The organism is Eikenella sp., from assembly GCF_057315495.1.
In genome coordinates this window covers 1-50,319 of the sequence record NZ_DBHKXY010000037.1, presented here as the reverse complement: position 1 = coordinate 50,319, position 50,319 = coordinate 1, and the positions used below count along the sequence as shown (strand labels likewise).

The window sequence follows — 50,319 nt, the reverse complement described above, 5'->3', positions numbered from 1 at the left end:
CTCGCCTTGCCGTACTATTTGTACTGTCTGCGGCTCACCGCCTTGTCCTGATTTTTGTTAATCCACTATAGAATGGCGGTGTAGGAAATCGTCGCGTTGTTTACACTTTTCTACGGCGGACGGCTTTTGTTTTTTCTTGAATGATTCTTAAGCAGCTATCCGCCATTATCAAGAACAGAGCGGCTTCCCCGTGTCTATCGACATTCTGGACAATGCCGGATAGCTGCTCAAACGGGTCTTCAAGCAAAAGCCAAAAGTGTAAACAACGCTGTTGATTTCTACATGTGAGGCTATCTGAAAATATGCCAATCCCGGCTAGCTGCTGCCGCCCCATCTGTAAGGCCGCAGCCAAAATGCGCTACAATGCGCCCACTATCTTGCACAACAGGAATACTCAATGATCTACGGCATAGGCACCGACATCCTGCGTATCGAGCGCATCGAGCAGCTATACGAGAAATACGGCCAGGCATTGGCCGAACGCCTGCTCAGCCGCATCGAACTTTTGGAGTGGCGCTCCGTCGGCAACAAGGTAAACTTTTTGGCCAAGCGGTTTGCCGCCAAAGAAGCCTTTGCCAAAGCCGTGCACACCGGCTTGCGCTCGCCGGTAACGCTGCACCACATTTCCATCGCCCATGACAACCTCGGCCACCCCGAATTCGTGGTGGAGCCGCCCTTGCAGGAGTGGCTGCGCCAACAAGGCATCGGGCGCGTGCATTTGAGCCTGAGCGACGACAACGGCGCGGTGGTGGCCTTTGCCGTGGCCGAAAAAGGGTAGGGCAAGGCAGTTTATAAAAATAATAAAAACAATCACATCAAGTTTTAGCTTCGCAGAAACCCGGCTGTGGCTTCGCGAGACATCGTTTCAGGTAGCCTGCTGCACGGGCTGCCCGCTAAAACCATTTAATCCAAAGCAAATAGAGAAAGGAAACACCATGTTCTATAGCCGAAACGTCGTCAGCAACACCTTGCTATACGAACGCCCCGCCGACAGCATGGACGCCTTCAGCCAAAGCCTGGCCGAAATGCGCACCGCCCAGCGCCGCTTTGCCGCTGCCGGCGTGCAGGCACGTGTGGCCATGCTTGCTGCCTTTGCCGACCGGCTCGAAGCTGAAAAAACCAAGCTTGCCCGCATGATTTGCGAAGAAGTCGGCCGCTGCCTGCGCGAATGCGAAGCCGAGATGGACAAATCCGTTTCCCTCATCCGCTATTATGTGAAACTCGCCCCCCAGCTTCTGCAACACCAAACCATCGCCACCCAGGCCAGCCTCAGCCAAGTGCGCTTCGAGCCTTTAGGCGTGGTGCTGGCCGTGATGCCGTGGAACTACCCCGTGTGGCAGATTATTCGATTTGCCGTACCCGCCTTGTGCTCCGGCAATGCCTGTTTGGTAAAACCCGCGCCCAGCGTGGCCCGTGTAACCGCCGCCTTGTTTGATATTGTTGGCAGCGAATTGCCCTGGCGAGCCACTTGGTTGGCACACGAAGATGTGGAATACGCCATTGCCAAAACCGATGCCTTGGCCTTCACCGGCTCTGCCGACGTCGGCCGCCGCCTGGCCGGCTACGCCGGAAGCCATCTGAAAAAATCCGTAATGGAGCTTGGCGGCAGCAACGCCTTTATCGTGCTTGATGATGCCGATATCGCCCAAGCCGCCGCCGATGCCTGCTATGCCCGCTTCCGCGATGCCGGCCAATCCTGCAACGCCGGCAAACGCATCATCCTTACCAAAGGCATCGCCGCAGAGTTTACCCGCCTCTTCCTCGAACACTGCCGCCGCCTCACCCCCGGCTGTCCGCTCGATCCCGATACTACCCTCGCCCCGCTGCACCGCAAAGACCTGCAGCTGCAAGTGCACGAACAAGTGCAAGATGCGCTCGAACACGGTGCCAAGCTGCTGCTCGGCGGCGAGCTGCCCAACGAAGCCGACACCACCTTCTACCCCGCTACCGTGCTCGACAACATCACTCCCGCTTGCCGCATGTACCGCGAAGAAGTGTTCGGCCCCGCCGTGGGCATTTTCCACGCCCGCGATGCCGCCGATGCCGTGCGTCTGGCCAACGACAACCCGTTCGGGCTCGGCGCCAGCATCTACTCCGCCAATCTCGACAAAGCCTGGGAGCTTGGTCAGCAAATCGAAGCCGGCAGCGTATTCATCAACCGCCACACCAGCAGCGACCTGCGTCTGCCCTTCGGTGGCGTGAAAGACTCCGGCTTCGGGCGAGAGCTCTCCGAATTCGGATTGTATGAATTTGTGAACGTGAAGGCATATTGGCAGAAATAACGCGGCAGAAGGCTACCTGAAAATGTAAATCCGTTTTTCAGGTAGCCTTGTGTCTGCGCAGTAGGTCGGGCATTTATGCCCGACACCAGCCTAGAACATAAAATTCGGCATCCACACCCAAACCACATTTTTTCAGGTAGCCTCCTGCTTTGAGGCTACCTGAAAACCCACTAAGGACACACCATGTCAGTCGGACACTATGAAAATTTTCCCGTCGGCTCGCTGGTTTTACCGCGCCGCCTGCGCCGCCCGGTGCACGCCATCTATGCGTTTGCCCGCACTGCCGACGACATCGCCGACGAAGGCGATTTGCTCAATGAAGAGCGCCTGCGCCAGCTCGATAACCTGCGGGCAGAGCTCGACCGCCTGGCCGCCGGGCAAACCCCGCACAGCGAATTGATGCAGCGGCTCGAGCGCGAAGCCATCCGGCCGTTTAATCTTCCGCTCGAGCCTTTCTACCACTTACTTTCCGCCTTCAGCCAAGACGTGGTGAAAACCCGCTATCAGCACTTCGGCGAGCTGGTGGATTATGCCCGCCGCAGTGCCAATCCGATCGGCAGATTGCTGCTGCACCTCTATGGCCATACCGACCCGCTCAGCCTCGCCCAAAGCGACGGCATCTGCACCGCTCTGCAACTCATCAACTTCTGGCAAGACGTGGCCGTGGATTGGCAAAAAGGCCGCGTTTACTTGCCGCAAGAAGACTTAGGAAAATTCGGCGTGAGCGAAGCGCAAATTGCCGAAGGCCGCGCCGATGCCGCCTTCCAACGCCTGATGGCGCACCAATGCCAACGCGCCCACAAAATGCTCAAGGCCGGCTCCCCGCTAGGCCAAACCTTGCATGGCCGCATCGGCTTCGAGCTGCGCCTGATTATCCTCGGCGGGCAGAGCATTTTGCGCAAGCTGGAGGAAAACCGCTATAACGTCTTCACCCGCCGCCCCGTGCTCGGCGCGAAAGATTGGTGGCTGATGCTGAAACGGGCGTGGTTGAAAAAGTGAACGGCTGTATTCCGCCCAGCCAAAAGGCTACCTGAAAATTTTAGCTTCGCAGAAAATCACGAGCTCGTTCTCAGGTAGCCTTTTTGTTGCGCGGCAATATTGTTAACTTCAAGGATATTCAATTAGCGCATAGGCCGAATGGTTGTGGATGCTTTCGAAGTTTTCGCTTTCCACGCTGAAGCGGTCGATGCGCGGGTCATTTTTCAGTGCCACGGCGATGTCGCGCACCATGTCTTCCACGAATTTTGGGTTTTCGTAGGCGTGTTCGGTAACGTATTTTTCGTCGGGGCGTTTGAGCAGGCCGTAGAGCTGGCAGGAAGCTTTGTTTTCCACCAAATCGATGATTTCTTCAATGGAAACTTCCTGTTTGTGGCAGGTGAGGGTAACGGTAACGTGCGAGCGCTGGTTGTGCGCGCCGTATTGCGAAATTTCCTTGGAGCAGGGGCAGAGGCTGGTAACCGGAGCCAATACTTTGATTTGGTGGCTGTATTCTCCGCTGGCCGACACTTCGCCCTGCCAGGTGACGGCGTAGTCGAGAAATGAGGTGATGCCGCTCACGGGAGCGGCCTTTTTGCGGAAGAAGGGGAAGCTGATATTGATGCGGCCGGCTTGGGCATCGAGCCGCTCGAGCATATCGAGCGTAAGCTGGTGCAGGCTGGTGAAATCGAGCACCAGGTGCTGCCGCTCTTCCATCAGCGCCACAAAGCGCGACATATGCGTGCCTTTTTGCGAGGCGGGCAGGGCAACGGTCATGCCGATGCGGGCGATGGTGTGTTGCACGCCTTCTGCGCTCTGGATTTGCAGCGGGAAGTGCAGGTCTTTGATGCCCACTTGGTTGATGGGCATATTGCGTTGGTCGGGGCTGCTTTGCACGTCGGCAATGGCATTCATCCGTGGTTTCCTTATCTGGTGTGTGTGGCGGTGGATTAAGGGGGCGAAGTATAGCCCTGCCGCCGCCGCGGGGCAATTGTTGGCGCGAGTTTATAGTGTAGATTTATGGCTGCGATTTTGCCGCCCGCCCCGGCGGCGGGTGTTGCTTGCGCTTTTGGTTTATCATATTGCTTTCTCTGCATACTGCCGAGAACATCCTCTTTGCAGCCAGAAACCCCAAACACCCACACATAAGGAGGTGCCCATGTCCCGACCGCAACTAATTAAGCTACACCGTTCCCGCCAACACCGCATACTGGCCGGCGTGATGGGCGGCATTGCCGAATACCTCGGCTGGTCGCTCACGATGACGCGCATCCTGTTCGTCATCATTTCCTGCGCCAGCGTGGCCGTGCCGGGTATTTTAATTTACATTATCTTGTGGTTTATCATGCCGAATGCCACGCTCGATTCCTACCGCTAGTCCGTTTCAGGTAGCCTGCACAATCATTTTGCCCTTTCACGCACGGAAATCCCGATGAAACACACCGCTCTGATTATAACCGCTAGCCTGCTGCTCGCCGCCTGCCAAAGCACCGGCACGGTGGCGAAACACCAAAACGCGGCATTCCATCCCTTAACGCACGGCGAAAACAGCCACGAAGAATTCGCGCGGCACTGCGCCGCCGAACACGGCACATTGGGCGTGGTGCAGGCCGCCGACAACCGAAATGCCTACACGCTGGTTTGCCGCAGTGCCGACGGAACGCTGGACTACGGCTACGGCATCGGACGCAGATAATTCAGGTAGCCTGAACCTCCGCCAGCCGACAACTCACACAAGGACACCCCATGAACATCCTCTTCATCGCCGACCCGTTGGCCACCTTCAAAACCTACAAAGACACCACATACGCCATGATGCGCGAAGCCGCCAAGCGCGGGCACAAACTGCACCACACCCTCGCCGGCGAACTCTCCGTGCAAAAAGGCCAAGTGGTGGCCCAAGCCGCGCCTTTCCAATTTATCGGCGCGAAAGACGACCACGACCACGAATGGTTCAAGCCGCAGGATAAAGTGCAGGCTGCCCTGACCGAGTTCGATGCCGTGATTATGCGCACCGACCCACCGTTCGATATGCAATATCTCTACAGCACCCAACTGCTCACCCTCGCCGAACAGCAGGGCGCCAAAGTGTTCAACAGCGGGCAGGCCATGCGCGATTTCAACGAAAAACTCGCCATTTTGAATTTTTCCCGATTCACCGCGCCCACCCTTGTTTCCACCCGCGCCGCCGACGTGCGCGCCTTTCTAGCCGAACACGGCGACATCATCGTGAAACCGCTCGACGGCATGGGCGGCATGGGCATTTTCCGCCTCACCGGGCGCGATCCGAACATCGGCAGCATCCTCGAAACCCTGATGCGGCTGGATACGCGCACCATCATGGCACAGCGCTACATCCCCGAAATCGTGCATGGCGACAAACGCATCCTCGTGATTGACGGCGAAGTCGTGCCCTTTGCCCTTGCCCGCATTCCGCAGCAGGGCGAAACGCGCGGCAATCTGGCCGCAGGCGGGCGCGGCGTAGCGCAGGAATTGAGCGCGCACGACCGCGAAATCGCCGAAACCCTTGCCCCCGAGCTGAAACGGCGCGGCATTTTGCTGGCCGGTTTGGACGTGATTGGCAGCCATCTCACCGAAGTGAACGTAACCAGCCCCACCGGTTTCCAAGAAATCACCAAGCAAAAAGGCTTCGACGTAGCCGCCCGATTCATCGACGCGGTGGAGCGGAACGCGGCGTAGTTTTCAGGTAGCCTTAGCTGGTTTGGCCAAAGGCTACCTGAAACACCAAAATCCTATCCCCAACACACCCACACAAGGAATCCCCACTATGAAACCCGGCAAACGCGGCCTCGCGCGCCTGATCGCCGCCGCCCAATATTCCCGCGACGGCCTCGCCGCCGCCTACCGTAACGAAGCCGCCTTCCGCCAGCTGGTGTGGCTGCATGCCGTGCTGCTGCCCTTGGCGTTCTGCTTCGATTTCGATACGCCTGTGCGCATGCTGCTGGTGGGTGCATCGTTGCTCTCGCTGATTGTGGAGCTGTTCAACACCGCCATCGAAGCCGTAGTGGACAGGATTTCTGAAGAGTTGCACCCGCTCTCCAAAATCGCCAAAGATGCCGGCTCCGCCGCGCAGCTGGTGGCGCTGCTGCTTGTTAGCGTTTTTTGGCTGATGGCCTTCAACACCCTGTAGCCCAATCCCATTTAATAGAAAGGAAAGCATATGAAACTGAAGCAAATCGTTATTCTCTCCAGCCTGCTCTTGGCCGCTGCAGCCCAGGCAGAAGTGCGCGCAAGCCGGGCTTGGGCGCGGTTTACCGTGCCCGGCATGAATTCCGGCGGCGTGTTTATGCAGCTGGAAAACGGTATCCCTGCCGACGCACTGATCGGCGGCAGCAGCCCCGTGGCCGAAAGCGTGGAAATCCACGAACACGTGATGGCCGGCGGCAATATGCGCATGCAGGCCATGCCGCAAGGCCTGCCGCTGCCCGCCAACGAGCACACCGAGCTCAAACCCGGCGGCTACCACGTGATGCTGATCGGCCTCAAACAGCCCCTTACCGCCGGCAGCCGCTTCCCGCTCACGCTGAAATTCCGCCACGCCCCCGAGCAAACTGTGCAAGTGGAAGTGAAAAGCCCGAGTGATGAAGCGGGCGGCGATCATCACCACCATCATCACCATCACACGCATTAGCCGATAAGGTTTCAGGTAGCCTCTTGGTTGGGATGGAGGCTACCTGAAACCACAACTATTTAATTCAAATCATGAAAGACAACTTCCAGCTCCTCGACGACACCCGGCATATGTTGCAATGGCTTGCTGATGAGCCCTATACAGAAATCCGCAACAATGTCGAAAGCATTCTGCGCGAACAAATGGCCGACAGCCGCCTGCTCGATTTTGCCGTTACCTCCCCGCCCGATTGGCTCACCGTCGGCACCCGCTCCGAAAGCAATCCCGAAGCCGTAACCATAAACCGTACTGCCGTGGCCTTTGAGTTTTGCTTGCACGTGTCCGGCGGCGGCCGCACCCACGAGCTCCGAGGCGTGTATAGCTGGGCGGCCTGGCATCTGGATGGCAGCAGCGGCGAAGCAAACCAGCAAGTCTGGTTCGATATAGGCGGCACGCTGGCTGAGTTCGGCAAAGACGGCGCACTGCTCGAGCGGCTGAACCAAGGGGCAGCGGCATGAGCCGGGTGGATAATCGGATTTGGGTGTTCCAGGGCAGCGGCAGCCGGAATGTGTCGGCCTGCTTTTCCGGTAAAGAAAACGCAGAGCGCTGGATTCGGCAATACGCCCTCAGCGGCCTGCTCACCGCCTATCCGATTGACCAGCCGGTGTATGATTGGGCAGTGCAAAGCCAAATCATCCGCCCTACCAAAGACGAGCAACAAACTGCCCAATTCATCCAAAATTTCAGCAGCGCCCATTTGGAGCACTACCACTACGAAGCGGGCAAAGCAGCCTAAAGGCTACCTGAAAACCGAATCTTCAATGCAGTGGAAACGAGCCACGCGAGTTGCGGAGAAGCTCGGATAGATGCCAACCCATGAATAAAAAACCGCTACTTGCCCTATTCGGTACCATTCTTCTGCTGCTCGGCAGCGGCTATGTTTTTCTGCGGCACAGCAGCAATCCGCCCGGCAGCCTGCCCAACATCGGCAACAGCGTCGGCCTCAGCCCCAGGCAGCAAAGCCTGTTGCAACAGCCCGCCCTACCGCCCGGCAGCGAAATTGCCAAACTCGTTGTGCGCAAAGCCGAGCGCGAAATGGATGCCTACGATGCGCAAGGCAACCTGCTGAAAATCTATCCCATCGCACTCGGCTTTAGCCCGGTTGGCCACAAACAATTTGAAGGCGACGGCAAAACCCCCGAAGGCCGCTACACCATCAACGACCGCAATCCCTACAGCAGCCACCACAAAAACCTCGGCGTTTCCTACCCCAACGCCGCCGACCGCGACCATGCCGCCGCACAAGGTAAAAGCCCCGGCGGCGACATCAAAATCCACGCCCTGCACAACGGCTTAGGCATTATCGGCGCTCAACACATGCGCCGCGATTGGACCCACGGCTGCATTGCTGTAACCGATGGCGAAATCGACGAACTTTACGCCCACGTCAAACCGCAGGCTGAAATTGAGATTTTGCCTTAGCGGGCAGGGCAGTTTGGCATGGCAAAAGGCTACCTGAAAACGATTTACCGTTTTCAGGTAGCCTTTTATGTGGTTCAGTTGTTTCTATTCCCGCTTCTGTGCCACTGCCCATTCATACAGCGCCTTCTTATTCGCCCCGCTGATTTCCGCAGCCAGCGCGGCGGCTTTTTTCGGTGGCAGTTCGGCGGCGAGCAGGCTCATGATGTGCCGCGCCTGGTCGTTTAGTTCGTTGGCAGCTGCGGCTTCGGGCGGGTGCAGCACCAGCACCATCTCGCCGCGCGTCTGGTTGGCATCGGCACGCACGGCAGCCAGCACTTCGGCCACGCTGCCGCTGATGAAGGTTTCAAACGTTTTGCTGATTTCGCGTGCCAGCACCAAATGCCGGTTGGGCAGGATTTCGGCCATTTGGGCGAGTGCCGCCTCGATGCGGTGCGGCGTTTCAAACATTGCCACGGCATAGGGCACTTCGCGCCAACGCTCAAACCATTGCGCCCGTTCGCCCGCTTTGGGCGGCAGAAAGCCGGCAAAATAAAAATCCGACTGCGTTACCCCGGCCACGCTCAAAGCCGCCATCACCGCGCTGGCTCCGGCCACCGGCACCACCTTGAAGCCCGCCTCCCGAACGCCCGAGGCCAGCCGCGCGCCGGGGTCGCACACTGCCGGCGTGCCCGCATCCGATATCTGCGCCACCACCTGCCCGGCGGCGAGCGCGGCGGTGATGGTGTCAGTCATTTGCCGCTCATTGTGTTCGCGCACGCTCACGAGCTTGGCGCGGATGCCGTAGGCCGAGAGCAGCTGCTGGCTCACGCGCGTGTCTTCCGCGCACACCAAGTCTGCCCGCTGTAACACCGCCAGCGCGCGCAACGTGATGTCGGCCAGATTGCCGATGGGCGTTGCCACTACATACAGCGTTTGCGGCTCAATCTGCGCGGCCGCCTTATCCAATATTTTTTGCCACATGGTCTTCGGGTATGATTGCGTTTGAAACGCCGCAAACTATAGCAAATTAAATTCGCTTCCGATACGTCGTAGCGGAAGCCGGGCTGATTTGCGGTATCGCACGAAAGGAAAACCATGCGCCTCAACCATGCTGCCGGCCAAGCTGCCGAAGATACCGCCGCAGGCTACCTGAAACAACAAGGCTGCCGCATCTTGGCGCGCAACTGGCATTGCCGCTATGGCGAAATCGACATCATCGCCGAGCAGGGCGGGGTGTATTTGTTTGTGGAAGTGCGGCAGCGGCGCAGTCAAAGCTTCGGCGGCGCGGCAGCGAGCATCACCCCGGCCAAACTGGCCAAACTCAGCCGCAGCGCCGAAACCTGGCTCCAGCAAAATGCGCCGAATAAACCCTGCCGTATCGATGCCATCTTGATTGAAGGCGACCAGCCGCCGCAATGGTTGCAGAATATCGGCGGGTATTGAGGCGGCATGATGGGCGCAAGGTTACCTGACAAAGGGTTGGTTATTTAGTTTCGCAGTAACCTGCGCTGCTGGTTTGAGCGGTGTTGCAACCAATGTTTTCAGTTAGCCTCTATCCGCCTGCCCATTGCCGGCAATTGTTCAATCCAGCATATGCCGCTACAATAGCTGACGTTCTCATTTACTATTTTCAGGTAGCCTGTTGTGAACCCAGCCGCCCAACGCGTATTACAGCATTTCCAAGAAAGCATTGCCGCCAAACAGCAGTGTGCCGAACAATTGGCCGAGCCGACGGCGCGGGCAGCGGCTTTGCTGTTGGATTCGCTGATGGCCGACGGCAAGATTTTGGTGTGCGGCAACGGCGGTTCGGCAGCCGATGCGCAGCATTTTGCCGCCGAGCTCACCGGCCGTTTTGAAAAAGAACGTATGCCGCTGGGCGCCATCGCGCTCACCACCGATACTTCCGCGCTTACCGCTATCGGCAATGATTATGCCTTTGATCAGATTTTTGCCCGCCAAGTGTCGGCGCTCGGCCGCCCGGGCGATGTGTTGGTGGCGATTTCCACTTCCGGCAATTCCGGCAATGTGCTTGCCGCCATCGAAGCCGCCCGCGAGCAGGGCATGAGCGTAGTGGCACTCACCGGGCGCGACGGCGGCAAAATCGCCGGTGTGCTGGCTGAAGGCGATGTGCTGCTCAACGTGCCGCATCAGCGCACGGCGCGGATTCAGGAAATCCATATTCTGCTGATTCACGCCCTGTGCGATCATATCGATACCGCTTTGTTTGAAGAATAAACGCTTCACCTATTTCCGCTCAAAAGGACAATAAATCATGAAAAAAAGTTTCCGCCTCCTGCTGTTGTGCCTGCTGCCGTTGTCGCTTTCCGGCTGTGTTACTGCGCTGGTGGGCGCTGGCGCATTCGGTGTGATGTCGGCCACCGACCGCCGCAGCACCGGCGCGCAGGCTGACGACCAAGTGATGGAAGTGCGCATCCAAAACACGGCGCTCACTCATCTGCGCAACAACAACACCATGCAGGGCTTTGAGCCGAAGCTTTCTGTGGTGAGCTTCAACCGCCAGGTGCTGTTGATGGGCTTGGTGGCCAGCGAGGCTGATAAGGCATTTGTGGAGCGCGTGGCGCGCTCCCAGCCCAATGCCGAGAAGATTTACAACTATATTCAGGTAGCCACCAGCGCGCGCGGCTTCGGCGAGGTAAGCAACGATTCGTGGGTTACTTCCAAAGTGCGCACCACTTTGCTCGGCACCAAGGGCGTGTCGGCTAATCATGTGAAAGTGGTAACGTATAACGGCGTTACTTATGTAATGGGCATTCTCACGCCTGAAGAACAGGCGCTGGTGAGCAACACCGTGAGCACCACCGCCGGTGTGCAGCAAGTGGTTACGCTGTATGAAACCTTCGTGCCCAGCAATGTGCGCTAATACGCTTATCTTTGAATTGTAAGGAAAGTTCATGACCGGCAAAGAAATGCCTTCTTCTTCTAAAAAGCAGCCGCGCAGCACGTTTAGCCGCATTGTGTGGATCGCTTTTATTGTGGCCTTTATCGTGGTGTTCGCACTGGTGGCCATGGCTTGGCTCACGATGCAAAAATCCGATTCAGTGCGGGGCCCCAGTGATGCTTCCGCACCGCAGCAGGGTGTGGAAATTTGGCAGCCCAACGGTGCATCAGCTGCGGCCGGCCAAACCTACAGCCTGCCGCCGGCTGCCGATATGAATGCCGCTTCCCAAGCATCCGAGCCGGCACAAGATCGCCCCGCTGCGTCGCGTCGCGCCACTCCGGCCACCCCTGCTGGGGAAGAAGTGCCGATTCAGCCGATTGCCCCGCAGCAGGAAACCGAAATCCGACCGATTGAGGTGCCGGTGAAACCAGCGCCGCAACCTCAGCCGCGCCAGTCCGGTGGAGATGGCGGCGGCAATCCGGTGGACAACCTGTTTTAAAACGGAGGCTACCTGAAAGCAAAACTGCAACGCAGTTAAAGCGCCGAGCAGCAAAGCAAAGTTTCAGGTAACCTGTTTATGGCCATGATGTGCGGCAGTGCTTCATGGCCGGTATGAGAGGAGAGAGATAATGAAAGTTTACCGCTTGCTCACCGGCACAGACGATTCCGTGTTCTGCCGCCGCGTAACCGAAGCCCTGCAACAAGGTTGGGAACTGCACGGCAGCCCGACCATGACGCACACCGATAACGGCGTGCGTGTGGGACAGGCGATTGTGAAAGAAGTGGCGCAATACGACCCGAATAAGCCCCTGAGCGAATATTGAGATGCTGCAAACAGTAAAGGCTACCTGAAAACTTTTCAGGTAGCCTTTATCGTGTCTGGGCGGATAATCAGTTACTCTGCACTTGAACCCGGCTCGGAAACTTCGCGGCTACTTGGTTGATGATGCTATGAGTACGGGCACCGCGTTCAACCACCTGTTTCAGCCGTGCCTCGTCCAGCCCCTGCTTTTCTACTTCCTGCAGCACGCTGTGGTATTCGCTAAAGGCGCTGGTGCATTCGGCCAGCAGGGCATCATCTGGAATAGAGTGGCAGCCGCCTCGGTCGGAATTGGCCATAAAACCGGCACTATGCCGAACTGGCATCATCACGGCTTCGGGCACACTACCGAAATCGGTACGCTCATTGAGATGGGTGAGGAAGCGGTTTTCGTTGTTGATAAACACATTGTAGTGCTCGACAAACTCTTTCAGTTTCACGGTTTTGACGGCATCATAGCCGCGCCAGCCCAAAAGGGCGAGGGCCAGGGTGCCGCCGATGAGGATTTTTTTAGCTTTAGGGGACATGGTTTCTCCTTTGGTTGAGGGAAATGAAGAAATAAAGTCTTTGGCTTATGCTAGACTTTACATAAGGAACGAATTTTACATTAGTCACAGTGGAAGTTCCGCAGCTACTACGGCATAGGATGACTTTGCTGCAAGCTTGCTATTGCCTGTGGTTTGTTATCTTGTATGCAACCAATGATGCCGATATGTTTGATATCGGCATTGTATGATTTTGTTTTATATTATTTTAGTGTGTTTTTTGGATAGTCCAAACTACAGTTATGCTGTTTGAAACGACAAAATAAACTGGTTCAAATCTTCTGCCTGTGCCTGATAGCCGTTCGGCACGGAGAGGCGGTAATGGGTTTGCAGGTTGGCAGCGGCGAGGCAACCGTGTTGTTCGTGCACCCACAGCGGCCATAGGGCGCGCATGAAGGGGGGCACTTTTTTTTCTTGTAGCAGGCGGCTGATTTTTTTGCGGCCGTGCGGCAGGGGCAGGGTATCGCTAGGTTGCGGGGTACGCCAGATGCCGCAGTTGGGTTGAGTCAGGTTTTCAGGTAGCCCGTGGGTGGCGGGTTGCCATGCGGGTTGGGCAAGCAGTTTACCGGTGGTCCATTTGGCGGGAACGGGAAATAGGCAGCCGGCGTAGAGGATGGCGCGGCCGTGCGGCAGCGGCCATTGGGCTTGCCGCACGGCGGGGTTGGCGAGGGTGGCGGCGAATTGGCGTACGCTGTCGGCGCGGGGGCTGCCGAGGTGGTGGTGGCGGGCGAAGGTGTGCAGCTGGTGGGTTTGCCGCAAGGGGGAAAGTTGCCGCCACGAGGCTACCTGAAAACGGCCGTCGGCATCATATAGGCTGTGGTGTTCGGCTTGGCTGTAGTCTTCCAATAGCGCCAAGTCGTGTTGCAGGCGGCCGACAGTGGCGAGCAGTTGGCGGGTGAGGTGAGGCACGTGTTTTTGCCACGGGGGCAGGCCTTCGCGGCGTAGCCAGTTGCGCAGTAGGGCGGTGTCGGCGTTGCTGCTGTCTTCCACCCATGTCAGCTGGTGTTCTTGGGCGTAGGCGAGCAGCTCGGCGCGGGGAATGGCTAAGAGGGGGCGCCACAGACTGACGCTTTCGTTTAGTGCCCGCAGGGCTGGCATGGCGGAAAGCGCGCGCAGCCCGCCGCCGCGCAGGGTGGCCAGCAGTAGGGTTTCGGTCTGGTCGTCGGCATGGTGGGCGAGTGCGACGGCATCGGCGGTGCTTTGGGCGAAGCAGCGGTAGCGTTCGGCACGGGCGGCGGCTTCCAGCCCTAAGCGGCCAAATTCTACCTGCACACGTTCTATACGCAGCGGTACTTGCCATTGGGCGCACAGCTCGCGGCAAAATTCTGCCCATTGGTCGGCGGGGGTATCGAGGCCGTGGTGGACGTGCACCGCACTCAACTCCAGCGGCAATTCGTTGCGCAGGCTGCATAACAGGTGCAGCAAAACCACGGAATCGAGCCCGCCGCTGAAACCGACTTCCACGGCAAAACGGCCGGCGTTTGGCGCCGGCCATTGTTGGGCAAGGTGTTGCTGCAGGGGGTTATTTGTCGGTGAATTTTCCATAAGCCATGATGCGGTCGAAGCGTTTGGCCAGCAGCTGCTCCACTGGCTGGTGTTCCAAATCGGCCAGCTGCTGGCGGATGGTTTTGCGCACGTTGTTCATCACGGTTTCGTAATCGCGGTGTGCACCGCCCAAGGGCTCGGCGATGATTTGGTCGATCAGCTCGAGGCTCTTCAGTCGCTTGGCGGTGATGCCTAGGGCTTGCGCGGCATCGGCGGCTTTTTCGGCGGTTTTCCACAGAATGGAAGCGCAGCCTTCAGGCGAAATCACGGAATAGGTGGCGTATTGCAGCATGTTCACGGCATCGCCCACGGCAATGGCCAACGCACCGCCGGAGCCGCCTTCGCCAATTACGGTGCAGATAACCGGCACGCGTAAGCGGGTGAGTTCATACAGATTACGGCCGATGGCTTCGGATTGGCCGCGCTCTTCGGCGCCGATGCCGGGATAGGCACCGGGGGTGTCGATAAAGGTGAGCACGGGCAGGCCGAATTTTTCGGCAGTGCGCATCAGGCGCAGGGCTTTGCGGTAGCCTTCAGGGCGGGGCATGCCGAAATTACGGCGGATTTTGGCCTTGGTGTCGCGGCCTTTTTGGTGGCCGATAACCACTACACTCTGGCCTTCAAATTTGGCCAATCCGCCCACGATGGCATAGTCGTCGGCATAGTGGCGGTCGCCGTGCAGCTCTTCAAAATCGGTGCACAGCGCCTCGATGTAGTCGAGGGTGTAGGGACGCTGCGGATGGCGCGAAACCTGCATAATTTGCGCGGGGGTGAGCTTGGCAAAGATGCTTTTGGTGAGCTCGTTACTTTTCTTTTGCAGGCGTTCGATTTCTTCGGAAATATCCAATACCGAGTCGTTTTGCACGAAGCGCAGCTCTTCTATTTTCTGCACCAGTTCGGCAATGGGCTGTTCGAAATCGAGAAAAATCTGTTTCATGTGTCTGTTTCCTTGTTGTGGCTGCACCGATTGACGGAGGCAGCCCAAGCTAAGCACGCTTAGGGAGGCTAAAACACTTTATTTCCTACGGCATGGGTTCTGCTGTGCAGAAAAAATGTGCTTTATCTATAGCTGTAGCGTGGAGACGGTTTCTTAACATTACTTTGCGGTCTGAACCGCTGCAATGATACGCTAAGATGCGCAGTTTGTGCAGCTGTTGCTGCTGATTTTTCGTGGGTCAGGTTGGTTTCAGGTAGCCTTTAAAGTAGCTAACTGTTTTGTTGTATTGGGGCTTTTGCTAATTTTTGTTATGTTTATAAATGGAGGCAGCTAGTTTTAGTGGTGCAGCAACTCGGCTTTCTTTGGAAACCTAGTTTTTCTTTCTAAGCTGTGCTTTCAGGTAGCCTGTTGGTGGATGTTGCGAATAGGGCAGCTGCTAAATAATGCTACAGGCTACCTGAAAACCATTAGCTTGATTTTCAGGTAGCCTGACTGGGCGGAACTATTTGCTGTCGTTATTGCCTCGGCGGGAGAATTGAATGCCGAGCTGTTTGAGCTTGCGGTACAGATGGGTACGCTCAAGGCCGACTTTCTGCGCCACTTTGCTCATGTTGTGCCCTTCCTGGGCAATGTGGTATTCGAAATAGCGGCGTTCCAAGTCTTCGCGTAATTCGCGCAGGGGTAGGTCGAAGTTGAAGCCGCCCACCAGTTCGGAGGGTTGGTTGAGCGTAAACTGGCTGAGCACGGTCTGCACGTTTTCCAAACCGATTTCTTTGCTATCTGTGGTGAGTACGATGCTTTTTACCACGCTACGCAGCTGCTCGAAGTTGCCCGGCCAGTCGTATTGGCGTAGGGCGTTCAGGGCAGCAGTGTTGAATTTGACGGCGGTTTTACGGCTCTCGGAAAACTCCTGAATCAGCTGCTCTACCAAGAAAACAATGTCTTCCGGCTGGTTGCGCAAGGGCGGGATGCTGACCATGATGGCCGAGAGGTTGTTGAGCAGGCGGCTGTCGTAGTCGGGGCTGGTGATCAGCTCTTGTATCGGCTGGCTGCAGGCGCAGACGATACGCACGTTGTAGCGGTCGGCCTTGCCTAAGAGGAAGAGGATGCCTTGCTGGATACTTTTGCCGTATTGGGCGATGTCGCCCAGATAGAGCACGCCGTTGCTGGCTTTTTGCAGCAACTCGATGGGGCTGCCGCTGATTTGTTCAATTTTGCCGGGCTCCACCCAGGGGGAGTTGCTGGTTTGGAAGTAGTGCGCCACCAGTTCAAACGGTGAACCGGGCTCGCCGGAGAGCAGCACAGGGGCTTGGGTGCGGGCAGCGCGTTCGAGCTGCTGGTTGAGCTGCTTCACGGCTTCGCTGGTGCCGAGCTTATCCAGCGACATGGTGGAGGAAGCCTGCATGGCGCTGTGCTTGAAGGCGCGTTCTACGGCAGCCAAAAGCTTTTGCAGGGCGATGGGTTTTTCTAAGAAATCCAGCGCACCGATTTTGGTGGCTTCCACGGCAGTGTCGATGCTGGCGTGGCCGCTCATCATCACCACAGGCATATTGAGCTGGCCGGATTTGGCCCACTCTTTGAGCAGGGTAATGCCGTCGCAATCAGGCATCCAAATATCCAGCAACACCATGGTGGGGCGGGTTTGGTTTCGAAGTTGGCGGGCTTCTTCGGCATTTTCGGCCAGGGTAACTGAATAGCCTTCGTCTTGCAGGATTTCCGACAGCAAATCGCGGATGCCCACTTCATCATCTACAATCAAAATATCACTGCTGCGCATCGTTTTCCATCAGTAGGGGTAAAGTAATTTTCACACAAGCCCCGCCTTCCGGGCGGTTGGCCAGCGATATGCGGCCTTTGTGCTCTTCAATAATTTTTTTCACCACCGGCAAGCCCAAACCGGTGCCGCTGGGTTTGTCGGTAACATAGGGGTCGAAGGCATGGAGAAGCATGTCTTCGCTGAAACTTTTGCCGTTATTGCAAATGGTTAGCAGCACTTTCTCATTTTGCACTGCTGTTTGGAGCAACACTTTTGGCTGTTCGTCTGCAGCGGCGGCTTCGGCACCGTTTTTCAAAATATTGTGCAACACCTGGCGCATGGCGCCGGCATCGGCTTCGACCACGGCTTCTATATTACTGAAATCCGCTTCAAATGTACAATTTGAGCCCTCATACAACACCAACAGCTCGGCAGCCAAAACGTTTAAATCGATACGTTCCAGTTTGAGTTTCGGTGCTTTGGCGTAGTTGCGGAAGGCTTCAACCATGTCTTTCATGGCGGCCACCTGGTTGACGATGGTGTCGGTGGCGCGCTCAAGCATAGCGGCGTCTTTGTCGTCCAGCTTGCCGTCGAGCTTCCAGGCCAGGCGTTCGGCGGAAAGCTGGATGGGGGTGAGCGGATTGCGGATTTCGTGCGCCAGGCGTTGAGCCACTTCGCCCCATGCGGCTTCTTTCTGTGCCTGCACCAGCGCGGTTACGTCATCGAATACCAATACGGTGCCGGCTCCGTTGTCTTCGGGCAGACGGGTGGCCTTGCCTAGCAGGATGCGGGATTCATCGGGTGCAGCATAGGTGAGCTGCACGGGTTTGTCGCTATCAATGGTGGAAAGGATGGCAAGCAGCACTTGGGCGGCCAGCGCCTCGGCCACGCCGAGTTTATGCCATTCGTGCACGATGGTTTCTCGGCAGGCGGCCAAGTCGAGCATGAGAATATGCCCGGCACTGCTATTACAGGCTTTCAGGTAGCCTTGGTCGTCGAGCGTAACTACGCCGCTGGTGAGGCTGGAGAGCACGCATTCGAGGTAGTGACGGGCAGCCTCCTGGCGGATATGGGAGGCGTTGAGCTCGGCGGTCATGTGGTTGAACAGGGTGGTGAGGCGGCCGAGCTCGTCGTTACGGTACACGGCCAGCTGCTGCGAATAATTGCCCTGTGCCACGGAGCGTGCACCGGCGGCCAAGGAGAGAATCGGCGCGGTGAAGCGTTGGGCGAAAAACAGGGCAATCACCAGTGCGAGCAGAATAGCCAGCAGGGTGGCCATCAAGAGGGTGAACAGGAAGAAGGTTTGCAAGCCTTGCTTAGCATAGCTGATTTCGGCGTAGCGGGCGCGGGCGGCTTCAATCAGGGTAACGTCGTCGGCCACTTGTTTCTGCACCGGCTGGCGGAAGAACAAAATATAGTGTTGGCCGTGCAACTCGGGCAGGACGAGCCAGCCTTGGGCGTAGAGCGTGTGGCCGACGTTGGCCACGCTGCGGGCACTACCGGTGGTTTTCACCTGTTCGAGAATATCGCGTGTGAGCTCGGGTGGCGGCAATTTGTCGGCATCAGGCTGGCGGTATTCGGCGGCAGGGCTTAAGGTTTTGCTGTCGTAGAGCGCGAGTTGGTCGAAGTCGCTGTTAGCAGAAAGCTGCCCCAGAGCCTGCTTTGCATCTTGCTGCAACGACATTTCGCCGATTAAGGCTACCTGAACGGCGGCAGCCTTGCGCACCGAGGTATCCAGCGCCAAATCCAGCGCAGATTTGCTTAGATTCAGGCTGCGTTCCAGCGCTTGTTCGGTTTCGTTGCCAAACCAGGAGTCGATACTGTGTGAAATAAATTGGGCCGACACGCCGAATAAGAACAGGCCGGGCAGGATGGCCACCAGCATGAACATTTTGGCCAGGCGCAGGGCGGTTTGCGAGCCGAACACCCGTCTGCGCCGGTCGAGCCAGAGTTTCCAGAGTTGGGAGATGAGGATGGTGAGCAGAATGCCTAAGAGGGCGGCGCTGAAGGTGAGAATCCACCAAAAATACTGCGCCAGCTTGCTGGCGTGGCCGGTAGCGAGCGCCAGCACATACAGAGCGAGCATGCCCAGAACAGCGATGAAGGTGAGCAGACGGCGCATGGTTGCCCTTTATTGCTGGCTGATGAGTAGTTTGCGCCAGCCGGAATCGAGCTGCCAGCTCTTTGAGGTTTCGCCGTTGATTTGGAAGGGGCGCGGCAGATCGCTGATGCTCAGGCTCAAGCGGATGTCGGCAGCCACGTCGGCGGGGGCGGTGTCGGAGAGTGTGCCTTTATCGAGCACTTGCCAGTTGGCTACCGCGCCAACAGCCTTCAGTGCGGTGGGCAGGGTGCCGTATTCGGTGGAAAAAGAGCCGACGCTGACACGATAGCGGTCGGTGAGCGGATGGTAGGCGAGCTTGTAGTTGATGGTTTGTGCGGAGCCGACCAGCTGGCCGAGCCGCCAGCGGTAGGCGGCCAGGGTGGGCGATTGCAAGCGGTAGCTAAGTTGGAAATTAAGCGGCACGCCTTGTTTGAGGGCTACCTGAAGCTGGCCGGGCAGCTCGGTTTGGAAGCGGCTGTTTACCGACAGGCGGCCGTCGGTGGTGAGCGTGGCGCTGGAGCGGGTAACGTTGATGCCTTCCGCCTGTGCACCCACGGTTACGAAAGCCAGCAGGCAGCAGGCGAGCAGGCTAAGCAGTTTTGTGGATAAGCGCGTAATAGAAGCCATCTTGGTGCTGGTTGGGTAACAGGGTTTCGCTGCGTGTGCAGGCAGCGTCGGGGTGGCGTTGCAAAAAGGCTTGCAGCTGGCTGCCGTTTTCTTCGGCAAACAGCGAGCAGGTGGACAGGAGCATCCTGCCGCCGGGCTTGAGCGTGCGCCACAGGGCATCGAGCAGATCAGTTTGCTGGGCGGCTGTGTTCTTGGCATCCTGCGGACGGCGCAGCCATTTGATGTCGGGATGGCGGCGGGCAACGCCCGAGGCGGTGCAGGGCACGTCGGCCAGCACTGCGTCGAACAGAAGACCATCATAACACGAAGTCCATTGCCGTGCGTCGGCGGCGTGCAGCTCGGCGCTTAGATTGAGGCGGCTTAGGTTGTCGCGCACTTGTTGTAGGCGGGCGGGGTCGATATCGATAGCGGTAAGTGTGCAGTCTGCCCATTCGAGCAGGTGGCCGCTCTTGCCGCCGGGTGCGGCGCAGGCATCGAGTACGCGTTCGCCGTTTTGCACATTGAGCCAGGCGGCGGCTTGTTGTGCGCCCCAATCCTGTACAGACACGACGCCTTCGGCAAACAGCAGCAGGGCGGAAACAGGTACGGGCGTGGCCAGCATTACTGCGTGGCTGCCGAGGATTTCGGCCTGCATGCTGTGTTCGGCTAGGATTTTCAGGTAGCCTTCCGCATCGGTGTGCCGGCGGTTGATGCGCAGGGTCATCGGTGGATGGCTGTTGAAGGCTTCGGTGATTTGCAGCCAGTGTTCGGGGTAGTCTTGTTGCAGCCGTTCGAGCCACCAGTCGGGCAGGTTGTAGCGGCCTTCCAGGCTTTGCTGCGCCTGCTGCATCAGGCTGTCGCGCTCGCGCAGGAAGCGGCGGAGCAGGGCGTTGGTGAGGGCTTTGTATTGGCCTTTGCCGATTTTGCCGGCGGCGCGTACGGCTTCGTTTACCACGGCATGGGCGGCGTTGCGGCTGTAGGCGAGCTGGTAGAGGGCGGCCAATATCAGGCTGCGGATGTCGGCGCGGGGCAGGGGCTTGTTCAGCATCAGGCCGAGCAGGGAGTGCAGGCTACCTGAAAAGCGCTGGCAGCCGTAGGCAATATCTTGCAGCGCACCGCGTTCTTGGGCGGAGAGCTGTGGGTGGTCGCGCCAGATTTCGGCCAGCACGTCGGACAGATTGCGCCCGGCTTCAACGGCCGCCACGCTGTGGGCGGCGAGGGTTTGTATGTTGGCTAGGCTCATGCGTGTTCTGCTCCGAAGCGGCTGCCGACGGCAATAGGATGGCCGGCTAGGAAAGCGGCAGCTTCCATGCGGGCGCTGCCGGCAGGCTGCATGGTTTGAATCAGCAACGAGCCGCTGCCGCAGGCTACCTGAATACCGTTTTTATCGGCTTGTAACACGCTGCCAGTCACGCCGCCAGCGAAACTAGCTTGTGCAGCCCAGATTTTCAGTGGTTTGCCGTGGTAGTCGCACCAGGCACCGGGCACGGGGTTGAAGGCACGGATACAGCGTTCGATGGCTTCGGCGGGCTGCGTCCAATCGATTTGGGCATCGGCTTTGCTTAATTTGTGGGCGTAAGTGATGCCGTATTCGGGTTGAGGCTGGGCGTTACGTTGAGTATAGTGTTGCAAATCGGCAACAATGGCGCGTGCGCCGATTTCGGCCAGTTTGTCGTGCAGGGTTTGGGCGTTGTCGTTGGGGAGAATCGGGCAGGGATGGCGGCTGATAACGGCACCGGTGTCGAGTCCGGCATCCATTTGCATGATGCAGATGCCGGTTTCGCTATCGCCTGCTTCAATAGCACGCTGGATGGGGGCGGCACCGCGCCAGCGCGGCAACAGCGAAGCATGGATGTTGAGGCAACCGTAGCGCGGGATGTCGAGCACGGCTTGCGGCAACAATAAGCCGTAAGCGGCCACTACCATGATGTCGGCTTCCACAGCACGCAGCATTGCTTGTGCCGATTCGCTTTTCAAGCTTTCGGGTTGGGCTACCTGAAAACCGAGTTCGAGCGCAGTTTCTTTCACTGGAGAAGCTTGCAGCTTCATGCCGCGCCCTTTGGGGCGGTCGGGCTGGGTGAGCACCAGCGGGATATCGAAGCCGGCTTCGGCAATGGCGCGCAGGGCCGTGGCGGCGAAATCGGGGGTGCCGGCAAAAATTACTTTGCGAATCATGGTTTCAGGTAGCCTCTTGCTTGGATTAGAGCGTGTGTTTGTCGAGTTTCTTCATCTTGGTTTTGATGCGTTCCTGCTTCAGGCGCGACAGATATTGCACGAAAACTTTGCCGTCGAGGTGGTCGATTTCGTGCTGAATGCAGATGGCTTGCAGGCCGTCGGCTCGGATGGTGTAGGGCTTGCCTTCTGCATCCAGCGCTTCGGCTACGATGCTTTCGGCTCGGGTTACTTTGTCGTATATGCCTGGCACGGATAGGCAGCCTTCTTCATACACAGTTTCGCCGTCGCGTTCGATAATCACTGGATTAATCAGTACTTGCAGTTGGTCGCGGCTTTCGGATAAGTCCATCACCACCACACGCTCGTGTACGTCCACTTGCGTGGCGGCCAGGCCGATGCCTTTTGCTTCATACATGGTTTCGGCCATGTCGGCCACCAGTTGTTTGATGCGCTCGTCCACCTGTTCTACCGGTTTGGCCACTAGGTTCAGGCGGGGGTCGGGATAGCGCAAAATATTCAGTAAAGCCATTTGATTTCTCTCTTAAGTGTGCATAGATAGACACGTTCTTGTTGCAGTTGTAACGGTTTTTTCGCCTGAATACTGGCGCAAGATACCTAAAATGTTCTATGATTCCGTTAATTTCATCAACAACAACGTAAATAAAGCGTTATCAGGTTCGTTAATCCTAAAGGGAAACTCTCTCATGAGAAAACATATTATAACCTTGCTTTGCGCCATTGGCTTGACTGTTTCTGCATTGCCCGCCGAGGCTGGTCCTCTGCGTGTGCGCCCCAACGCCCCTGCACGCTACACCGTGCGTACCGGCGACACCTTGTGGGGTATTTCCGGTAGATACCTTTATCGCCCATGGAAATGGCCGCAGTTGTGGGGCGCCAACCGCCGCACCATCCGCAATCCTCATCTGATTTATCCGGGCCAAGTGTTGGTGTTGCACTATGTAAACGGCCAGCCGCGCCTGCGTATAGACAACGCCGGCGGTATCCCCACCGTTAAATTGCAGCCGCGCGTGCGTGAAACTTCTTCCGGTTATGGCATCTCTACCCTCAATCTGAACTACTACCGTATGTTCATGAAACATCCGCAGGTGATTGCCCGCCGCACCACCCAAGATGCGCCGCGCATCATCGCCGGCCCGGAAGGCAAAACCATGTACTCCTTGGGTGACCGTATTTATGCCTACGGTATTACTGAATCGGGCGAATACTTGGTTTACCGCCCGGTTAAAGACATTATCGATCCGGAAACCGGTAAATTTATCGGCCAGCTGGTTGTGTTCAGCGGCAAATTGGCCACTCTGCCGGTAACCAGTACTGCTTTGGCCGAACGTTCTGAAAGCGATCGTCAAGCACTGCCGGACAACCAATACTACACCCGCCATCATCCTCTGGTGAAAGTGCCGACCGAAACCGCACAAGCTTTGCAGATTCGTGAGCAAGTGGCTGAAATCCGCCAAGGCGACTATCTGCTGCGCTATAACGGCGAAGAGGACGCCTTCAATATGATGCCGCATGAGCCGGAAAACCAAGTGCGTGCCCGCATCGTGGATGTACTGGATGGTATCAGCGAAGCCGGCCGCTTTAGCACCATTATCCTGAACAAAGGCTCGGCTGATGGTTTGGATAAAGGTACCGTGGTAAGCCTGTACCGTCAGAGCCGCCAAGTGCGCACCGATATCAATCCTAGCCCGACTGTGAAGTATGTAAGTATTCCGGCTGAAGAAATAGGTTTGGCTATGGTGTATAACGTGGGCGAACATGTTTCTTCCGCTATCGTGCTGGAGTCTAGAGTAAACGTATCAGTGGGTGATTTGGCCACCGAACCCGGCCATGATTTGGATGATATGGGGCATCAGTACCGCCACGAGCCCAACAATCCGCAAGGCCCGTATGAATACGACCATCACCAATACGACTTACGCAGCAATATCGATCCGACCCGCTAAGCGTGAAGAAGTGTGATGGAATCAAAGGCTACCTGAAAATTCAGGTAGCCTTTTGTTATAGGATATGGTGTTGGAATAGGCAGAAATACTGTCGGGATGCCTTCAAAGGTAGCGGGTATAGTGGGTTTGAATTTATTGTATCGATGTTGTATTTATCTTTTTCAAGTTTCAGGCAGCCTTGAGTAATCATTGTACCGGGCACAGGTATCCAAGTGATGGCTAGCTGAAATGTTGCGCCCATAGTTTCCGCATGATAGGGGTGATGGGAAATTCATCATCCAAGTCTTCATCCAGCAGAGACCAATAGCGCGCGAGCGGGTGGAAATCCTGCCATTGCTGTTCTAGCAAGGCACAAATAGTGTGTTCGATTGCCGAATCGGGTGTGGCTTCTTCAGCCAGGTAATCATTGAATGAGGCAAGGATGAGCCCCATCAAGTCGAGCTGCTCTTGGTGTGAGAAGCTGCCGGTTTGGTAGGCATGGATGAACTCGGGCAGGCGATCCGGGTTGGCGTTTTCCAATTCCCAGTCTTGCATGTTGGGGTGGCAGGCTAGGCCGAGAAGGCTGCTGAGTTTTTCGTAGAAGTGCATAGCTGAGAAGAGTTTTTCTATTGGCTGACTGGATGATAAAGGCTACCTGAAAATTGCTGGCTGGCATTTTCAGGTAGCCTTTTACTGTTTGGGTTGGCAGAAACCACTTACCAAACTGGTTTACTAGTTCAGCCGTTGCAGGCGGGCGATACGGTCGTCGAGGGTAGGATGAGTGCTGAACAGGGAGCGCAGGGTGCTGTCGTTGATGCCTATGGCGGCCATTTGGGGTGGCAGGCTGCTTTGGCTGCCTTTGAGCCGTTGCAGGGCGCAGATCATTTTGGGTGCGCCCACCAGTTTGGCGGCGCCGGCATCGGCACGATATTCGCGCTGGCGGCTGAACCACATCACGATGATGCCGGCCAGCCAGCCGAAGACCACTTGCAGCACCATGCTGACTATGGTTTGGATGGCGTTGCTGCCGCCATCTTGCTGCCGATTTTGGCGCAGGGAGGAGGCAATCACGGAAGCGATAATTTGGGAGAAAAACAGCACGAAAGTATTCACCACGCCTTGAATCAGGGTGAGTGTAACCATATCGCCGTTGCCGACGTGGGCCATTTCGTGTGCGAGCACGGCTTCCACTTCGTCGCGGCTCATGAGTTGCAAGAGGCCGGTGCTGACGGCAACCAGCGAGCTGTTGCGGCTGGCGCCGGTGGCAAAGGCATTGGGCTCGGGCGATTCATAAACGGCCACTTCGGGGGTTTGCAGGTTCCATTGTTTGGCCTGTGCTTCCACCACGCGCACGAGCCAATCTTCGGTTTCGTTGCGCGGCTGGCGGATAACGTAGGCACCCACGGCCTGCTTGGCGCTGCTTTTCGACATGAGAAGGGCAATCAGCGAGCCGGAAAAGCCGGTGATGGCGGAGAGCAGCAGCAGGCCGGAGATGTCTTGCGGATTGAGTCCGAGCAGCCCGAACAGCAGGCGGGCGGCCAGGAGCACGGCCATATTGGTGAGGAGGAAGAGGATTATGCGCTTCACGGTATCAGTCTGGGTGGTTTGGTTTCAGGTAGACTTTGGGCTTCTGCTTTATGTTTACTACTGGCCGCTGCGGCATGATGTTGTTGTGCCGCTTTGGCAGGAATGTTGTTGGGTGTGCTGTTGGATACGGTAGTTTCTTGGCGAAACTGGTTTATTGCTTTTATGCGGTAAAACAGAGGTTTCAGGTAGCCTTTTATTGTTGCGGTAATCAGGCAATATATTGCCATAAAATCGCTGCTTTGAGGCTACCTGAAAATCAGTTCTTGGTTTCTTAATCGTTAAATCAACCGACCATCAATCCAGCTGGGCGACAGTTTTACCGATGCCGCGCAGTTGGGCAAGTTTTTGTTCCACAGTTTGCTGCTGGCGGCGGAATTCAGCCAGCTCGGCAGTGGTGAGCCGTTTGGCGGGCAGGGCGACCCCGGCGGGGTTGACCGGCACACCGTTGAGGCGTACTTCGTAGTGCAGGTGCGGGCCGGTGCTGCGGCCGGTGGTGCCGATGAAGCCGATGATGTCGCCGGCGCGCACGCGCTGACCGGGGGCGGCATTGGCGGAAAACGCGCTCATGTGGCCGTAGAGCGTTTGCATACTGTCGTTGTGGCGCAGGATTACGGTGTTGCCGTAGCCGCCTTTGGGGCCGCGGAATTCCACGATGCCGTCGGACGGGGCGTGAATCGGCGTGCCGGTAGGAGCAGCATAGTCGATGCCGGTGTGCATGCGCAAATAGCCCAATATCGGGTGGACGCGCACGCCGAAGGGCGAGCTGATGCGGCTGCCCGGCACGGGCTGGGTCTCAAACCCTTTTTTCAGCGGCTGGCCGTGTTCGTCGTAGTAGCGGCCGTTGCCGTCTTCGCCGAAATAGTAGGCGCGGTAGAGCTTGCCTTGGTGGCTGATTTCTACGGCGAGGATGTCGCCCATGGAAATTTGTTGGCCGTGAAAGTAGTTTACCTGATAAAGAATGCGCACGGTATCGCCGGCTTCGAGTTTGTAGAGATCGAGCCGGTTGCTGAGCAGTTCGCGCAGGGAGTCACGGACTTCGGCAGGGATTTCGGCACGCGACATGGCGCCGGCGGTGGTGCCGCTGGAGCGGATAATAACGGATTTGAGCGTGGACAGGGTGGTGGTTTTTACGTCGTCGGTTTTGGCCTGCCAGCGGTTGCCGGCATAGGCTAAATCAACCAGTTGGGTTTCGCCGTTGTCGTCGTCGTTGAAAAACTGCACCTGCACGGGGCGGCGCTGGGCATCGAGCCTGAGGCTGACGGTTTGATCGGGGTGCAGGTGGGGCTGTTTGCCTTCTGGGGCGGCGGCTTGGGTGATGTCCTGAATTTGTTGGGCGGAAATGTTGAAGCGTTCCAACACGTTGCGCAGGGAGTCGCCGGGCTGGATGACTTCGTCGCTCCAGTAGCCGGTGGCCGGGGTTTTGCCTTTGGCGCGCACGGTGGCGAGTTTTTCCACGATGCGTTTGCTCTGCATCGCGCCTTCCGGCTTGGCCGAGGCGGCGGCGATGATGGCAATCAGGATGAATACGCCCAGCAACGCAGCGGCCGCAACAAGGGCGATGCGGGCGCGGCGGGGCAGGCGGGAGAATAGGGTGGATGGGGACACGGTTGGGCGGGATGCCGTTGCGGCAAACGGGTCTATCGGAAGCACGTTATTTTAATGGATAGGCAGGGCGGGGCGGTTGCCGCTTTGCGGTTTTTTACTTGTTATTGAACTAGGGTGCGGCTGGAAACCGACACAGGAGCGGCAAACGGTTGGGTTTGGTTGGGGATTTTGGCTTCAGGTAGCCTGTTCTTTGCGTAAAGGTTACCTGAAAAATATTGTGAATGCTGGGTAGCGGCTGAACGCAGTATGTGGCGTTGGCTTATGCCCTTGCTGAATGATTTTCAGGTAGCCTGTACCGTTTGCAACAGGCTACCTGAAAATCGTATTAACGTTTGGTGCATTAACCATCCTGCTGCTGATTGAGCTGGATAAATTCGGCCATGGTCATATCGGCGGCGGTGATGGCGGGGGTCATGATTTGCTGCACGGTGCGGCCGATGGAGTCGTTGGTGTCGCTATGGCTGCCATACACGAACAGCTGGAATAAGTCGGCCACGCGGATGGCTTCGGGGCTGGTTTTCAGCATCCAGCCGTTGCGCAGGCTTTGTGCAATGTAACCGCGTCGGGCGAGTTGTTCCAACAGGTCGCCCAGCTCGTCGTAGCCCATTTGGATATGGCGGCGGAACTGTTGGGTTTTCAGGCTTTTGCCTTGGCTTTGTGCTTGGGCGAGCAGGGTGAGGATACCCAAGGCGTCGTGAAACCGCGTGCCGTGGCAGCCTTGGCGGCGGAAGGCATCGCCTTCCCAGTAGGAAAGCGAGGCGGCCAGGAGTGCACCGCTGAGGATGACAATCCAGTTTAAGTTGAGCCACAGCAGAAACATTGGCACGGCGGCAAAGGTGCCGTACACCAACTGATAGCTGTTGAAGTTGGCCACATATACGCCGAATCCACGCCGCAACAGCTCGATAGACACGGCCGCCAGCGCGGCGCTGAGCAGGGCGTGGCGGAGGGGCACGTAGCGGGCTGGCACAAGCTTGTAGAGCAGGCAGAGCATGCTCCAGGTGGCGGTGAGGGCAACCGTGAATTGCAGCAGCGAGGCGAGCAGCGGATAGTGCAGATAAAACAGGGTGCGCCGCCACACCACGCCCCACAGCGACATACCCACGCCTACCAGCAGCGGCCCCAGGCTGAGTAGCGCCCAATATACCAGCACTCGGGTAACGATGCTGCGTGGGCGTTTTACTCGCCAGATTTGGTTGAAGGTGCGCTCGATGGTGTGCACCAGCATCAGCGAGGTGATGATCATCATGGCGATACCGATGGCGGTGAGGCGGCTGGCGTGGTCGCGGAATTGGAAAATATAGTCGCTCACTGCCGCCACGCCGGCCGGCATCATGATTTCCGACACCAAGCGGTGAAACTGGGCAGAAAAATCGGCAAACACGGGAAAAGCGGATACCACCACCACGACCACGGTAAACAGCGGCACCAAGGCCAGCAGCGTGGTAAATGTGAGGCTTGACGACACCTGCGGAATGTTCACTTCATAAAAACGCGCATAGAGAAAACGGGCAAACGCCAGCGTCCGCGAGTGGCGCAGGGGTTCGGGCAGGGAGAATTTTGGCAGTAGGCGCATGGTGTGTTGGGGCTACCTGAAAATCTGTTTTGGTTTTTTCAGGTAGCCTGTATATTTGGTTTAAATGACGGCGGCTGAATGTTTTAAAATAATAGCGTTGCGAGCCAGCCGAATCAGTCGGCTTGCCGCATTGTAAAATAATGTTATTGAAAAGACAAAACCGCCCTGCCAGTGCAGGGCGGGAGCGAGGCAAACCATGAACATCACCGTATTGGCCGTGGGCAACAAAATGCCCGGTTGGGTGGACGAAGCCGTGAAGGAATACGCCAAACGTTTCGGCCGCGACATCAAATACACCTTGAAGGAAATCAAGCCGGAAAAACGTGGCGCGGGCGTGAATGCGGCGCAGGGCATGGCGGCGGAAGAAAAACGCATCTTGGAAGCCATGCCGGCCGATGCGTTTTTGGTGGTGTTAGACGAGCGCGGCGTTGCGCCCACTTCGCAGGAGCTGGCAGGCCACCTGAAAAAATGGCAGCAGAACGGGCAGCATGTTTGCATGGTAATCGGCGGGGCAGACGGGCTCACCGAGCGCATCAAACAACAAGCCGGCCTGATGCTGCGCCTCTCCAGCCTTACCCTGCCGCACGGCATGGTGCGCGTGTTGCTCACCGAACAGCTGTATCGGGCGGTGTCGATTCTGCACAATCATCCGTACCACCGTGAGTAATAGTTTGGTGAAAACCGCGCATAAAAAATCGCCCCGACAAAAGCGGGGCGCAAAAGGAACACAAACCACTACCAAAATTGGGCATCCTGCCATCAGGCAGAATGTTGAAATTTGGCGGTTCGGCACAAGGCAGAGCAACCTTGCTTCGCCGAACGTGAATGCATCATACCGAAAAGCAGTCTAATTAGCAAATGATAATTATTTTTATTATATTAAAATGATGTAATATCTTGTTAATTTGATGCGTTACAACTTATAAAAAATAATATAAATCAACGAAGTAAAGCCTGAATCTGCCTATCAGCAGCTACTCTAACATTTCCCGTAAGCTCACTCTAAATCAGCGCATTGTTGGCACGACTGCCAATCCTGATTCAAAGTTAATCTGCTATGGGGTAAGATGCCGACCGTTTGCCAACATTATAAAGCCCTGCCTTGATGAAACATTTGCGCCAAATCATTCTTGATACAGAAACTACCGGTTTCTACTACGACCGTGACGACCGCCTCATCGAATTTGCCGGCCTGGAAATGATCGACCGCCGCCTCACCGGCAACTATCTGCATTTATACGTCCATCCCGAACGCGACATTCCCGAAGAAGCCGCCAAAGTGCACGGCATTACGCTAGACCAGCTCGAAGGCAAGCCCAAGTTTGCCGAAATTGGGCAGCAGATCGCCGATTTTATTGCCGGCGCCGAGCTGGTTATCCACAACGCCCCGTTCGACGTGGGCTTTCTCAACGCCGAATTCCGCCGTGCCGGGTTGCCGAGCGTGGAGGAGCTGACTGCTAATGTGGTGGATACGCTGGTGATGGCGCGCGCCATGTATCCCGGCCAGAAAAATTCGCTGGATGCCTTGTGTACCCGCCTCGAAGTGGATCGCAGCAAACGCGTATTCCACGGCGCATTAATCGACTGCGAATTGCTAAGTGAAGTCTATCTGGGTATGACCCGCTCGCAATTCAGCCTGGCCGACCAGTTTGCCGAAGAAGAAAGCGCCGAGGCCGATGCGCCTGCTGTGGTGATTGCACCCACCGAACGCCCGGCGCAGCTGAAAGTATTGGTTGCCAACGCCGAGGAAAATGCCGCTCACGAAGCCTATCTGGACGAATTGGACAAAAAAGCCGAAGGCGGCAGCATTTGGCGGAAAACGCCATGAGCCGCTATATCGCCCTCGTGCCTGCTGCCGGCGTGGGCAGCCGCTTCGGCGCCGCCCTGCCCAAACAATACGTGCAGATAGCCGGCCGCACCGTGCTGGAACACACCCTGCGCCGCCTGCTGGTCGAGCCGCAGATCGTTCAGGTAGCCGTGGTGTTGGCGCGGGATGATGCGTGGTTTGAGCGGGAAGTGAGGCTACCTGAAAATTTGGCCGCCAAACTGCGAACGCTGTATTGCGGCGGCGAGAGCCGTGCTGAAAGCGTGTTTAACGGGCTGAGTTCGCTGTTGAAACACGGCGTGATGCGGCCGGACGATAAAGTGCTGGTGCACGATGCCGCCCGCTGCTGCCTGCCGGTCGAAGCCTTGCAGCGGCTGCTGCAAGAAGCCGGGCAGCATTCGGTTGGCGGCATTTTGGCTTTGCCCGTGGCCGATACGCTCAAGCGCGGCAACGGCGAAAATCACATTGCCGAAACAGTGAGCCGAAGCGGTTTGTGGCAGGCACAAACCCCGCAGTTATTCCCCGCCGCCTTGCTGCAACGGGCGCTGGCTGATGCCAATCCGGCAGAAATTACCGACGAGGCCTCCGCCGTTGAGCGGCTGGGTTTGCAGCCCCTGTTGGTGCAGGGCGACAGCCGCAATTTAAAATTGACTTGGCCGGCAGACGAGAGGATTGCACGGCTGCTGTTGCAGGAAGAGGCTACCTGAAAAAATTCAGGTAGCCTGTTAAGTAGTAACGAATTTATCAAGCCAAACTTGCTGCTTAATAAGTACGCTAGAAGAAGATGATTATGACTAAAAGAATAATCTTTGCATGCGGCATATCTACTTTATTTTTATTTGTTTATTTTCTTTTTGGCTATAAGGAAATAGATGAAACAAAGTTACAAGGCCTTCATGACGGGCATATCCAGCTTAATGAAATAACAAATTTCAAATGGGATTATGCTGATTTATATGTACATAATGTAGATTTTCAGAAAATAGTTTTCTATAAAAATAATCATGTTGTTTTTACAGAAACGGTTCAGTTAAATAAATATGGCGATTTAGTATCTCAGTATTTGTTTACTGGTGAACGTGATGGCACATTGTACTATAAATGTAGCTTTGAGAGCGGAAAACTGCAATTTGTTGGAAAAGAGAAATTGGAATTATCCGGTGGTTTTCTTTATTTTTATAAGCCGATTGATTGTGTCCCTAACCAGGTTAATCCATTAAAGTAGGCTGGTATGAGAACCTGTTTTATAAAAGGCTACCTGAAAGTGCCATCTGGTTTTCAGGTAGCCTGAAAGAGCGGGCAAACTGCTGTTTGGAAGCGGTTTGCCCGTTGGTTTTGGCCGGATGGTTTAGGCGGCTTCCCCCGAAGTGACCGAATACGCTTTGCCCTCGTGCCCGTCTTCGTCGATGATTTGGCGCACGGCGGCGGCGAGGGCGGTGCGGGTCATGTATTGGCGGGGGATGGCGGGGAGCTGTTCGTGCAGTTGATAAGCGGTGTTGTCGCCGTTGGCGAGGCCGCAGGGGCGCAGGATGGTCCAGGCGAGGGGGCTTTGGCGCAGGGCGTTTTCGGCTTCGGTTTTGGCGGCCACGGCTTCGCCCAGGGCTTGTTTGAACATGTCGCTCATCAGGGGGTATTGTTCGCCGCAGCCCATGCTGGTGACGAGGATGAAGCGGGCTTGGGGGGCGTGCTGTTCGAGGGCGCGGATGATGTGGAGGTTGCCGGTGGCGTCGCTGCGGATGCCTTGTTCGTTTTTGCCGCCGACAAAGCTGACGACGGTGTCGGGCCGGTATTGCTGCACGGCTTGGGCGACGGCTTCTGCATCAAGTGTGTCGGCAACGGTGGTGCGGATGTGGTGGTTGGCGAAAAATTCGTCTGCTTGTTGCTCCGGCAGCCTTAATGCGGCGACGGCGGTTTCGCGTTCGAGGGGGCTTAATTGGTGGATGAGTTGGCGGCCGCTGGGGCCGTTGGCGCCGAATATCATCAGCATGGGGTGCTCCTGTTGGGGGTTGAATGGGTGCAGGCTGCTTTTGGGTTTTCAGGCAGCCTGCACTTTGATGATTCTGGGCGCGGGCTGCTTTCAGGTAGCCTTAAATGCGTGGCGCGGGTTTAGGCGAACAGGGCGCGCATGGCTTGGATTTGGTTTTGTTTGAGTTCGCCGGCTTCGTCGCGGCCGACGAAGATTTTGAACATGGCGCCGCCGTTGCGGTTCACAAAGTTGAGCGATACGGTGTCTTTGCCCATAAAGGGGCGTTCGATCAGGTAGATGGCGGCGCAGTTTTCGTAATAGATGTGGCCGTGGATGCCGCCTTCTTCGGCGTGTTCGAAGTTGTAGAAGCCGCGGCCGACTTTGCCGTTGGGGATTTTGCCGGTCACTTCGGCAATCACGTCGGGGGTGTGGGCGATGAAGGTGACGGCTTCGTTCCAGCCGGCCAGCGCCTGCATGATTTCGACAAAGCGGCTGCCTTCGGTTTTTTTGATGAGCTGGGCGGGCAGGCAGTTGATCACGTCTTCAAAGCTGCATTGGTGCTGCCCGGCAAGCATTTCGAGGATTTGGCCGGGGTTTTCGGCCAGTGAGTTGCGCAATACGGTTTGTTGTTCGCTGGAGAGTTTTTGCATCGTGTTTTCCTTTTCATCAGGTGGGAGGGACATCATGAGTTTACGGGTGAGGGTGGGCGACCAATAACGGCCGCTGGTGTTGAGGATGGCTTGGCCGTCCTCGTGAATGGTTAGCAGATCGGCTTGCTGCCATTGGTGCAGCAGGGTTTGCGCTTCGGCGTTGTCGGCAAATAGGGTGGTGTCGATGCGGCCGAGTTCGATGTCGTGCTGCACTTGGCCGAGCAGGGTTTTGTGTCGGCCGTGGCTGCTCATGAAGGAGAGGGTTTTTTGGCCGGGTGGGGCATTCAGGTAGCCTTTGAGGTCGCTTTGCACTTGGTAGCTGAAGCCGCCGAAGTTACCGCCTGCGCCGGAACCGAAGGCGAGGCAGGGCATATTAGATTTGACGAGGGTGTTGTAGCGGTTGCGTTCGCCGCGGCCGGGGTAGGCGAAATGGTTGTTGCTGACTTGTTGCCAGCCGAGCCGCGCCAGTTCGCGCACGGCGTAGGCGTAGTGTTGGGATTGCACGTCGAAGCCGAGTGGCGGCGGGAATGCGCCTTTCTCCACCATGCGGTTGATGGGCAGGAAGGGGTAGCAGTTGAATGCGTAGGTGTCGAGACCGGACAGGGGCAGGCCGGCGGCGCGTTCGATGTCGTGCGCCCAGATGTCGTCGGTTTGGCCGGGCAGGCCGAAAATCAGGTCGGCTACGATCACGGCATCGAGGCCGCACAGTTCTTTCAGGTAGCCATAGGCTTCTTCGCCGCTGTGTTTGCGCCCGAGGCGGCGGCGGATGGCGGTGTTGAAGGTTTGAATGCCGATGGAAATGCGGTTCACACCCGCTTCGACGGCGGCACGGGCTTTGTCGAGCCCGAAGTGGCTGATGCGGCCTTCGAGGGTGAATTCGCAGTCGTCGGCCAGCGGCAGGTATTGGTAGCAGGCGCGGATGAGGCGCACCAAATCGGGCGTGTCGAGTGCGGTGGGCGTGCCGCCGCCGAAATACACGGCTTGGATTTTACCACTGCCAGTGCGCTGTTTGGCTTCGGCGGCCAACTCTTCAATCACTTTGTCCACATACACGCCGCCGTGCTCTTCTTTCCAGGCGTTGCGGTAGAAGCCGCAGAACACGCAGTGGTTGGCGCAGAAGGGGATGTGGAGGTAGGCCAGGCCGTCTTCATCGAGCGAATGGGCGATTTGGCTTTGCCACAGTTTCTGCCATTGCGGCATCGGCACGGGCACGCCACCCCAAATCGGCATCAACGCCTGCCTTTCGGGAAAGGCTTGCGGCGCGGCTTCTTTCGACGGCCAGCGGATGGTTTGGATGGTGGGTGGGGAGGCGGTGGCAGGCATAGGATTTTATGGATAAATGGTAAACAAAATAAGAATTAATTCTACTACACAGAAGGGTGTTGCTGAAATAGCCGAGCAGGGTGTTTTGCTTGGCTTTGTTTTAGCAGATTATTTTTATAAGCTTTTTATGAATAAAGGCTACCTGAAAATCCACGATGGTGGTTTCAGGTAGCCTTTGTCATGCCGGGCGGAATTGCTAAAGCTTAATTTCACTTTACGCTGGCTTACAAAAAATAGGCAGCCGGTGTACACCGGGCTGCCCATGTTTTGCTTTGCTGCCAGCGGCTATTTCTCTTCACGCAGCTCGCGGCGCAGGATTTTGCCCACATTGGATTTGGGCAGCTCGTCGCGGAACTGGATGTCTTTCGGCACTTTATAGGCGGTGAGCTGGGTGCGGCAGAAGGCGATGAGCTCTTCGCGGGTGAGCGCCGGATCTTTTTTTACCACGAACAGGCGCAGGGCTTCGCCGGTTTTGTTGCTGGGCACGCCGATACAGGCGGCTTCCAGCACCATCGGGTGTTTCGTCACCACGTCTTCCACTTCGTTCGGATACACATTGAAGCCGGACACCACAATCATGTCTTTTTTGCGATCCACTAGCTTGATGAAGCCTGTTTCGTCCATTTTCACCATATCGCCGGTGGCGAGGAAGCCGCGTTCGTCCATCACGGCGGCGGTTTCTTCGGGGTGTTGCCAATAGCCCTGCATGATTTGCGGGCCTTGGATGCACAATTCGCCGATTTCGCCCAGCGGCACTTCGTTGCCGTCGTTGTCGCGGATTTCTATCGCGGTATTGGAGATGGGTAGGCCGATGGTGCCGTTATAGTCGCTGATGTTCAGCGGGTTGGCGCACACGCCGGGGCTGGCTTCGGTGAGGCCGTACACTTCCACAATCGGCTGGCCGGTGAGCGCTTTCCATTGTTTGGCCACGTTTTCCTGCACCGCCATGCCGCCGCCCAGGCACAGTTTCCAGCTGGAGAAGTCTATACTTTGGAAGTCGGGGTGGTGGAGCAGGGCGTTGAATAGGGTGTTGACGGCGGGCAGTACGCTCACGCGGTATTTTTTCAGCTCTTTAATGAAAAATTTAATATCGCGCGGGTTGGTGATGAGCAGGTTTTGCGCACCGATTCGGGTGAAGATCATCAGGTTTACCGTGAGTGCGAACACGTGGTACATCGGCAGCGCGGTTACCACCAATTCGCCTTCGATGGTGAGGTTGGACTGAATCCACTCTTCGGCCTGCAGCATATTGGCGCAGATATTGCCGTGCGTGAGCATCGCGCCTTTGGATACGCCGGTGGTGCCGCCGGTGTATTGCAGGAAGGCGGTGTCTTCGAGCGTAACCGGCACGGGATGGAAGGTGTGCGCTGCACCTTGTTTGAGCGCGTGGTTGAAGCGCACGAAGTGGGGTAATTCATAGGGCGGCACCATTTTTTTTACATGGCGCACAATCAGGTTCATCAGGCCGCCTTTAAAAAAGCCGAGCAAATCGCCCACCGAGGCGAGGATGATGTGTTTCACATCGGTTTCGGCCACCACTTCGGCCAGCGTGTGGGCAAAGTTTTCCAGCACCAGAATGGTGGTGGCGCCGCTGTCTTTCAGCTGGTGTTGCAATTCGCGCGGGGTATAGAGCGGGTTTACGTTCACTACGATGCCGCCGGCCTGCAAAATGCCGAATACGGCCACGGGGTATTGCAACAAGTTGGGCAGCATCACGGCCACGCGCGCGCCTTTTTCCAGCTTGAGTACGTTTTGCAGATAGGAGGCAAACTGCTCGGCCAGGCGCGCGGTTTCGGCATAGGTTTGCACCTTGCCGAAGTTGGTGAAGCCGGAACGCTTGCCGTAGAGATAGGCGGTTTCGTGGAATACTTCGCAGATTGAGCTGTAGCGGCGCACGTCGATTTCGGGGCGTACGCCTTCCTGATAACTTTGCAGCCAGATTTTTTCCAATTTGGTCTCCTGATCGGGCTACCTGAAAAGTCAGCTTCGCAGAAACTTTGCGGTGTTGCGTTTTCAGGTAGCCTTTTTAGTTGGTGTTGCTGTGGGTTGTGTATTGGGTTTGAGTGGGTTAAACGCCTGCGCCGGCTTGGTCGATAATGCCGCCGCCCAGGCAAACTTCGCCATCATACAACACGGCGGATTGGCCGGGGGTAACTGCCCATTGCGGTGTGTCGAATACCAGCTCGGCGGAATCATCGCCCAAATAGCGCAGTTGGCAGGGGGCATCGGCCATGCGGTAGCGGGTTTTGCAGGTGTAGCGGCCTTCGGGCGGGCGGCTGCCGTGTGCTTCACCGGGGTGTTCAGGTAGCGTCCAGCTTAATTGGCTCATGGTGAGGCTACCTGAAAATAATAGCGGGTGTTGGTGGCCTTGCACCACGATTAAACGGTTGGCGGTCAAATCTTTACCGGCCACAAACCACGGCTCGCCAGCGCCGCCGATACCTAAGCCTTTGCGCTGGCCGAGGGTGTAGAACATCAGGCCGACGTGCTTGCTCACGACTTTGCCTTCGGGCGTCACCATATCGCCTTCGCGGGTGGGCAGGTATTTTTGCAGAAATTCGCGGAAGGGGCGTTCGCCGATGAAGCAGATGCCGGTACTGTCTTTTTTGGCGGCGGTGGGCAGGCCGGCTTCGGCGGCGATGCGGCGCACTTCGGGTTTTTCCAAGTGGCCTAGCGGGAAGAGGGCGCGCTCGAGCTGATGGGGCTGGAGGCGGTAGAGGAAGTAGCTTTGGTCTTTGTTGGCATCCAGGCCTTTGAGCAGGTAATGCTTGCCGTTGCGCACTTCTTTGCGGGCGTAGTGGCCGGTGGCGATGGCTTCGGCGCCTTGCTCGATGGCGTAATCCAAAAAGCATTTGAATTTGATTTCGGCGTTGCACAGCACGTCGGGGTTGGGCGTGCGGCCGGCTTGGTATTCCTGCAGGAAGTAGGCGAATACTTTGTCTTTGTATTGGGCGGCGAAATTGACGATGTCGATGTCGATGCCGATGATGTCGGCCACGGCGATGGCATCGAAGGAATCCTGCTTGATGCTGCAGTATTCGTCGTTATCGTCGTCTTCCCAGTTTTGCATGAACACGCCGCGCACTTGGTGCCCCTGCTGCTTGAGCAGGTGGGCGGTTACGGAGGAATCGACGCCGCCGGACAGGCCGACGATGATGTTTTGCGGGGTAGGCATAGTGTTTGGTTTCGGGGTGGGGCTACCTGAAAGTTTTCAGGTAGCCTTTAATGTTAAGACTGGCCTTGCCGTTTTTTCACGCTCACTTGGCGTTTTTGGGTTTTGGCTTTGCTGCGGGCTTTTTCATCGCGCTTGGCGATGCGGTTGCTCAAGGTGGTGCGGCGCAGGGGTTTGTTTTTAGTTTTTTCCGCCGTATCTTCGTAGGGGTTGTCGGAAATATTGTATTGGATGCGCAGCGGCGTGCCTTGCAGGTTGAAGGCTTTGCGGAAGGTTTGCGTGAGGTAGCGGGTGTAGCTTTCGGCCACGTGCTGCAGCGAATTGCCGTGAATCACGATCACAGGCGGGTTCATGCCGCCTTGGTGGGCGTAGCGCATTTTCGGGCGCACCAAACCGGCGCGGGCGGGCTGCTGGCGTTCGATGGCCGATTGCAGCACGCGGGTGATTTTGGGCGTGGGCATTTTGATGAAGGCCGAGTCGTAGGCCGATTGGATGCTGGCAAACAGGCCGTCGATGCCGCGCTCTTTCAGGGCGGAAATGAAATGGAATTTGGCAAAGTCGAGGAAGTGCAGCTTGCGCTCGATGTCTTTTTTAATCGTGTTGCGCCGCTCTTCGGAAATGCCGTCCCATTTGTTTACCGCCACCACCAGCGCGCGCCCGGCTTCCAGTGCGAAGCCGGCGATGGTGGCGTCTTGGTCGGCAATGTCTTGCTGTGCGTCCAGCACCAGTACGGCCACGTTGGAGGCTTCTACCGCCTGCATCGCTTTGATCACGGAGAATTTTTCCACCGCTTCTTCCACCTTGCCGCGGCGGCGCACACCGGCGGTGTCGATGATGGTGAATGGCTTGCCATCGCGTTCGAAGTCGATATGGATGCTGTCGCGGGTGGTGCCGGCCATATCGAAGGCAATCACGCGCTCTTCGCCCAAAATGGCGTTCACCAACGTGGATTTGCCCACGTTCGGGCGGCCGATGACGGCAAACACAGGGTGTTTGACTTCGCTGTCTTCTTCTGCGGCTTCGGGGAAGTTTTCCAGCACTTCTTCCATCAGGTAGTACACGCCGTCGCCGTGCGCGCCGGAAATCACGTGCGGCTCGCCAAGCGCCAGCTCGTAGAATTCGGCAGCCAGCACATCGCGGCGGCCGCCCTCGCCTTTGTTTACGGCCAGATACACGGGGCGCGGTGATTGGCGCAGGCGGTCGGCGATGATTTTGTCTTGCGGCGTGAGGCCGGTGCGTGCATCCACCAGGAAAATCACGGCATCGGCTTCATCCACGGCCTGCAGGGTTTGCTTGGCCATTTCGTGCAAAATGCCGCTATCTACCACGGGCTCGAAGCCGCCGGTATCTACCACGAGATAGGGCTTGCTGCCCACTTTGCCGTGGCCGTAGTGGCGGTCGCGCGTGAGGCCGGGCAGGTCGTGCACCAGCGCGTCTTTGGTACGCGTGAGGCGGTTGAATAGGGTGGATTTGCCCACATTGGGGCGGCCGACTAGGGCGATGGTGGGTTTCATGATGTTGGTCTTTCTGTATCAGGCTGCCTGAGCCAGGCAGCGAGCAGGTGCGCAGAGGCACGGAAGGGTTGGTGTGGCTTCGTTGGAAGCGAGTTTTCAGGTAGCCTTCGATTGGGAGTGAGGCTGCCCAAAGTATGCAGGCGAGATTATAGCTGGTTATGAATGGTTTGGCTTGGGGAGATGGGTCGGATAGATGGGGAGGTGGTGGTTTTAGTTTACGGTGGGGCTAATGTTTTCAGGTAGCCTTCTTAGCAGCTGAAGGCTACCTGAAACCCAAAACCTGCCGCTCTTTAAAAAAGGCAGGTTTCGATATGGCTTACAGCAAGGTGTCCGACAGCGGAATATCCTGCGGCTGCACGGGCGTGGCGGGCAGGGGCCGCTCGCGCGGCTCGGTGCGGCGGCGCGGGGCAGGGCGGGTGCTGGCGGGAATCGGGGTTTCAGTGCTGCCGGCACCGTCGGTGAGCGCTTCCACGGCGCTGCCTTCAGGCAGGATTTCGTCTGTTTGCAGGGGTTCGGAGGCATCCACGGCTTGCGGGCGGCTCAGCTCGGCCGCGCCGTTTTGCCAGGCCACGGATTGCAATTTGCCTTGCACGCGGGCGTTGGCGTTTTGGCAGGTGATGCACACCAAGCGGCCGTTGCGGCTGCGCAAAACGCTGTTGATGCGGGCGGGATTGGCGGTGAGACCGTTGGCCTGCGACCAGGCGTCGATGCTTTGGCGCAGGGCGGTGGTGTTCAAGTTGCGCTGCTGGTAGGGATCGGCATAGGCGGCAAGCCAGAGGTGGTTGTTGGTATCGGCATTGAGGCTGGCCAGCTGGTAGATCACGGCGGCGCTGGCGCCGGTGCGCACGTTGCGGGCAAATTGCAGGGCATTGTTGCTGTGCATGCGCACGCAGCCGTGGCTGCGGATGCCGGGTACGCTGGCGGGGGCGTTGGTGCCGTGGATGCCCAAGCCTAAACGCGGCGGGCCCAAGCGTACAAATACCGGGCCCAGCGGGTTGCTCGGGCCGGGCGGAATGCTGCTGATTTCAGGCAGGCCGGCGGCGGCACGCTCGCGGCGGATGCTGGCGGGGATCGACCAAGTCGGGTTGTAGGCTTTGGAGCCGATGTGGTAGTTGCCCAGCGGGGTGCGGGTGCGGTTTTTGCCCACCGCCACGGGATAAACGTTTTTCAGTTGGCCGTTTTCATACAGGAAAAGGCGCATCTGCGGGATGTTAATAACGACATGCTGGCCTGTGGCCACGGGTGAAAAATCGGGCAGCGGGGTGTTGTTGGCGGCGGCAGTGCCGACGGCGGCCAGGAGGCAAAGTAATGCGAGTTTCTTCATAGTAATGGTTGGGAAAAATAGGTTTGCGTGTTGTAAAGGCAATAAATGGTGGCATGATACCCGAAACTGCCGCCGCCTGATGCGGCAGGCTACCTGAAAGTAGTAAAACGTGTTTTAATGCCACACAATTATTCCGATTGCGCCGCATACCGTATGCGCGGCCGGCTCGGTTTAATTTGTTTAAATGCAATAAAATCATAAGCTAGCAATCATTTCAGGCTACCTGAAAGCCCCGGCGCCTGATGAAGCCCAAACAACCTTCCCTGCTTTTCTGTTTACCCACCTCACGGAGCAGCTATGCAACGCCACATCATCCAATCCTTGCTGGACACCGATCTCTATAAATTCACCATGCTGCAAGTGGTATTGCACCAGTTTCCACAGGCGCACGGCGTGTATGAATTCCGCTGCCGCAACCTAGACGAATGCGTGTATCCGCTGGTGGAAATCCGCAGCGAGCTGGAAGCAGAGCTTGATGCCCTGTGTACTTTGCGTTTCACTCCCGATGAGCTCAACTATCTGCGTAGTCTGCGCTTTATTAAAAGCGATTTTGTGGATTATTTGGAGCTGTTCCAGCTCAAACGCCGCTTCATCCAAGTGACCGTGGATGAGCAAAACCGGCTCTGCATCCGCGTGGAAGGGCCAATTATCCAAGCCATGTTCTTCGAGATTTTCGTGTTGGCGATTGTGAACGAGCTCTACTTCCGCCGCCTCGAAACACCTGAAGTCTTGACCGAAGGCGAACGCCGCCTGCAGGCCAAGGCCGATTTGCTGCGCAGCTATGCCGCCGCCCAACAGATAGGCGAGCCGCCCTTCCTGGTATCTGATTTTGGCACGCGCCGCCGCTACAACCTTGCCTGGCAGGAACACGTGGTGCATACGCTGAACCAAGCCGCCCCCAGCTGCCTGCGCGGCACCAGCAACGTTTATCTGGCCAAAAAACTCGGCCTCATCCCCATCGGCACCGTGGCACACGAATTTATGCAGGCCTTCCAAGCCTTAGACGTGCGCCTGCGCGATTTCCAAAAAGCCGCGCTGGAAAGCTGGGTGCGCGAATACCGCGGCGACCTCGGCATCGCGCTCACCGACGTGGTGGGTATGGATGCCTTCCTGCGCGATTTCGACCTTTATTTCGCCAAACTCTTCGACGGCCTGCGCCACGATAGCGGCGATCCCTATGTGTGGGGCGAAAAAGCCTATGCCCACTACCAAAAACTCAAAATCGACAGCCGCACCAAAATGCTCACCTTCTCCGACGGCCTCGATTTGGAAAAAGCCTGGGCGCTGCACCAATACTTCAAAGACCGCTTCAAAACCAGCTTCGGCATCGGCACCAACCTCACCAACGACATGGGGCACAAGCCTTTGAACATTGTGCTCAAACTGGTGGAATGCAACGGCCAATCCGTGGCCAAGCTCTCCGACAGCCCCGGCAAAACCATGAGCGATAACAACACCTTCCTCGCTTACTTGCGCCAAGTGTTCCAAGTGGGCGAAACGCCTAAATAGGATTTAGCTTGGCCGATATGTTTTCAGGTAGCCTTTCCACTGTGGGAAGGCTACCTGAAAAGTTGTTGGGCTGAGGCTCAGGCCGTGGCGATTCTACTAATCTGCTTCTTCTCTGGTTGATGGCGAACCTGCCATTTGCCTTAACCAAAAACGTTTTCAGGTAGCCTTGGGTTCTATCCTTAAAAGGCTACCTGAAAACTAGCTTACCCAATCTTTTGGTGCGACTCCCAAGTTGAAGGCAGTGAGCACAAACTTGTTGGCATCACAGTTGTTTGGGGTGCTCTGGTTTTCAAAATAAAGTTCTACGCCGCTTGCCAGCAACAAGCGCGTGTTGAGGGCAAAAGTTTTCTTTATGAAATCGATGCCGTGGAAATTGAGTTTTTTGATAACGAAGGCAAGGCGCAGCTTTTTCGGGTGCTTGAAAATCCAAGGTTGCATGGCGATATGGCTACCCGCGTCCAGCTTGTCCCAAGGGAAACCGTCTGCATAAATATTGGTTAATTCATCGCCCCGGAAGATTAAATCAATCGAGCCGTAACGCCAAATCACGCATTCTGCATCCGGCTCTTCGGGATAGACAGAGTCGGGCGGCGGGAAATAGGCAGCCAAGTGGGCTTTGGTTTGCCCCAGTTTCAGGCCGCCGAATTCGCCGCTGCGGCAGAAGTTGAGCATATTGATGGTGGGGATGGACATGGTTTTATCCTCAACCAATGGGCAGATTGGCTTTCAGGTAGCCTGAAGCAGGCTACCTGAAAAATATAGAATGCTGTTTTGTTTTATTTAATCCGGAAGACGGAGATGGGCCGCTCTATGTTGTGGTGGTGTTGCCAATCTCGTCGCCCAGCAGTTCCTTCAGCCCGGCTTCATCCAGCACTTGCAGGCCGTTGGTGGCAGCGAAATCCATCAGGAATTGGAACATTGGCGGATTGATGGTTTCCAGCCGTTTGCCCACGGTTACGCTGCGCACTTTGCCGATGAGCAGCGGACGCACCCATTCGTGGTAGCAGAGGCGGTGTTCTTTGCCAAAAGAGGAGAGCAGGCCGCACAGCCGCTCGGCCCAATCGCTGGGGCGGAAGGGTTTGCCGTCGGCGGTGGCGCCGTAAATCACTATTTCGTCCGGATTTGGGGTGAACATTTCTAATGCTTCTCCTACAGATTGTTAATGAATTATAGCTGGATGCATGGTTTTGTTAAACCATTGTCGCACAGCCGGCATCGGCTTTCGGGCGGCCTGAGGCTACCTGAAAAATATAAATTTCTGTAAAATAACACTTTATGATTTAAATCAACTCATTTATTTTTAAGGAAAACCATGCTCCAAACCCTCGAACTATCCCAAGCCACCCGTTTAATCAACCACGGCCCCGTGGTGATGGTGTCCGCTAAAGCCGGCAGCGTGGAAAACGTGATGTCTGCCTCTTGGGCGTGTGCGCTGGATTATGCCCCCGCGCGTGTAACGGTGGTGCTGGATAAAGGCGCGTTCACGCGCGGCTTGTTGGAGCAGAGCGGCTGGTTTGCGCTGCAAGTGCCGCTGGCCGAGCAGGCTGAAACCGTGCTGGCGGTGGGCAGTCAGGGCCGCAAAAACAATCCGACCAAGCTGGCTGACTGTGGCGTGGAACTGTTTTATCAGGAAGGCTTCGATGTGCCGCTGGTACAAGGTTGTGGTGCCTACCTTATCTGCCGCCTGCTGCCCGAGCCGCACAACCAGCAAACTTATGATTTGTTTATCGGCGAAGTGGCCGCTGTGTGGGCGGACGACCGAGTGTATGCCGATGGCCGCTGGCTGTTCGACAGCGTGCCGGACGAATTGAAAACGCTGCATTATGTGGGCAACGGCCTGTTTTACCGCACGGGCAAGGGTTTGAAGGTAGGGTAGGCGTTTCGACTTTATTGCAGTTTGTGTTTGAACTTCGATGAAGTTTCGCTTTCAGGTAGCCTTTAGGCCTGACTGAGGCTACCTGAAAAATTGTCTGCTCCATTTCGTATTCGCCGCCTGCTGCCCCTGCCGCAGGCTTTGTTTTATAATCGCTTCCTTTTCCACCCCTTCGGACTTCTATTATGAAATGGCTGAGCCGCCTGGCCGTCATCCTCAAAACCGTATACCGCTTCGGGCTGGCCGACCTTTTGGCTGCACGTGGCAAAACCCCTTGGTTTGTCAAGCTGTTGCCGCGCTCAGGCAAAATGCGCGATACGCCGCTGCCGGTGCGCCTGCGCCTGGCGTTGGAGAGCCTGGGGCCGATTTTTGTGAAGCTCGGGCAGGTGCTTTCCACCCGGCCGGATTTGCTGCCGGCGGCCTATGCGCTGGAATTGAGCCGCCTGCAAGATAAAGTGCCGCCGTTTGATGCGGATTTGGCGCGGCAGCAGATTGAAGCATCGTTCGGGCGGCCGGTGGAAGAAATCTATGCGGAGTTTGAAGCCGAGCCGGTGGCGGCGGCTTCAGTGGCGCAGGTGCACCGCGCGCGGCTGTTTGGCGGCGAGGCGGTGGCGGTGAAAGTGTTGCGGCCGAATCTGGAGCCGGTGATCGAGCAGGATTTGGCGCTGATGCGCACCGCCGCGCGGCTGATTGAAAAGCTGCTGCCCGACGGCAAACGCCTGCGCCCGCGCGAAGTGGTGGCCGAGTTCGACAAATATCTGCACGATGAGCTCGATTTGCTGCGCGAAGCGGCCAATGCCAGCCAAATTGGGCGCAATTTCAGCGGCAGCACCATGCTGCACGTGCCGAAGGTGTATTACGACTATTGCAGCGAAAGCGTGATGACCATGCAGTGGATGGATGGCACGCCGATTGCCGAAGTGGCCGAGCTGCAGCGGCGCGGCGTGGATTTGAAACGGCTGGCGCGCTATGGCGTGGAAATCTTCTTCACCCAAGTGTTCAAACACGGCTTTTTCCACGCCGATATGCACCCGGGCAATATTCTGGTGGACGATGAAGGCCGCTATATCGCGCTGGATTTCGGCATTGTGGGCAGCCTTACGGACTACGACAAACGCTACCTCGCCATCAACTTCCTCGCCTTCTTCAACCGCGACTACCACCGCGTGGCCACGGCGCATATCGAAAGCGGCTGGGTGCCGGCGGATACGCGGCCGGAAGAGTTGGAAGCCGCCGTGCGCGCCGTATGCGAGCCATTTTTCAACAAGCCTTTGGCTGAAATCTCCTTTGGCCTCGTGCTGATGCGTCTGTTTGAAACCAGCCGCCGCTTTAACGTGCAAATCCAGCCGCAGCTCGTGCTGCTGCAAAAAACCCTGCTCAACATCGAAGGATTGGGCCGCCAGCTGGATCCGCAGCTGGATTTGTGGGAAACGGCCAAGCCGTTTTTGGTGAGCTGGATGAACGAACAGGTGGGCGTGAAAGCCTTGTGGCGCAACCTGAAGCAGGAAGCCCCCGACTGGGCGGAAATCCTGCCAGCCCTGCCGCGTAAACTGAATGCGCTGGTGGATGAAGCCCGCCAACAGGAAATGCGCGATGCCTACCTGCACCTGGTGCGCACCCAGCAGCGGCAGAATATGTGGCTCGCGCTGATTGCGTTGATGCTGTTACTGATGGCTCTATTGGATTAGGGCTGTCGGGATGGAAGTTGTCTTGGCGTAGCAAGAAATGCTCGTATTAAAGGCTACCTGAAAAGTTTCAGGTAGCCTGTTTTCATCTGAACCGGCTAAATACTGTTGCATGAGATGCTGGTGTGTTGCTGCGGGGTAAGTAAATCATGCGTGCCGCATCAGCCCCAAAATGCTGCTTCAAACCCGGCCGCACATTCCGGCGGTAATTCGCGGCGCAGCAAATCGTGCAGGGCGGTAAGCAAATCTCTGGGTTTGCCGCCTTCTGCTTCATCATAAAACTGCCCGCCGGCTGACTGCCATTCTTGTTCGAAGCGGTGTATGGCCAGCAGCGTTTGCATCAAGGCAGCCACCGATGGTGCAATCAGGCGGCGGTTGTTTACGGTTTCATAGCCGGCTATCAGCCAATAAACGGGGCTGCCGGGCGCGGCGGTGTCGGCGAATAGGATGGAGTTGTCAAACATATTGCCAAATACCGCCCATTCTTCGCGCCAGCCGTCGATTGGCAAATATTGTTGTACCTTATTGTTCCAGCCGAACGCCCAATCATGCCAAATCTCGGGTAAGCCGGCATAAGGCAGCCATTGCAGGAATAAGGTTTGCATTTCCAGCCAGTAGTCGGCACGCGGATTTTCGCCCTGCCATGTGCTGTCCAGATGGTGGTAGAAATCTGCCAGTTTGCCCAAATGCAGATGGCGGTTGTCGGCTAAGGCGGGCAGGTTTTGCCGCTCTGGCGTGTAAGGCAGGCCAAAGGTTTGGGCGAAAGTGCGGATAAGGTCGGCGTTGGGCATGGGATTTGATTCTTGTTTTGGCTGGTGTTTATATTTTCAGGTAGCCTCTTCGTTGCTGCAGGCAGGTTCTATATGTTGTGGTGCAGGCTACCTGAAATTGTAGGCCGCAATTCTGAATAGGGTTTGGATTGTAGGCTACCTGAAAACTTTATTCGGCAGATTGCGGGTTAAATGCAGCCAGTTTCTGCTCCACCCAAATGCGGACGGCATCGGGAGTATCGGGCATGGGTTCGGTTTCGCCGAAGTGGGACACGGCGGGCAGGGGGCGCAGGAGGGCATCGATGTCTTGCGGGCTTAAAAAACGGCCGTGCAGGTCGAAACCGACGTTGAGGGCACGGCCGGGGAGGGTGGCGAGGCGGTCGTGTAGGTGGCCGTAGAGGTGATACCAGCCTTTGTGGCAGCCGTCCCATTCGTTGATAGGGTAGTGGAATAGAACCAGGGTGTTGTTGATTTCGGGCAGCTTGAGTTTGAGGTAGGGCTGGGCAGAGGCGAGCAGGGGATGGCCGTCGGCTTTGGTGGTTTGGAAGAATCGGCTGATGTGGCGCTGGATAAGATCGTCGTGGTTGCCGAAAATCAGATGGTGGCGGCCGTTGAGGCGGGAGAGCAGGTGGGTGATGTGTTTGAGGTCGTGGGAGAAGCTGAGGTCGCCCAAGTTGTACACTTCATCTTCGGGGGAAACGGTGTTGTTCCACATGGCCACGAGGTGTTCGTCCATTTCTTCGATGCTGGCGAAGCGGCGGAACTGGGGACAGAATTTGGCAATGTTTTTGTGGGAGAAGTGGAGGTCGGAGGTAAAGAAGATTTTGCTCATGTTGGTATGAAGTTCAAGGCTATCGATAAACAACTTCACTTTCTTGCCGTATTGGCTCGCCGTCTGGTATGAAAAAAGCATTATTTCAGCGATATCTGAAAGCGGTGGTTCAATGCAGTTGAAGTGAAGTATCAGCAAGTTTAAATAGTGGTTTAGCCGAAGAGGCGGCGCTGCCAATCTTCGCATTCGCCGGTGGCGAGGCGGCGTTGGAACATGTGTTGCCAGGAAGGGGGCAGGGGCAGTTGCAGCACTTCGCGCATGGCTTGAGGCTGGCAGTTTTGGCTGTCAATGAGCTCAAGGATGCGGCTGAGCGGCCATTCGGCATAGGGGCGGGCGAGGAGTTGCACGCTGTCGCCCGCTTGGATGCGGCCGCTTTGCAATACGCGCAAATACCAGCCGCAGCGCAGATTGTGCTGCACTTGGGCGGCGATGTCGGGCACGCCGAAGCGTTCGTTGAGCTTCCAGCAAGGCTGCCGGCCTTGGCTGACTTCGAAGCGGGCGCTGCCGATTTGCCATTGGTCGCCGAGGCAGACTTGCCATTCGTCCGTGCCTTCGATGCAGAGGTTTTCGCCAAAGCCGCCGGCGCGGAAGTGCGGATTGCCGGGAAATCGGGCTTGCCAGTGTTCGTAGTGGTGTTGGGCGTAGCAGTGCAGGGCTTTGTCGGCACCGCCGTGGTAGCGCGGGTCGCCCACGCCGTCGCCAGCCAGGCCGGTGGGAGTGGCCTCGATGGGGCCGGCTACGGGCTGTTTGTCGATGCCGCTGATTTGGCCGCGGGCAAAGGGTTTGGGCTGGGCAATGCGGATTTCGCTGACGGTGGCGATGGTTTGAGGCATGATGGTTTCCTGTACAGATGGGTTGTGGCCGATTATAGCGGATGGGCTGGGTTTCTGCTTTAAAGGCTACCTGAAAGCGTCAGCTTCAACGAAGTTAAAACGAGCTCGCGAGTTTCTGCGAAGCTAAAGTTTCAGGTAGCCTTCCAGCTGGCAGCTTGAACCAAGGCAAATAAAAAACAGGCAAGCCTGAGGCATGCCTGTTTGCATGATTTAGTGTGATTAGTCGGCGAAAATATCTCGGTTGCCAACAAATACTTGGCCGCTGTATTTGCAGCCGCTGTCGGTTTGGCAGCCGGGGATGGCTACGCTCAGGGTGTAGTTGCCGGTGCGGGTGGCGCGCCAGCTGAACATGGGGGCGTCGTCATCTTCGGTGTCGGCTTTAATTACGTTGCCATCGGCTGACTTGAGGGTCAGGTCGATATTGTCGCAGTCACGGTCGCAGTCGGCGAAGAAGGTGTAGTATTTACCAGCAGTGAGCTGAATCTGGTGGGTTTTGGTTTCGCTCACTTTGGCCGCGCCGTGGAACAGGTTGGCTTGGCGGGCACTGGGATCTTTAGATCGAACGGCTTGTCTGTTGAACTGCTGAGCTTCTGGCAGCCATGAACCATTAGGTGCGGCCAGGGCGGCAGGAGCGGCAATCAGGGCAACCAGGCCTAAAACGGCAAATTTTTTCATATGTCTTCCTTTTGATTGGTTAAGTGAAAGAGTGTGTGCATTATAATGTAAATTAGAGAAATACTCTACTTTTATATTCTTTTTAAATCATTTGCTTATAGTTGCATGCCAGTGTTTTTGGCTGAGTAAGGAAGGCAAAAGGCTACCTGAAATCTTCAGGTAGCCTTCTTTAAGAGCACTAGAGTTTAGTGATCAAACACGGGTTTGGTGCCCATGAATACTTGGCTGCTGTATTCGCATTGTTCGGTGTCACATTTCGGCATGGTAACAGTGAGGGTGTAGCTGCCGGTGCGGTTGGCACGCCAGCCGAATATTGGAGAATCGTCGTCGTCGTTATCTTCTTTAATTACGCGGCCATCGGCGGCTTTGAGGGTCATGTCGATATCGCTGCAAGAGTAGTCGCAATCGGCGAAGAAGCTGTAGTATTTGCCGGCGGTGAGCTGTACTTGGTGGCTGCGATTTTGCTCTTTGGCAGCACGGCCGTTAAACAGATGAACTTGGCGGGCTTGGGGGTCTTTTCTACGCACGATATCACGGTTGATTTTTTGAGCTTCAGGCAGCCATGGGCCGTTTTCAAAGGCTTGGATGCTGTAGGCACAGCCGGAGGAGGCTTCGCATTTGGTCATGTTGGCGGTAAGGGTGTAGGTACCGCTGGTTGCAATAGCGCTGTTGATGACGGGGTTATCGTCGTCGTCGTTATCTTCTTTGATGGTTTTGCCGTTGCTATCGGTCAGCTTAAGGTCGAGGTCGGAGCATTGGCGGTCGCAGTCGGCAAAGAATACGTAAGATTTGCCGGCTTGGAGCTGAATGGTATGGTTTTGGCTGCGGTTTTGTGCCAGCTTGCCGTTGAATAACTGGAGTTCTCGCGCATCGCTACTCCGTTGACGCACGATTTCGCGGTTGATTCTTTGTGCTTCAGGCAGCCAGTCATCGGCCTGTGCTGGTGCAGCGAAGGCGGGGGCAGCAGCCATCAGAGCGGCGATGGCGGCAAGAGTAAATTTCTGCATGGAATGCTCCTTTTGGTTAAAAAAGTAATAAAAGGGAAACAACGGGCAGATTATAGCCAATGTGCGGGAGTTTAACTAATCTTTTCTTGTGTTAATCAGGCTACCTGAAATGGGTTTTCAGGTAGCCTGATTGGTGCTTAGCGCATTGATTGGACTGGTTCTGCTTGCAGGAGAACATGTTGCCTGCGGTCGAGCAATTCTAGCTTATTGCCGTTGATGCGGTAGGCGGCAGTGCGGGCGAAGGCGGCTGAGAGCCGTTCTTCCTGTGCCTGAACATTCGGCGGGCAGAGCATCAGCGTGGTGGTGAGCTCGCCGATTTGTAGGTTTTGGCCTTGGTGGCTGAAGTTGCCGGAGAGGGTATTGCAGCCGAAAGAGGCGTGCACATGATGATTAGCTTTAAACTCCAATGAGCCGTTGGCAGGGTGGCGGCCGATGCGGGTGATGTGCCAACCGTAGCGGGAGAGTTCTGTTACGGGCGCGGTTGGTATGGTAGAAACAGATTGCACCACGGGAGCAGGCTGCTCAGGAGCGGCGGGTGGCGGCGGTGCGCTGTCGGCCGGATTGGGGTGGGCGGCGCAGGCTGCAAGTAGGAAGGCGGTGAGATAAATTGGTTTCATTGTATGGGCTCCTATCGGGTTGAAAACCATTTAATACAATGCTTTGTATTCTACACCAGGGGATGTGGCCGGGGTGTTGATATAAGGCAATGGGGCGGGCATTTATAGCGGATTAAAAGGGAACGCTGCTGCACGTTAGTTTGTTTTGCCGTGTTGCTTAGACTATCTGCAGCTCGCTGCCTTGTCCTATTCTTTTTTTAATCCACTAGATTTTGGAAAACGTGGAGTTAGGCGCATCAGCATATAGTGGATTAACAAAAATCAGGACAAGGCGGCGAGCCGCAGACAGTACAAATAGTA

The 50,319-nt window shown here is 56.6% G+C and carries 52 protein-coding genes and 1 pseudogene; 24 read left to right on the top strand and 29 right to left on the bottom strand.

All coding sequences use genetic code 11. The annotated features are described in order from the left end of the window. Positions 1 to 397: 397 nt before the first annotated feature. The 3 genes from acpS (at position 398) to hpnC (ending at position 3,281) form a co-directional block, all read left to right on the top strand. A complete protein-coding gene (gene acpS, locus ACO6EE_RS06675; RefSeq protein WP_485960123.1) occupies positions 398 to 778 on the top strand; it encodes a holo-ACP synthase in 381 nt (126 codons plus the stop codon). A gap of 157 nt (positions 779 to 935) precedes the next feature. After that, positions 936 to 2,282, top strand: a complete 1,347-nt coding sequence (locus ACO6EE_RS06670) for an aldehyde dehydrogenase family protein (RefSeq protein WP_023886905.1) — start codon at positions 936 to 938, stop codon at positions 2,280 to 2,282. Positions 2,283 to 2,465: 183 nt separating this feature from the next. Further along, the gene (gene hpnC / locus ACO6EE_RS06665; RefSeq protein WP_485960121.1) at positions 2,466 to 3,281 is read left to right on the top strand and encodes a squalene synthase HpnC; all 816 of its coding nucleotides are present in this window, start codon (positions 2,466 to 2,468) and stop codon (positions 3,279 to 3,281) included. A gap of 108 nt (positions 3,282 to 3,389) precedes the next feature. Here the strand turns inward: hpnC and folE2 are convergent, their stop codons facing one another. Further along, complete coding sequence (gene folE2 / locus ACO6EE_RS06660; RefSeq protein ID WP_070746562.1) at positions 3,390 to 4,172, bottom strand: GTP cyclohydrolase FolE2; 783 nt, start codon at positions 4,170 to 4,172, stop codon at positions 3,390 to 3,392. Positions 4,173 to 4,416: 244 nt separating this feature from the next. Here folE2 and ACO6EE_RS06655 point away from each other — a divergent pair, with 244 nt between their 5' ends. From ACO6EE_RS06655 to ACO6EE_RS06620, 8 genes are all read left to right on the top strand, one after another. Further along, complete coding sequence (locus tag ACO6EE_RS06655) at positions 4,417 to 4,635, top strand: PspC domain-containing protein (RefSeq protein WP_485960119.1); 219 nt, start codon at positions 4,417 to 4,419, stop codon at positions 4,633 to 4,635. A gap of 54 nt (positions 4,636 to 4,689) precedes the next feature. Continuing rightward, positions 4,690 to 4,953 carry a hypothetical protein gene (locus ACO6EE_RS06650; protein WP_485960118.1) on the top strand — a complete coding sequence of 88 codons (264 nt, stop codon included), beginning with the start codon at positions 4,690 to 4,692 and terminating at the stop codon, positions 4,951 to 4,953. A 50-nt stretch (positions 4,954 to 5,003) separates the two neighbouring features. Next, positions 5,004 to 5,957: a glutathione synthase gene (gene gshB / locus ACO6EE_RS06645; RefSeq protein WP_485960117.1), complete on the top strand. Its 954-nt coding sequence runs from the start codon at positions 5,004 to 5,006 to the stop codon at positions 5,955 to 5,957. An 88-nt stretch (positions 5,958 to 6,045) separates the two neighbouring features. Further along, positions 6,046 to 6,408 carry a diacylglycerol kinase gene (locus ACO6EE_RS06640; RefSeq protein ID WP_485960115.1) on the top strand — a complete coding sequence of 121 codons (363 nt, stop codon included), beginning with the start codon at positions 6,046 to 6,048 and terminating at the stop codon, positions 6,406 to 6,408. A 30-nt stretch (positions 6,409 to 6,438) separates the two neighbouring features. Further along, complete coding sequence (locus ACO6EE_RS06635) at positions 6,439 to 6,909, top strand: copper chaperone PCu(A)C (RefSeq protein WP_485960113.1); 471 nt, start codon at positions 6,439 to 6,441, stop codon at positions 6,907 to 6,909. Positions 6,910 to 6,980: 71 nt separating this feature from the next. Further along, positions 6,981 to 7,406, top strand: coding sequence for a hypothetical protein (locus tag ACO6EE_RS06630; protein ID WP_485960112.1), 426 nt, complete (start codon positions 6,981 to 6,983; stop codon positions 7,404 to 7,406). Next, the gene (locus tag ACO6EE_RS06625) at positions 7,403 to 7,684 is read left to right on the top strand and encodes a DUF7710 domain-containing protein (RefSeq protein WP_485960111.1); all 282 of its coding nucleotides are present in this window, start codon (positions 7,403 to 7,405) and stop codon (positions 7,682 to 7,684) included. The genes ACO6EE_RS06630 and ACO6EE_RS06625 overlap by 4 nt, the downstream gene beginning before the upstream one ends. An 80-nt stretch (positions 7,685 to 7,764) precedes the next feature. Beyond that, positions 7,765 to 8,370, top strand: a complete 606-nt coding sequence (locus ACO6EE_RS06620) for a L,D-transpeptidase family protein (RefSeq protein WP_485960109.1) — start codon at positions 7,765 to 7,767, stop codon at positions 8,368 to 8,370. A gap of 84 nt (positions 8,371 to 8,454) precedes the next feature. Here the strand turns inward: ACO6EE_RS06620 and rsmI are convergent, their stop codons facing one another. Beyond that, positions 8,455 to 9,330: a 16S rRNA (cytidine(1402)-2'-O)-methyltransferase gene (gene rsmI, locus ACO6EE_RS06615; protein WP_485960108.1), complete on the bottom strand. Its 876-nt coding sequence runs from the start codon at positions 9,328 to 9,330 to the stop codon at positions 8,455 to 8,457. 114 nt (positions 9,331 to 9,444) lie between these two features. Between rsmI and ACO6EE_RS06610 the strand changes: the two genes are divergently transcribed. From ACO6EE_RS06610 to ACO6EE_RS06590, 5 genes are all read left to right on the top strand, one after another. Beyond that, positions 9,445 to 9,792 (top strand): YraN family protein, encoded by a 348-nt coding sequence (locus ACO6EE_RS06610; protein WP_485960107.1) that lies wholly within the window; start codon positions 9,445 to 9,447, stop codon positions 9,790 to 9,792. A gap of 201 nt (positions 9,793 to 9,993) precedes the next feature. Then, positions 9,994 to 10,584 carry a phosphoheptose isomerase gene (locus ACO6EE_RS06605; protein ID WP_064089592.1) on the top strand — a complete coding sequence of 197 codons (591 nt, stop codon included), beginning with the start codon at positions 9,994 to 9,996 and terminating at the stop codon, positions 10,582 to 10,584. Between the two features lie 37 nt (positions 10,585 to 10,621). Further along, entirely contained in the window at positions 10,622 to 11,230 is a 609-nt protein-coding gene (locus ACO6EE_RS06600) for a BON domain-containing protein (RefSeq protein ID WP_153715007.1), read from the top strand. Positions 11,231 to 11,261: 31 nt separating this feature from the next. Further along, complete coding sequence (locus tag ACO6EE_RS06595; protein ID WP_485960105.1) at positions 11,262 to 11,747, top strand: hypothetical protein; 486 nt, start codon at positions 11,262 to 11,264, stop codon at positions 11,745 to 11,747. Between the two features lie 130 nt (positions 11,748 to 11,877). Beyond that, complete coding sequence (locus tag ACO6EE_RS06590) at positions 11,878 to 12,072, top strand: DUF1737 domain-containing protein (protein ID WP_153708725.1); 195 nt, start codon at positions 11,878 to 11,880, stop codon at positions 12,070 to 12,072. Positions 12,073 to 12,139: 67 nt separating this feature from the next. Here ACO6EE_RS06590 and ACO6EE_RS06585 read toward each other — a convergent pair whose 3' ends face one another. The 9 genes from ACO6EE_RS06585 to def all read right to left on the bottom strand — a co-directional run bounded on the left by ACO6EE_RS06585 (position 12,140) and on the right by def (position 22,262). After that, positions 12,140 to 12,595: an SH2 domain-containing protein gene (locus ACO6EE_RS06585; RefSeq protein ID WP_485960103.1), complete on the bottom strand. Its 456-nt coding sequence runs from the start codon at positions 12,593 to 12,595 to the stop codon at positions 12,140 to 12,142. Positions 12,596 to 12,853: 258 nt separating this feature from the next. Beyond that, positions 12,854 to 14,158 (bottom strand): tRNA lysidine(34) synthetase TilS, encoded by a 1,305-nt coding sequence (tilS, locus tag ACO6EE_RS06580; RefSeq protein WP_485960101.1) that lies wholly within the window; start codon positions 14,156 to 14,158, stop codon positions 12,854 to 12,856. Next, on the bottom strand, positions 14,136 to 15,095 hold the full coding sequence (locus ACO6EE_RS06575; protein WP_485960100.1) for an acetyl-CoA carboxylase carboxyltransferase subunit alpha: 960 nt from the start codon (positions 15,093 to 15,095) through the stop codon (positions 14,136 to 14,138). The genes tilS and ACO6EE_RS06575 overlap by 23 nt, the downstream gene beginning before the upstream one ends. A 502-nt stretch (positions 15,096 to 15,597) precedes the next feature. Then, the gene (locus tag ACO6EE_RS06570; protein WP_485960098.1) at positions 15,598 to 16,872 is read right to left on the bottom strand and encodes a sigma-54-dependent transcriptional regulator; all 1,275 of its coding nucleotides are present in this window, start codon (positions 16,870 to 16,872) and stop codon (positions 15,598 to 15,600) included. Further along, a complete protein-coding gene (locus ACO6EE_RS06565; protein ID WP_485960097.1) occupies positions 16,859 to 18,973 on the bottom strand; it encodes a sensor histidine kinase in 2,115 nt (704 codons plus the stop codon). The genes ACO6EE_RS06570 and ACO6EE_RS06565 overlap by 14 nt, the downstream gene beginning before the upstream one ends. Before the next feature lie 9 nt (positions 18,974 to 18,982). After that, a complete protein-coding gene (locus ACO6EE_RS06560) occupies positions 18,983 to 19,579 on the bottom strand; it encodes a DUF4390 domain-containing protein (protein WP_485960095.1) in 597 nt (198 codons plus the stop codon). Further along, positions 19,542 to 20,801: a 16S rRNA (cytosine(967)-C(5))-methyltransferase RsmB gene (rsmB, locus tag ACO6EE_RS06555; RefSeq protein ID WP_485960093.1), complete on the bottom strand. Its 1,260-nt coding sequence runs from the start codon at positions 20,799 to 20,801 to the stop codon at positions 19,542 to 19,544. The genes ACO6EE_RS06560 and rsmB overlap by 38 nt, the downstream gene beginning before the upstream one ends. Beyond that, complete coding sequence (gene fmt, locus ACO6EE_RS06550) at positions 20,798 to 21,733, bottom strand: methionyl-tRNA formyltransferase (RefSeq protein ID WP_485960091.1); 936 nt, start codon at positions 21,731 to 21,733, stop codon at positions 20,798 to 20,800. Before fmt ends, rsmB begins: the two co-directional genes overlap by 4 nt. 25 nt (positions 21,734 to 21,758) lie before the next feature. After that, positions 21,759 to 22,262, bottom strand: coding sequence for a peptide deformylase (def, locus tag ACO6EE_RS06545; RefSeq protein WP_485960090.1), 504 nt, complete (start codon positions 22,260 to 22,262; stop codon positions 21,759 to 21,761). Positions 22,263 to 22,437: 175 nt separating this feature from the next. Between def and ACO6EE_RS06540 the strand changes: the two genes are divergently transcribed. Beyond that, complete coding sequence (locus ACO6EE_RS06540) at positions 22,438 to 23,697, top strand: LysM peptidoglycan-binding domain-containing protein (RefSeq protein ID WP_485960089.1); 1,260 nt, start codon at positions 22,438 to 22,440, stop codon at positions 23,695 to 23,697. Between the two features lie 219 nt (positions 23,698 to 23,916). Here the strand turns inward: ACO6EE_RS06540 and ACO6EE_RS06535 are convergent, their stop codons facing one another. From ACO6EE_RS06535 to ACO6EE_RS06520, 4 genes are all read right to left on the bottom strand, one after another. Beyond that, on the bottom strand, positions 23,917 to 24,285 hold the full coding sequence (locus ACO6EE_RS06535) for a hypothetical protein (protein ID WP_485960087.1): 369 nt from the start codon (positions 24,283 to 24,285) through the stop codon (positions 23,917 to 23,919). Between the two features lie 123 nt (positions 24,286 to 24,408). Then, positions 24,409 to 25,263, bottom strand: coding sequence for a protease HtpX (htpX, locus tag ACO6EE_RS06530; RefSeq protein ID WP_485960085.1), 855 nt, complete (start codon positions 25,261 to 25,263; stop codon positions 24,409 to 24,411). 294 nt (positions 25,264 to 25,557) lie between these two features. After that, entirely contained in the window at positions 25,558 to 26,868 is a 1,311-nt protein-coding gene (locus tag ACO6EE_RS06525; protein ID WP_485960084.1) for a peptidoglycan DD-metalloendopeptidase family protein, read from the bottom strand. Between the two features lie 340 nt (positions 26,869 to 27,208). Then, on the bottom strand, positions 27,209 to 28,444 hold the full coding sequence (locus ACO6EE_RS06520; protein ID WP_485960083.1) for a YihY family inner membrane protein: 1,236 nt from the start codon (positions 28,442 to 28,444) through the stop codon (positions 27,209 to 27,211). A gap of 196 nt (positions 28,445 to 28,640) precedes the next feature. Between ACO6EE_RS06520 and rlmH the strand changes: the two genes are divergently transcribed. The 4 genes from rlmH to ACO6EE_RS06500 all read left to right on the top strand — a co-directional run bounded on the left by rlmH (position 28,641) and on the right by ACO6EE_RS06500 (position 31,494). Continuing rightward, complete coding sequence (gene rlmH, locus ACO6EE_RS06515; protein WP_485960082.1) at positions 28,641 to 29,111, top strand: 23S rRNA (pseudouridine(1915)-N(3))-methyltransferase RlmH; 471 nt, start codon at positions 28,641 to 28,643, stop codon at positions 29,109 to 29,111. A 438-nt stretch (positions 29,112 to 29,549) separates the two neighbouring features. Further along, on the top strand, positions 29,550 to 30,272 hold the full coding sequence (gene dnaQ, locus ACO6EE_RS06510) for a DNA polymerase III subunit epsilon (RefSeq protein WP_485960080.1): 723 nt from the start codon (positions 29,550 to 29,552) through the stop codon (positions 30,270 to 30,272). Next, positions 30,269 to 30,976 carry a 2-C-methyl-D-erythritol 4-phosphate cytidylyltransferase gene (gene ispD / locus ACO6EE_RS06505; RefSeq protein WP_485960078.1) on the top strand — a complete coding sequence of 236 codons (708 nt, stop codon included), beginning with the start codon at positions 30,269 to 30,271 and terminating at the stop codon, positions 30,974 to 30,976. Before dnaQ ends, ispD begins: the two co-directional genes overlap by 4 nt. An 83-nt stretch (positions 30,977 to 31,059) precedes the next feature. Then, on the top strand, positions 31,060 to 31,494 hold the full coding sequence (locus tag ACO6EE_RS06500; RefSeq protein WP_485960076.1) for a hypothetical protein: 435 nt from the start codon (positions 31,060 to 31,062) through the stop codon (positions 31,492 to 31,494). A gap of 123 nt (positions 31,495 to 31,617) precedes the next feature. Here ACO6EE_RS06500 and ACO6EE_RS06495 read toward each other — a convergent pair whose 3' ends face one another. The 6 genes from ACO6EE_RS06495 to ACO6EE_RS06470 all read right to left on the bottom strand — a co-directional run bounded on the left by ACO6EE_RS06495 (position 31,618) and on the right by ACO6EE_RS06470 (position 40,218). Then, a complete protein-coding gene (locus ACO6EE_RS06495; RefSeq protein ID WP_485960075.1) occupies positions 31,618 to 32,256 on the bottom strand; it encodes an NAD(P)-dependent oxidoreductase in 639 nt (212 codons plus the stop codon). 119 nt (positions 32,257 to 32,375) lie between these two features. Next, positions 32,376 to 34,208: a heme anaerobic degradation radical SAM methyltransferase ChuW/HutW gene (gene hutW / locus ACO6EE_RS06490; RefSeq protein WP_485960074.1), complete on the bottom strand. Its 1,833-nt coding sequence runs from the start codon at positions 34,206 to 34,208 to the stop codon at positions 32,376 to 32,378. A 285-nt stretch (positions 34,209 to 34,493) separates the two neighbouring features. Further along, a complete protein-coding gene (locus ACO6EE_RS06485) occupies positions 34,494 to 36,158 on the bottom strand; it encodes an AMP-binding protein (protein WP_485960073.1) in 1,665 nt (554 codons plus the stop codon). A gap of 118 nt (positions 36,159 to 36,276) precedes the next feature. Then, positions 36,277 to 37,383, bottom strand: coding sequence for a tRNA 2-thiouridine(34) synthase MnmA (mnmA, locus tag ACO6EE_RS06480; RefSeq protein ID WP_485960071.1), 1,107 nt, complete (start codon positions 37,381 to 37,383; stop codon positions 36,277 to 36,279). A 53-nt stretch (positions 37,384 to 37,436) separates the two neighbouring features. Beyond that, positions 37,437 to 38,894 (bottom strand): ribosome biogenesis GTPase Der, encoded by a 1,458-nt coding sequence (gene der / locus ACO6EE_RS06475; protein WP_485960069.1) that lies wholly within the window; start codon positions 38,892 to 38,894, stop codon positions 37,437 to 37,439. A 316-nt stretch (positions 38,895 to 39,210) separates the two neighbouring features. After that, the gene (locus ACO6EE_RS06470; RefSeq protein ID WP_485960068.1) at positions 39,211 to 40,218 is read right to left on the bottom strand and encodes a L,D-transpeptidase; all 1,008 of its coding nucleotides are present in this window, start codon (positions 40,216 to 40,218) and stop codon (positions 39,211 to 39,213) included. 297 nt (positions 40,219 to 40,515) lie between these two features. On the opposite strand from ACO6EE_RS06470, the gene pncB reads away from it, so the two are divergent. After that, positions 40,516 to 41,727, top strand: a complete 1,212-nt coding sequence (gene pncB, locus ACO6EE_RS06465) for a nicotinate phosphoribosyltransferase (protein WP_485960067.1) — start codon at positions 40,516 to 40,518, stop codon at positions 41,725 to 41,727. Positions 41,728 to 41,925: 198 nt separating this feature from the next. On the opposite strand, the gene ACO6EE_RS06460 is transcribed toward pncB, so the two are convergent. Both ACO6EE_RS06460 and ACO6EE_RS06455 read right to left on the bottom strand, forming a co-directional pair. Continuing rightward, the gene (locus tag ACO6EE_RS06460) at positions 41,926 to 42,420 is read right to left on the bottom strand and encodes a hypothetical protein (RefSeq protein WP_485960065.1); all 495 of its coding nucleotides are present in this window, start codon (positions 42,418 to 42,420) and stop codon (positions 41,926 to 41,928) included. A 154-nt stretch (positions 42,421 to 42,574) separates the two neighbouring features. Continuing rightward, positions 42,575 to 42,862: pseudogene (locus tag ACO6EE_RS06455) on the bottom strand (DUF3579 domain-containing protein); the annotation flags it as partial. A 177-nt stretch (positions 42,863 to 43,039) separates the two neighbouring features. Here ACO6EE_RS06455 and ACO6EE_RS06450 point away from each other — a divergent pair. Both ACO6EE_RS06450 and ubiB read left to right on the top strand, forming a co-directional pair. After that, positions 43,040 to 43,603: a flavin reductase family protein gene (locus ACO6EE_RS06450; protein ID WP_485960063.1), complete on the top strand. Its 564-nt coding sequence runs from the start codon at positions 43,040 to 43,042 to the stop codon at positions 43,601 to 43,603. A 182-nt stretch (positions 43,604 to 43,785) separates the two neighbouring features. Then, complete coding sequence (gene ubiB, locus ACO6EE_RS06445; protein ID WP_485960061.1) at positions 43,786 to 45,288, top strand: ubiquinone biosynthesis regulatory protein kinase UbiB; 1,503 nt, start codon at positions 43,786 to 43,788, stop codon at positions 45,286 to 45,288. A 158-nt stretch (positions 45,289 to 45,446) separates the two neighbouring features. On the opposite strand, the gene ACO6EE_RS06440 is transcribed toward ubiB, so the two are convergent. The 6 genes from ACO6EE_RS06440 to ACO6EE_RS06415 all read right to left on the bottom strand — a co-directional run bounded on the left by ACO6EE_RS06440 (position 45,447) and on the right by ACO6EE_RS06415 (position 50,019). Beyond that, on the bottom strand, positions 45,447 to 46,076 hold the full coding sequence (locus tag ACO6EE_RS06440) for a hypothetical protein (RefSeq protein WP_485960060.1): 630 nt from the start codon (positions 46,074 to 46,076) through the stop codon (positions 45,447 to 45,449). A gap of 148 nt (positions 46,077 to 46,224) precedes the next feature. Then, positions 46,225 to 46,887 (bottom strand): phosphoesterase, encoded by a 663-nt coding sequence (locus tag ACO6EE_RS06435; protein WP_485960058.1) that lies wholly within the window; start codon positions 46,885 to 46,887, stop codon positions 46,225 to 46,227. Positions 46,888 to 47,039: 152 nt separating this feature from the next. After that, the gene (locus tag ACO6EE_RS06430; RefSeq protein WP_485960057.1) at positions 47,040 to 47,720 is read right to left on the bottom strand and encodes an MOSC domain-containing protein; all 681 of its coding nucleotides are present in this window, start codon (positions 47,718 to 47,720) and stop codon (positions 47,040 to 47,042) included. Positions 47,721 to 47,939: 219 nt separating this feature from the next. After that, positions 47,940 to 48,395, bottom strand: a complete 456-nt coding sequence (locus ACO6EE_RS06425; RefSeq protein ID WP_485960056.1) for a hypothetical protein — start codon at positions 48,393 to 48,395, stop codon at positions 47,940 to 47,942. Between the two features lie 185 nt (positions 48,396 to 48,580). After that, on the bottom strand, positions 48,581 to 49,402 hold the full coding sequence (locus ACO6EE_RS06420) for a hypothetical protein (RefSeq protein ID WP_485960055.1): 822 nt from the start codon (positions 49,400 to 49,402) through the stop codon (positions 48,581 to 48,583). Positions 49,403 to 49,539: 137 nt separating this feature from the next. After that, positions 49,540 to 50,019 (bottom strand): META domain-containing protein, encoded by a 480-nt coding sequence (locus tag ACO6EE_RS06415; protein WP_485960054.1) that lies wholly within the window; start codon positions 50,017 to 50,019, stop codon positions 49,540 to 49,542. Positions 50,020 to 50,319 lie beyond the last annotated feature (300 nt).

Excerpts from the sequence above, each read along its gene's own strand:
- acpS (WP_485960123.1), top strand. The coding sequence starts at position 398 with ATGATCTACGGCATAGGCACCGACATCCTGCGTATCGAGCGCATCGAG.
- ACO6EE_RS06670 (WP_023886905.1), top strand. The coding sequence starts at position 936 with ATGTTCTATAGCCGAAACGTCGTCAGCAACACCTTGCTATACGAACGC.
- hpnC (WP_485960121.1), top strand. The coding sequence starts at position 2,466 with ATGTCAGTCGGACACTATGAAAATTTTCCCGTCGGCTCGCTGGTTTTA.
- folE2 (WP_070746562.1), bottom strand. The coding sequence starts at position 4,172 with ATGAATGCCATTGCCGACGTGCAAAGCAGCCCCGACCAACGCAATATG.
- ACO6EE_RS06655 (WP_485960119.1), top strand. The coding sequence starts at position 4,417 with ATGTCCCGACCGCAACTAATTAAGCTACACCGTTCCCGCCAACACCGC.
- ACO6EE_RS06650 (WP_485960118.1), top strand. The coding sequence starts at position 4,690 with ATGAAACACACCGCTCTGATTATAACCGCTAGCCTGCTGCTCGCCGCC.
- gshB (WP_485960117.1), top strand. The coding sequence starts at position 5,004 with ATGAACATCCTCTTCATCGCCGACCCGTTGGCCACCTTCAAAACCTAC.
- ACO6EE_RS06640 (WP_485960115.1), top strand. The coding sequence starts at position 6,046 with ATGAAACCCGGCAAACGCGGCCTCGCGCGCCTGATCGCCGCCGCCCAA.
- ACO6EE_RS06635 (WP_485960113.1), top strand. The coding sequence starts at position 6,439 with ATGAAACTGAAGCAAATCGTTATTCTCTCCAGCCTGCTCTTGGCCGCT.
- ACO6EE_RS06630 (WP_485960112.1), top strand. The coding sequence starts at position 6,981 with ATGAAAGACAACTTCCAGCTCCTCGACGACACCCGGCATATGTTGCAA.
- ACO6EE_RS06625 (WP_485960111.1), top strand. The coding sequence starts at position 7,403 with ATGAGCCGGGTGGATAATCGGATTTGGGTGTTCCAGGGCAGCGGCAGC.
- ACO6EE_RS06620 (WP_485960109.1), top strand. The coding sequence starts at position 7,765 with ATGAATAAAAAACCGCTACTTGCCCTATTCGGTACCATTCTTCTGCTG.
- rsmI (WP_485960108.1), bottom strand. The coding sequence starts at position 9,330 with ATGTGGCAAAAAATATTGGATAAGGCGGCCGCGCAGATTGAGCCGCAA.
- ACO6EE_RS06610 (WP_485960107.1), top strand. The coding sequence starts at position 9,445 with ATGCGCCTCAACCATGCTGCCGGCCAAGCTGCCGAAGATACCGCCGCA.
- ACO6EE_RS06600 (WP_153715007.1), top strand. The coding sequence starts at position 10,622 with ATGAAAAAAAGTTTCCGCCTCCTGCTGTTGTGCCTGCTGCCGTTGTCG.
- ACO6EE_RS06595 (WP_485960105.1), top strand. The coding sequence starts at position 11,262 with ATGACCGGCAAAGAAATGCCTTCTTCTTCTAAAAAGCAGCCGCGCAGC.
- ACO6EE_RS06590 (WP_153708725.1), top strand. The coding sequence starts at position 11,878 with ATGAAAGTTTACCGCTTGCTCACCGGCACAGACGATTCCGTGTTCTGC.
- ACO6EE_RS06585 (WP_485960103.1), bottom strand. The coding sequence starts at position 12,595 with ATGTCCCCTAAAGCTAAAAAAATCCTCATCGGCGGCACCCTGGCCCTC.
- tilS (WP_485960101.1), bottom strand. The coding sequence starts at position 14,158 with ATGGAAAATTCACCGACAAATAACCCCCTGCAGCAACACCTTGCCCAA.
- ACO6EE_RS06575 (WP_485960100.1), bottom strand. The coding sequence starts at position 15,095 with ATGAAACAGATTTTTCTCGATTTCGAACAGCCCATTGCCGAACTGGTG.
- ACO6EE_RS06570 (WP_485960098.1), bottom strand. The coding sequence starts at position 16,872 with ATGCGCAGCAGTGATATTTTGATTGTAGATGATGAAGTGGGCATCCGC.
- ACO6EE_RS06565 (WP_485960097.1), bottom strand. The coding sequence starts at position 18,973 with ATGCGCCGTCTGCTCACCTTCATCGCTGTTCTGGGCATGCTCGCTCTG.
- ACO6EE_RS06560 (WP_485960095.1), bottom strand. The coding sequence starts at position 19,579 with ATGGCTTCTATTACGCGCTTATCCACAAAACTGCTTAGCCTGCTCGCC.
- rsmB (WP_485960093.1), bottom strand. The coding sequence starts at position 20,801 with ATGAGCCTAGCCAACATACAAACCCTCGCCGCCCACAGCGTGGCGGCC.
- fmt (WP_485960091.1), bottom strand. The coding sequence starts at position 21,733 with ATGATTCGCAAAGTAATTTTTGCCGGCACCCCCGATTTCGCCGCCACG.
- def (WP_485960090.1), bottom strand. The coding sequence starts at position 22,262 with ATGGCTTTACTGAATATTTTGCGCTATCCCGACCCCCGCCTGAACCTA.
- ACO6EE_RS06540 (WP_485960089.1), top strand. The coding sequence starts at position 22,438 with ATGAGAAAACATATTATAACCTTGCTTTGCGCCATTGGCTTGACTGTT.
- ACO6EE_RS06535 (WP_485960087.1), bottom strand. The coding sequence starts at position 24,285 with ATGCACTTCTACGAAAAACTCAGCAGCCTTCTCGGCCTAGCCTGCCAC.
- ACO6EE_RS06520 (WP_485960083.1), bottom strand. The coding sequence starts at position 28,444 with ATGCGCCTACTGCCAAAATTCTCCCTGCCCGAACCCCTGCGCCACTCG.
- rlmH (WP_485960082.1), top strand. The coding sequence starts at position 28,641 with ATGAACATCACCGTATTGGCCGTGGGCAACAAAATGCCCGGTTGGGTG.
- dnaQ (WP_485960080.1), top strand. The coding sequence starts at position 29,550 with ATGAAACATTTGCGCCAAATCATTCTTGATACAGAAACTACCGGTTTC.
- ispD (WP_485960078.1), top strand. The coding sequence starts at position 30,269 with ATGAGCCGCTATATCGCCCTCGTGCCTGCTGCCGGCGTGGGCAGCCGC.
- ACO6EE_RS06500 (WP_485960076.1), top strand. The coding sequence starts at position 31,060 with ATGACTAAAAGAATAATCTTTGCATGCGGCATATCTACTTTATTTTTA.
- ACO6EE_RS06495 (WP_485960075.1), bottom strand. The coding sequence starts at position 32,256 with ATGCTGATGATATTCGGCGCCAACGGCCCCAGCGGCCGCCAACTCATC.
- hutW (WP_485960074.1), bottom strand. The coding sequence starts at position 34,208 with ATGCCTGCCACCGCCTCCCCACCCACCATCCAAACCATCCGCTGGCCG.
- mnmA (WP_485960071.1), bottom strand. The coding sequence starts at position 37,383 with ATGCCTACCCCGCAAAACATCATCGTCGGCCTGTCCGGCGGCGTCGAT.
- der (WP_485960069.1), bottom strand. The coding sequence starts at position 38,894 with ATGAAACCCACCATCGCCCTAGTCGGCCGCCCCAATGTGGGCAAATCC.
- ACO6EE_RS06470 (WP_485960068.1), bottom strand. The coding sequence starts at position 40,218 with ATGAAGAAACTCGCATTACTTTGCCTCCTGGCCGCCGTCGGCACTGCC.
- pncB (WP_485960067.1), top strand. The coding sequence starts at position 40,516 with ATGCAACGCCACATCATCCAATCCTTGCTGGACACCGATCTCTATAAA.
- ACO6EE_RS06460 (WP_485960065.1), bottom strand. The coding sequence starts at position 42,420 with ATGTCCATCCCCACCATCAATATGCTCAACTTCTGCCGCAGCGGCGAA.
- ACO6EE_RS06450 (WP_485960063.1), top strand. The coding sequence starts at position 43,040 with ATGCTCCAAACCCTCGAACTATCCCAAGCCACCCGTTTAATCAACCAC.
- ubiB (WP_485960061.1), top strand. The coding sequence starts at position 43,786 with ATGAAATGGCTGAGCCGCCTGGCCGTCATCCTCAAAACCGTATACCGC.
- ACO6EE_RS06440 (WP_485960060.1), bottom strand. The coding sequence starts at position 46,076 with ATGCCCAACGCCGACCTTATCCGCACTTTCGCCCAAACCTTTGGCCTG.
- ACO6EE_RS06435 (WP_485960058.1), bottom strand. The coding sequence starts at position 46,887 with ATGAGCAAAATCTTCTTTACCTCCGACCTCCACTTCTCCCACAAAAAC.
- ACO6EE_RS06430 (WP_485960057.1), bottom strand. The coding sequence starts at position 47,720 with ATGCCTCAAACCATCGCCACCGTCAGCGAAATCCGCATTGCCCAGCCC.
- ACO6EE_RS06425 (WP_485960056.1), bottom strand. The coding sequence starts at position 48,395 with ATGAAAAAATTTGCCGTTTTAGGCCTGGTTGCCCTGATTGCCGCTCCT.
- ACO6EE_RS06420 (WP_485960055.1), bottom strand. The coding sequence starts at position 49,402 with ATGCAGAAATTTACTCTTGCCGCCATCGCCGCTCTGATGGCTGCTGCC.
- ACO6EE_RS06415 (WP_485960054.1), bottom strand. The coding sequence starts at position 50,019 with ATGAAACCAATTTATCTCACCGCCTTCCTACTTGCAGCCTGCGCCGCC.